This is a genomic window from Corallococcus sp. M7, from assembly GCF_054512695.1.
In genome coordinates, this window is sequence record NZ_CM137252.1 from 1714742 (window position 1) to 1770671 (window position 55930).

The following is a 55930-nucleotide window of genomic DNA, read 5'->3' on the forward strand; positions in this document are numbered from 1 at the left end:
CCGTGGCGGCCTCCTCCACGGCGTAGCCACCCTGGTGCTCCAGGTTGTCGCGCAGCGCGAGCCGCAGGTTCGGGTCGTCCTCCACGACGAGGACGGTGGGGGCGGCGGTGGTCATGCGATGCTCCGGGCGTCGGGGCGGTACTCGGGAAGGGTCAATTCGAAGGTCGTGCCTTCAGGGCTGGAGGCCGCCACGCGCAGCGTGCCTCCGTGCAGGCGGGCAATCTTCCGGCACAGCGCGAGCCCCAGCCCGCTGCCGGGCACCTCGCGGCCGTCGCGTCCGGACAGCCGGTAGAACTCGCCGAAGACGCGCTCCCACTCGGCCTGCGGGATGCCGGTGCCGTTGTCCGTGAAGTGCACGCGCCCTCCGGACAGCGTCTGGACGTGCAGCCGCACGGGGCTGCGGGTGTTGTACGCGCACGCGTTGCGCGCCAGGTTCGCCAGCAAGAGCCGCAACAACTGCGCGTCCGCGTTCAGTTCGCGCGCGTCCACGTCCGCGGTCAACTCCACCGGCACCGGCGCGCCGGACTCCAGGTCGCGGCGCAGGTTGGAGACCAGCTCGTCCAGCCGCACCGGCGCGAGCTTCGGCACCCAGCGCCCCTTGTCGATGCGGTTGAAGGACAGCAGGTTCTCCACCAGGAACCCCAGCCCGTCCGCCTCGCGGATGATGCGCGCGGGGTAGTCCTTCGCGTCCGCGCCCTCCGCCACCCGCCACTCGAGCGTCTCCGCGAGCAGCCGGATGGACGCCAGCGGCGTGCGCAGCTCGTGCGACACCGTGGCCACGAAGTCGCTCTTCAGCTCCAGGAAGCGGTACTTGCGCTGCTGCGCCACGAAGGCCAGCGCCGCGATGACGAGCGCCAGCGCCGCGCACAGGGCCAGCATCAGCGTCTTGAGCCGGTAGCGGCGCTCCAGCGCCTCTTCGCCCAGCGCCCACTCGGACGACTCCACCGCCACCGGCAGCGACGAAAGCGTCAGCACCGGCGCATCCCCCGGCAGGGTCACGTGTCCATCCGCCTTCAGCAGGCCGCGCTCCCGCATCTCGCGGGTGAGCCCCGCCAGGAGCCCCGGCAGGTCCAGCGCCAGCCCGCGCACGTCGCTCCCTTGGAGTGGCTCCAGGTACCAGCCGGACCGCGCCAGCACCGGCTCCCGCACGTCCTCCGGAAGGGGCAGCGGCGTCAAGGCCAACTCGCGCGCCCGCGCCTCGAAGTCCGCCACCGGCACGCCCACGCGCGTGGAGAGCGCCACCACCTTCCCGCGCAGGAAGTCGAAGTCCTCTGGCGTGAAGCGCGAGCGCTTGAGCAACAGCAGCCGCTGCAATCCCTCCAGCCGCCCACCGCCCTGGCCGTCCAGGAGCCCGTCGCGCACCAGGGCCCGCATCAGGTCCGGCACCACGTCGCCCCTCGCCGCCACGTCCTCCAGCACCACCAGCATCGAGGGCAGGTCCCGCGTGGACGCGAGCACGAAGCGGGCCCGGTGCTGGAGCAGCGCCATCAGCGACAGCTGCGTGGCGCGCCGGTCCTTTGCCTTCAGCGACTGCTCCACCAGCGCCATCCGCTCCAGCCGCTCCTTCCACGGGCCCTCGTCCTCGTCCGCGACCTCCGTGCCCGCGCGCAGCCGCGCGTAGCGGTCCTTCGCGGGCGAGTCCCCGGCCGTGTCGAACTGCGCCAGCCGGGGCAGTACCTGCTCCCCCTGTTCCCGCAGGTACAGCCCCGGCGTGGCCACGAGCGGATCCTCCTTCGCCGCCGCCAGCGTGCCGCGCGCGGCCTCCAGGCCCTCGCGCAGCGCCTGCCCCAACGATGCGCGGGCGTACTGCTCCAGGGCCTCACGCCGGGAACGGAGCGAGGTCCGTGCATCCTCGCGTTCGGCGGCGAAGATGCGGTGGAGGTAGCCCAGGCCCACCCCGAGCCCGGCGAGGCCGAGCACGAGGGCGACGAGGGTGGGCAGCAGCCTGCGCGGCATCCGGACCGTCCCTACTTGATGGTGGGGACGCGGTCGGCGTCCATGGTGCGCACCGGCGCGAAGGACTCGAAGCGGTCCTCTCGGCGGTCCAGCTTCTTCGCCAGCCGGATGAGCTCACCCAGCTCCACCACGTCCGCGCGGGCCTTCAGCGGCGTGCCCAGCTCCTCCCACAGCGACACCAGCGCGTCGTAGGTGAGCGGGCGCGCCCAGTAGGAGCCGCGCAGCTTCTCCGCGAACGCGGCGGCGACGTAGGACAGGCGGGTGGGGGAGGCGGCCTTCTCATAGGCGGGACGCAGGAGCGTCACGGGCATGGCCTTCTCGATGAGCTTCGAGCTGCCGCCCTCCGGGGCCTTGTAGCGGATGCGCAGCGTGCCGAAGTTCGTCTGCGCCGGGTCGCGCAGCTTCACCTCGTAGAGGGCGGTGACGGCGTGGCCCGCGCCCACTTCACCCGCGTCCACGCGGTCGTCGTTGAACTGCTGCTGGGTGAGCAGCCGGTTCTCGTAGCCGATGAGGCGGTAGCGGGACACCGTCTTGCGGTCGAACTCCACCTGGAGCTTCACGTCCTTGGCCACCACCTGGAGCGTTCCGGTGAGGTTCTGCACGAAGATGCGGCGGGCCTCCTCCAGCTTGTCCACGTAGGAGTAGTTGCCTTCACCCACCTGGGCCAGCCGCTCCATGAGCACGTCGTTGTAGTTGCCCATGCCGAAGCCCACGGTGGACAGGGTGATGCCCGCCGCCGCCTTCTCCTTCACGAGCGCCCAGATGCCGTCCGCCTCGGTGATGCCGTTGTTCGCCACGCCGTCCGAGCAGAGGATGACGCGGTTGATGCCGCCCTTCACCAGGTGGCTCGCGGCCAGCGCGTAGCCCAGTTCCATGCCCGCCTGCGCGTTGGTGGACCCCTCCGACTGGACGCTGTCGATGGCGCTCAGGATGGTGGCCTTCTGCGTGGCGTTGGTGGGCGCGAGCACCTGATGGGCGGTGGTGCCGTAGACGACGATGGAGACCCAGTCGCGCTCATCCAGCGCGTCCACCAGCAGGCGCAGCGAGCGCTTCACCAGGCCCAGCCGGCTCTCCATGGCCATGGAGCCGGACACGTCGATGACGAAGACCAGGTGCCCCGGCTTGCGCTCGGCGCGGCTCACGTCGCGCGCCTTCACGCCGATGTGCACCACCTGGTAGCCCTTGCGCGCGGGCGAGGGGAAGCCCTCCACGTTCACGCTGAAGGGCGCGTCCGGGGCGTTGGCGTAGCCGTAGTCGAAGGTGTTGACGAACTCCTCCACGCGCACGGCCTGCTCGTCAGGAAGTGCGCCGCGCTCCAGGTAGGCGCGCGTCAGCGTGTACGACGCGGTGTCCGTGTCCACGGAGAAGGTGGAGAAGCGCTCCTCCTCCGTGTCCACGGTGGGGTTCACGCCGTAGCCCTTGAAGTACATGTCGAAGAAGCGCTGGTTCTTCGGGGCGACGGTGCGCTCCGGCGCGGGCTGCGGCGTGGGAACCGCCGAGGCCTGGGGGGCGCGGTACACCGTCTGCGGCGTGCCGTCCGGGACGACGATGTGCATGTACGGCAGGGCCCAGGACGGCGCGCGGTCGCGGTCGTTCATGGGCATGGTGACCGTTCCGTTGATGCCGAAGACCGGATCGTTCGTGCTCAGTCCGTCGACGACGTAGCCATTCTCAGGCGAGGTCTGGCCGTTGATGGACACACCGTACTGGTCGGACTGGGCACTCGGGGCGAGTTGCTCCATGGAACGCGACGCACCGCCCTTGCCCACCGGGCGTGCCACCGCGATGCGCTTGATGAACTCCTGGTCGACGTTGACGCCCTGGTTCGTCGCGCCCACGTCGATGGTCGGCGGCGAGCCCATGATGGGCACCGTCGTCGAGAAGCGCTCCGGGAGCATCTCCACGTTCACTCGGATGGTGCGGTTGCGGAGCAGTTGGATGTCCGTGCGGACGTAAGGCTTGAAATCCTCCTTCTCGAACCGCAGGGTGTACGTGCCCGAGGGAAGCTGGGGGATGCGGTAGTTCCCCTGGGAGTCCGTGACCACCGTCTGGTCGCCCACCAGGCTCGGTGAGGTGGCGGTGATGACCACGTCCGGCAGGGGCTTCTTGGTCTCGGTGTCGATCACCGTGCCGATGATGATGCTCGTGGCGGCGGCGCCCGCGTCCGGCTGGTCCCCACGGGCGCGGCGGACGTCATCAGGAGCAGGGGCAGGGTGCTTCTCAGGAGGGACTTCAGCATGGACCACCTCTCGCGCATCAGGGTGGAGCCATCATCCAGATGCGCCCCGCATCGAACCGCATGGGGGGCTCGTCTCCTCATCATGGTTTCATCATGACGGGAAATCGTGCCGGGGGCGGGGTGTCTGATTAGAAAGGCCGTCCATGACGGCACTCGACACCCTCTTTCCCACCGAAGAGCAGATTCCCCCCGGCGTGCGGCTGCCCGCGTACCTGGAGCAACGCGAGTACCTCGTAGGAGGCGAGCTGCGCACCTGGGCCGGTGAGCTCAACCCGGTGGCGAGCCCCGTGTTCGTCCGGACCCCGGAAGGGCTGAAGCAGAAGGTCATTGGCGCGACCCCGCTGCTCACCTCGCGCGAGTCCCTGGACGCGCTCGCGGCGGCGGTGAAGGCCTACGACTCCGGCCGGGGCGTCTGGCCCTCCCTCAAGGTCGCGGAGCGCATCGAGCACGTGGAGCGCTTCCTCACCGCCATGCGCGCCCAGCGCACCGCGGTGGTGAACCTGCTCATGTGGGAGATTGGCAAGACGCAGCCGGACTCGGAGAAGGAGTTCGACCGCACGGTGGACCTCATCGTGGAGACCATCCGCGCGCTGAAGGAGCTGGACCGCACCTCGTCCCGCTTCGTCCAGGACCAGGGCATCATGGCGCAGATCCGCCGCGCGCCCATGGGCGTGGCCCTGTGCATGGGGCCGTACAACTACCCGCTCAATGAGACGTTCAGCACGCTCTTCCCCGCGCTCCTGATGGGCAACACCGTGGTGTTCAAGCCGGCGAAGTTCGGCGTGCTGCTGGTGCGGCCGCTCCTGGAGGCGTTCCGGGACTGCTTCCCGCCCGGCGTCATCAACATCATCTACGGCCGCGGCCGGGAGACCGTGGGCGCGCTGATGGAGAGCGGGCAGGTGGACCTGTTCGCCTTCATCGGCACCAACAAGGGCGCCAGCGAGTTGAAGCGCATGCACCCCCGGCCGCACCGCCTCAAGTCCGTGCTGGGCCTGGACGCGAAGAACCCGGCCATCATCCTGGAGGACGCGGACCTGGATAACGCGGTGAAGGAGTGCATCACCGGCACGCTGTCCTTCAACGGCCAGCGGTGCACGGCGCTCAAGCTGTTGGTGGTGCACCGGAACATCGTGGACGCGTTCCTCGCGAAGTTCACCGCCGCCGTGGACAAGCTCAAGCCCGGCATGCCCTGGGACCCGGGCGTCGCCGTCACGCCGCTGCCGGAGCCGGGCAAGGGGACGTACCTCCAGGGGCTGGTGGACGACGCGGTCTCCAAGGGCGCGCGCGTGGTGAACGCGACGGGCGGGCAGGCGTCCCGGTCGTTCTACTCACCCACGGTGGTGTACCCGGTGACGCGCGACATGCGGCTGGCCACGGAGGAGCAGTTCGGCCCGGTGGTGCCGGTGATGGTCTTCGACGACGACGCGGAGGCCGTGCGGCTGGTGGTGGAGTCGTCGTTCGGTCAGCAGCTCAGCCTGTTCGGGAAGGACTCTGCGCGCATCGGGCGGTTCATCGACGCGTTCTCCAACCAGGTGGGCCGCATCAACCTCAACTGCCAGTGCCAGCGCGGGCCGGACACGTTCCCGTTCAATGGCCGCAAGGACTCCGCGGAAGGGACGCTGTCCGTGGCGGACGCGCTGCGGGTGTTCTCCATCCGCACGCTGGTGGCGACGAAGACGACGCCGGACAACACCGCGCTCGTCCAATCCATCCTGACCCGCAGAGAGTCGGATTTCCTCACCACGGACTTCCTCTTCTAGTCCCGCATTGGCTCCGGGTGGTATGCCCTGGGGCAACCCATGGCGCCGCGCACCACGACCCTCGAACTGCACAAGGAAGAGATGAAGTTCTCCGCGGGGCACTTCACCATCTTCTCCGCCACGCACCGCGAGAACCTGCATGGGCACAACTTCTCCGTCTACGTCGCGCTGACGGGGGAGGTGTCCGACGATGGCCTGCTTTCGGACTACGGTCCGCTCAAGCAGGCCATCATCCAGCGCTGCAAGGCCTGGAACGAGACGTTCTTCCTGCCCGCCCACTCCAAGCACCTGCGGCTGGAGCGGGACGAGAAGGGCAACCACGTGGCGCACTTCAACGGCGAGGAGCTGCGCTTCCTCGCTCGCGACGTCACGGTGCTCCCGGTGGCCAACGTGTCGCTGGAGGAGCTGGCGCGCGTCTTCGGCGAGGAGCTGGTGGGCGACGGCAGCGCCATGGCGCGCGACCACATCACGGGGCTGGTGGTGAAGTGCGCCTCCGGCCCTGGCCAGTGGGCCTCCTGGGAGTGGAAACGCGATGTCTGATCAGGTCCTCATCACCGGCGCCAGCCGGGGCATTGGCCGCGCGGCGGCGGAGCGGTTCCGCAAGGAGGGCTGGCGCGTCATCAACGTGTCGCGAAGCCCCTGCACCGTGCCGGGCGTCGTCAACGTGCCGGTGGACCTGGCCGTGCCGGGCTGGGAGCCCGCGGTCGAGTCAGCGCTGCGCGAAGGCGCGGGACAGGGGCGCCTGTCCGTCATCCACAACGCCGCGCTCTACGAGCACGACGACGCGCTGACCATGGACGCGGACCACCTGCGCCGGGTGCTGGAGGTCAACGTCGTGGCCCCGCTGGTGCTCAACCGCCTGGCGAGGCCGCTGCTCACGGACGGCTCGTCCCTGCTCTACGTGTCCTCCACGCTGGGGGAGAAGGCCGTGAAGGGCGTGGCGTCCTACGTGACGACCAAGCACGCGCTCATCGGGATGATGCGGGCCACCTGCCAGGACCTGGCGGGGACCCAGGTCCACACCGCCTGCGTCTGCCCCGGCTTCACGGACACGGAGATGCTCCGCGAGCACATGGGCACGGACCCCGCCGTCCGGGCGAGCGTGGCGGGGATGACGACCTTCGGGCGGCTCATCACGCCGGAGGAGATCGCCGGCGTGCTCTACCTCTGCGCCACCACCCCGGTCCTGAATGGCGCGGTCATCCACGCCAACCTGGGCCAGGTCGAGCGCTGAAGCTTCAGCCTTCCTGCGCGTAGACGGTGCACGAGGACGTGCACGTCTCCGCCACGCGGATGCGCGCGACGGTGGTGCCGGGCACGTTCACGCGCTCGAAGAGCCACGCGGCCAAGAGCTCGCTCGTGGGGTTCTCCAGCCCGGGGACGTCGTTGAGCAGGCGGTGGTCCAGCTGGGCGTGGAGCGGCTGCCAGGCGGCGTTCAGCTCCGCGAAGTCCACGATCCACCCGAACTGCGGATGCACGGGGCCGCGGAGGGTGATTTCGATGCGGTAGCTGTGGCCGTGCACCCGCGAGCACTTGTGCCCTTCCGGAACGTTGGGCAGGCGGTGCGCGGCCTCGAAGGTGAACTCTTTCGAGATTTCGGTGACGAGGGGGGTCTTCTTCACGGGACTGTCTCCTGACGGCGGCCTTCTACCTGTCATGTCCCCCGGCGTCCACGTGCCTGGAGGCGCGGGCCCGGACGCCAGGCGATTCCACGGAATCAGATGATCCCGCCTCCCGCATCCTTTCCTTGTTGGACCTGAGCGCACAGGCTGCCCGCCCCCTTTTCCCGGAGGCCTTCGTGATGCGCCGTTCCTTCCTCGCACCGCTCCTGGTGCTCGCCAGCCTGCTGGCCTGTGGTCCTGTTCCGGAACAGGAGTCCCCGCCCACCGCGACCGGCGCCCAGGGGCTGACCTCGGCCAATGGGCTCGTCACCCTGGAGGCCGTGGGCACGGGCCGGCCCTACACCTTCGCCACCGCGCAGACGGGCACGAAGCTCTACATCGACCGGGCGTACACGCTCACGGGCCTGTCCCCCCGGCTCCAGGGCGGCGTACTGCTCCAGGCGGCCAACGACGACAAGCTCTACACCGGCGCGTCACAGGTGCGGCTGGGCCTGAACTCCGCCGCCAGGGTCTACGTGGCCATGGACCGCCGCAACACGGTGCTGCCCGCGTGGCTGGCGGACGGCACCTGGGCGCTCACCGACGAGGTGCTCGCCACCAACGACCCCTCCGCGACCACGTCCAGCTCCTCCACGCCCATGAAGGTGTACGTGAAGTCCGTGCCCGCGGGGACGCTGGTGCTGGGCGGCGGCATGGCGGCTCCTGCGCAGGGCACCAACGCGCAGTACGTGGTCGTCATCCAGTACGCCAGCAGCGAGCCGGGCGTGGTGGCGCGCTTCTTCCCCAACCTCCGGATGCAGGGCGTGCCGGTGCTGCGTCACCTGTCCACCGTGGACGTGTCCTATGGCACGGGCGCGCCGGTGGCCGGCATCCCGGCGGACTTCTTCGGCATGCGCATCGAGGGCTACGTCACGCCCGCCTTCACGCAGACGTACACGTTCCGCACCTCCGCCAGCGGTGGCGTGCGGCTGTGGGTGAATGGCCAGCTGCTGGTGGATGACTGGTTCGAGCACGCCGTGGAGCAGCGCTCCGGGAGCATCGCCCTGTCGCTGGACGTCCCCGCCAGCGTGGTGCTGGAGTTCTTCGACGCGGAGGCCGCGGCCTCGCTGCTGCTCCAGTGGCAGAGCCCGAGCCAGCCCTGGCAGACGGTGCCCGTGGCCCGCTTGGAGACGCCCGCGCTGCCCCTGCCGCGTCCCCTGGGCGCCCACTGCACCGCGGACGCGCAGTGCCGCTCCGCCATGTGCAGCGTGTTCCCCGTGGGCAACGTCACCATCTGGAACGAGGGCGACGCCGTCTGCACGCCCGAGGTCGTGGAAGGGGAGCCCGGCCTGAAGGCCGAGTACTTCACCTCCGAGTTCCTCTACAACCGCGCCACCGTGCGGCGCGAGGCGTTCCTGGGGACGTACTGGGGCGCGTCCTCTCCCGCGTCCGGCGTGCCCGCGGACAGGTGGTCCGCGCGCTGGTCCGCCACGCTGACGGCGCCCACCACTGGCACGTACACGCTGCGCACCTCCACCGAGGACGGCGTGCGCCTATGGCTGGATGGCGTGCTGCTCGTCGATAACTGGATGGAGGCGGAGGGCGGGCAGACGCACGACGTCGCCGTGTCCCTCACCGCCAACAGCCCGCATGATCTGGTGATGGAGTTCTTCGAGGGCTACGGCAACGCGCACGCGCAGTTGTCGTGGACCGGCCCGGGCATCCCCTGGCAGACAATCACCACCGCGCTGAGCACGCCGCCGCACTTCACCTGCCGGCCGCATGGCTCCCAGTGCCGCTCCAACGAGGACTGCTGCGGCGGCTTCTGCTCCGTGTCCCCGGTGGGCAACGTCACCATCTGGAACGAAGGGGCCACGGTGTGCGGCCCCCGGTGAGCTGAGCCAACAGCAAGGGCCCGCGCTCAGCCTTCGAGCGCGGCGCCCAGCCGGGCGAGCACCCCCGGCCAACCCGGCTTCATCCCCTCGAAGGCGCGGCGGCCCATGGGCGAGTCCAGGTTGAAGCCTTCGTGGACGAGCGTGAGCCGCGTCCCCGTCCCCTCCGGCACCAGCCGCCAGGTGAGGGTGGTGTCGAGCGTGCCGGTGGCGAAGCGGTACTGGAGAAGCCGCTCCGGCTCCACCGCGACCACCTCGCACGGCTGCTGGCCCCAGGGGCCCATGTCGAGCGTGAAGCGGTGGCCCACGACGGGGCGCACGTCGCCCGCGGCCCACCACTTCGCGTGGAGCTCCGGGGTCGTCAATGCCTTCCACACGGCGGAGGGCGGATGGGCATACACGTGGTCCAGTTGGATGACGGCGGGGGGATTCATTTGCGTGACTCCTCGTCGAGCACGTCCTCGAGCGCGGCGAGCCGCTGCTTCCAGTAGTGCGTGAAGGCCTTGAGCCAGTCGTCCACCTCCGACAGGGGACGCGGATCCAGGTGGTAGTAGCGCTCCCGGCCACGCGGCTCCTCGCGGACGAGCCGCGCCTTGCGCAGGACCTGGAGATGTTCGGAGACGGCGGGCCGCCCCAGGTTGAAGCCGCTCGCCAGGTCATTCACCGCGCGCGGCCCCTTGCGCAGCTGCAGCAGGATTTCCCGGCGCACCGGATTGGAGAGCGCCGAAAAGACATCCGATTCGGACATGGCCCGGATTGATACGTCGGAAATCTCCGACGCGTCAAGAGGCGTCGGAGAATCCCGACGCGTCGTCGAGCGTGCGTGAAGCGGCTACCTGCGGGCGGCGCGCGGCTGCGCGAGGGGGGCGCGCTGTTCGCGGCGGATGGGGAGCCGCAGGAGCTGGGCGTAGCGCGCGAGCCGGTCCTCGAAGCGCCGGGAGTCGCGGCCCCAGTGCACGACGACGTTGCGCTCGGGGTCCTTGCGGTGCGTCAGCGCGATGCCGTATTCGTCCTGCGCGCCAATCCAGTCCGGGTGGTGGCGCCGCTCGCAGTCCAGGCCGACGTAGTGGTCCAGGGGCTCGTTCCAGGTGAAGGCGCTCAGGGCCCCGCCGCCGCGCAGCGACACCTCCGAGGCCGTCACCACCACCTCCAGCCGGGTACGGACACACCGCAGGATGAACGTCACGGACACGAAGCCGCCGAGCACCACCACCACCGGCAGCATCCACTGCTCGCGCAGCAGGGCCAGGGACAGGCCCTGGTCCAGCGCGTAGGCGAGGGGAATCACCACCAACAGCACCAGCGTGAGCAGGGGCCACACGACCTGGCCCATCAGCGGACGCGTGTGGAAGCGCAGCGGGAGGTCACCCCCCATGTCCATCTTCTGGGGAACCGGTGAGAGCACTTCGAAGAAGGACATGGGGCCGGTGGCTCGGGTGTGCGGGCGATGGCTGCCTTTGACCCAAGCTCAACATGGCCGTGGAGGAACTGTCCACGTCTTCCCGGGTAGTCCGGGAGCTGCCGGACGGACCGCGCCCTTTCAGCGCGAGTGCTGTTTGAAGAAGTCCCACATGATGGTGGTTCCGTCGGGACCCGCCGGGTCCGCGAACGGGAAGGCGCCGTCACCGCCGGGCCATGCGTGACCCATGCCCTGGATTTCAATGTGCTGCACCAGGAGCACGCCGTTGGAGACGTAATCCCTCACGGTGTACTTGCGGCCTCCGGCTGAGACACCGGACGTCGTGCGGGCCGGGGTGTTGGACACGCTGTTGTTGTTGGAGCCGTCATCGCCGTAGTCATTCGTCTGAAGGAACTGGCGCGCGGCCTGCTGTCCATTGATGGGATTGACGACGTCATCCGACGTGCCGTGGACCACGAGCACCGGCACCTTCCGGCGCGGCTTGCCCGAGCACGCCCACGCGTCATAGCCCCGGTCATCCGGCGAATAGATGCTGCCGAACGTCATCGCATAGAGGCTGCCGGACGCCGTGGTGGCCGCCTTGTACATGGCGCCCGCGCCCACCATGCCCGCGGTGAACACATCCGAGTAGCAGGCCATCAGGACGCTGGTCATCACCGCGCCCGCGGAGACGCCGCCCAGGTAGACGCGGCGCGAGTCCACCGCGTAGTGGCCCTTCACCCAATCCACCATGCCGACGATGAGCGACGGCTCGCCAATGCCTCGCTCCTGGTTGGAGGAGAACATGAAGTTCCAGCACTGGGTGCCATTCGCATACAGGGCCTGGTTGGGATAGAGCACCAGGAACTTCTCCGCGTCCGCCTTCGCGTTCAGCCGCGTCAGGCCCGCGAACTGGTCCGGGTTCTGAAGACAGCCATGCAGCCCCACCACGAGCGGGAGCGGCTCACCGGGCTGGTAGCCGGTGGGGACCCAGAGCTGGTAGCCCCGGGTGCCCCAGTTGTTGGAATAGACGCCGTGGACCCACTCGCCCGCGCGGGCCTGCGTGGCGCCCACGGCTGTGAACAGCGCGCACACCGCCACCGCCATGCGAGCCATGGCCTGGACCTTCCGAGTCACCGACATGTGTCTGCCTCCTGCTTCAGCCAGGACGCGCAATGCGTCCGGGTGACTCGACTTCCCGGAGGAACCTCTCCACCGCGGCGGCGACCTGTCCGGGTTGATCCACGGGCGCGGCATGCCCGGAATCCGTCAGCACTTGGAGCCATGCGTCCTGGAGCTGGCCCGCGTAGGCCTGCTTCGTGGACAGCGGCGTGTAGTCCCGTTCGGAGTGCAGCACGAGCACGGGACAGGTGATGGCCTTCAGCCGGTCCTGGACGCTCCAGCCGATGAGCCCTCGCGTCGCGCGCAGGTACACGTCACGCGCGTTGGCGCCCAGGGATTCAATGGCCCGTTGGCGCAGGGCCTCCTGCTCCGGCTTGGGGAACAGCTTCGGGGCCACGCGCTTCGCCAGCCCTCTGGGACCCAGCAGGCGCAGCACCAGCAGCCGCGCCGCGAACTCCAGCTTCCGGCGGAACGTGCGCGCCACCATGTCCGGCCCGCTGTTGACCACGGTCAGGCTGCGCACCAGGTCCGGCCGGTCCACCGCCAGCTGGAAGCCCATCATCCCGCCCATGGACAGGCCCATGACGTGCACCTGCGTCAGCCCCAGCCCGTCACACAGCGCGGCGATGTCCCTGGCGAAGAGGGCCACGCCATACGCGCCCGCCGGCTTGTCGCTCTGGCCGTGGCCCCGCGCGTCCGGCACCAGCACCCGGTGATGCGCGGACAGCCGGGGCACCACCGCTTCCCAGTCGCTGCCGGACGAACCCAGCCCGTGGAGCAGCACGATGGGCGCTCCCTCGCCGGACTCCTGGAAGTGCAGGGTGACGCCGTCGGGAAGGGTGAACGTGGGCATCGGCGGTGAACGACCGTTCAGAGAGGGGATGGATTACGCTTCCAGGGTCGGTGGAACCGTAGCTGAACGACCGTTCGTTTTTCAAGGTGGCCCCATGGCGTCTTCCTCTCCGTCCCGTCTTCGTGCGCGCAAGGCGGTGCTTCCGGACTCGGCGTCGGCTGACGGCACGCGTCGCCGCATCCTGGAGACGGCGCTCCAGCTCTTCGCGAGCCGGGGCTTCCATGACGCGTCCATCCGGGATCTGGCCAAGGAGCTGGAGCTGCGGCCCAGCGCGCTCTACGCGCACTTCCCCTCCAAGGAGCACGTGCTGGCGGAGCTGGTGCGGCTGGGGCACGAGGCGCACCACGAGGGCCTGCGCACGGCGCTGCTCGGCGCGGGGGCGAAGCCGGTGGAGCAGCTCCGGGCCCTGGTCCGGGCGCACACGCGGCTGCACGCGACCCATCCGCAGCTGGCCGTGGTGGTGAACGACGAAATCCACGCGCTGCCGCCGGAGCTGGCGGCGCCGTCGCTGGCGCTGCGGGAGCAGTCGGCGGCGTTGCTGATGGCGGTCATCGAACGGGGACGCGCGCAGGGCGTGTTCTCCGTGCCGCACGCGGGGGTCGTCGCCGCGGCCATCTCCGCCATGGGGCTGCGGCTGCCCTACTGGTTTGAGCCCACGCCCGCGCTCGACGTGGACGCGCTGGCGGACCTGCACGCGGAGCTGGCGCTGCGGATGCTGGGCGTCAAGGCTGGGAGGTAGGTGCGCGCGCCGGGCGGAGCTGACGGCGGTACGCGGCCGGCGTGCTGCCCACGTGCCGCTTGAAGGCCTTGCCGAAGGCGCTGTCCGTTTCGTAGCCCACGGCCTCCGCGATGGCGGTCAGGGACGCATCGCTCTCCGTCATCAGCCGCGTGGCCGTGTGCATGCGCCACTGCGTCAGGTACGTCAGGGGGCTCTCGCCGATGACGTGCTGGAAGCGCGCCGCGAAGGTCGACCGGGACATGCCAGCGAGCTTCGCCATGGCCTCCACCGTCCACGGGTGCTGGGGGCGTTCGTGCAATTGCTGAAGGACGCGGCCCAGTTGCGGATCCTCCAGCGCCCGGAGCCAGCCGCCCTTGCCGGCGGGGAAGGCTTCCACGTGCATGCGCAGCGCGTGGATGAACAGGACGTCGGCGAGCCGGGTGGCGACGAGCTCGTGCCCGGGCCGCCCTGCTTCCATCTCCGCGGCGACAAGCTGGATGACGGACTCCACCTGCCTCGTGGAGCCGCTCCCGTCGCCCCGGACATGCAGCACCCTGGGCAGGCCCGCGAGGAGCCGGTCGAGCCACGCCCCCGAGAACCCGAAGCTGAAGGAGACGAGCGTCGTCTGGGGCCCGTCCCCGCCGTGGCGCAGGACGCCGCCGCATTGGGCGCCGGTCTCCTCGTAGAGCTCCGGCAGGGGACGCGTGCGGGTCCGGGGGGAGTCCCGGAGGAGATGGGGCGCGCTGCCTAGGATGAAGACCCAGTCGCCCGCCGCGAGCGCGATGCGCTGGCCTTCCACCTCCAGCCAGCAGCCGCCGCGAGACACCGCGTGGAAGAAGCCCGGGTGCCCCAGGTCGAGCTTGATGCCCCACGGCGCGCCCAGCTCCAGCCGGCCGTACACCTCCGTCTTCAGCCGCAGGCTGCGAAGCGAATCCGCCAGGACGTCCATCTTGAGCGCTCCCTTCGGACGATTGGACGAGAAACACGGAGCTTCGCACATGGAACGTCCAGCGTCGCGGGACTACCCATCGTCCTGGAGAAAGGACGCTTCCATGACGCAGGCATCGACACAGACACGCATCCGGATGTTCCACCTGCTTCGGGCCGGAGGGGCCACCGCGGCCCTCGCCGCGGGCCTCGCGACCCTCGCCGTGCTCGCCACGCCGCATGTCCGGGGCATCGGGTTCTTTCCGGCGCTGCGCTTCGCGGTCGTCGCGCCCGTGTGCCTGCTCGCCTCCGTCACGGCGGCCTTCCTGTATGCCGTGCTCGCGGCGCGCTCGTCGCGTCCCCGGCTCACGCTGGCCGCCGCGCTCGTGGGGCTCGCGCTGGGGGGCGTTGGCGGCATGTCCGCGTGGGGACCCCAGGGGCTCGCCGTCGGGGCGGCGCCCGCGCTGCTCGGTGGCGCCATCGTGATGTCCTGGCTCATCCCTCGCTTCGTGGAGCGTTCCCGGTGGTCACGTGGGGGCGCCGCGGCGCTCTGGGTGCTGGGCGCGCTGGAAGTCGTGGGCGTCGTCCGGGCGGTGTCGAGCGAGCGCGCATCCCCGGTGCGCGAACAGGCCGACGCCGGCTCCAGGTTCGTCACGCTGCCGAGCGGCGCGCGCGTCCACTACGTGGAGGAGGGGCAAGGGGAGACGCTCCTCTTCCTGCACGGCAACCCGGCCTGGTCCTACCAGTGGCGGGAGCTGATCCGCGGGCTACGCGGCTCGTATCGCTGCATCGCGCTCGACTACCCGGGCTTCGGCCTGTCCGAGGCACCGGCGGGCTTCGGCTTCACGCCCCGGGAGGAGAGCCTTGTCGTGGAGGAGTTCGTCGAGCAGCTCCAACTGCGTGACGTGACGCTGGTCATGCAGGACTGGGGTGGCCCGATTGGGCTGGGCTTCGCGGGGCGCCGGCCGGAGCTCGTGAAGCGCGTGGTGCTGGGCAGTACCTGGGCATGGCCTACGAGCTCGCGCGAGCCGCGCGGCATCTTCTCCGTCATCGCGGGGGGGCCCGTGGGCGAGTTCCTCCAGATGAACTTCAACGGCTTCGCGTCCTTCGGCCTCCGGAACGGCGTGGTCCGCGAGCTGCCCTCCGACGTGCTGGAGGCCTATCTCCGCCCCTTCGTCGCCCTGGAGCGCCGGGGGATCGCGGCCTTCTATCCGGGGCAGATCACCGCCGCGACGGCGTACTTCCAGGAGGTCGAAGCGGGCCTGCCGCGTCTGGCCGGCAAGGAGGCCCTCCTCTTCTGGGCGCATTTGGACCAGGGCTTCCCCCGGAGCGACACCGAGCGCTTCGAGAAGGCCTTCCCGAAGCACCGGACGGTCGGGCTTCCCAACGCCAACCACTTCTTCTTCGAGGACACGGCGGAGCAGGTGGTCGCGGAGGTTCGCGCCTTCATGCGGCCCTGAGCACCCGGGAGCACCCGAGAGGTCATGGGCGTCTGGCGCGGGGGTTGCTAAATGTCGCCATGCCGGCCGGGCAGGGTGCCCGGCCGTGGCTTCCTGGCCGCGATGCTCCCCGAACAGTCCCCATCGCACGCGGCACCCGGCCCACGGCGCGGCCCGTGGGCCACTGCCGTCCTCACGCTGCTGTGCCTGCCGCTGTCCGTGGCCCCGACGCCGCCGGTGGCTCCGCCGCCTCGCCTTGTCCTCTGGGCCTGGGAGCGGCCGGAGGACCTGGGCTTCCTGGAAGGCCGCGCGGTGGATGTCGCCTTCCTGCTCGCGACGATGGACCTCTCCGACGAGGACGTCCATGTGGTGCCTCGCAGGCAGCCGCTGCGGGTTCCGCCGGGCACCGCGCTGAAGGCCACCGTGCGGTTGCAGATGCTTCCGGGAAGCTCGTTGGCGCGCTTCGCGCCGGAGCGCCTGGAGTCGCTGGCTGGGATCCTGGATGCGCTCGTGCGCCGCCGCCCTGACGTGACGGCGCTGCAACTGGACTTCGATGCCCGTGCATCGGAATACGACGCCTACGTCGGCCTGCTCCAGCGGCTGCGCGCGCGCCTGCCTCCGGGGATGCCGCTGTCCATCACGGGGCTCGCGTCGTGGTGCGTGTCTGGCAGCTGGATTGCCCGCGCGCCCGTGGATGAAGTGGTGCCGCAGCTCTTCCGCATGGGCCCGGACGCGCCGGTGTGGCGTGCCCGGTTCGCGCGCGGCCTTCCCCCTCCGTGCGCGGGCAGCATGGGCCTGGCCATGGACGAGTGGCAGCCCGTGCCTCCCGGCGTTTCGACCCTCTATCTCTTCAACCCCCGGCCGTGGACGCCCGATGCGTTCGCCCGCGCCGTGGCGGAGACCCGACCATGAAGAACGCAAGAACAGTCCTGGGGCTCGTGGGCCTCGTGGTCCTGCTGCCTCCTGTCATCGCCGACGCGTGCGGACCCGACTTCGGGCCCGAGCCCCGCTTCTACGTCGTGGACAATCCCGACCGGCCCTTCGACCACTTCGCCGCCGGCCGTCTGGGCATCCTCCGCCGCACCTTTGATCCGCCGTACCTCGCCTTCGCCTTTCGCTCGATGATGGGCATCCCCACCACGGCGGAGGAGCAGAAGCACCTGGTGGCGGGGTGGACGGACGCGGAGTCCCGCTATGGGCCCGACGCGAGCTGGGCCCGCGACCAATGGACCGCCGTCCGGCAGGAGGTCGCGCCCTTCAAGGACCTGCCGCCGGTGGACGCCAACCAGATGGTGTACGCCTCCAACGACGCCTACATCCATGGGGATGCCTTCCTGCATGCCGCGGTCACGGCCCGCGCGCTCGCGAGGGAGTGGAAGCCGCGCCCGGCCTTGCTGAAGGAGTGGGTGGGCAACCAGGACACGGTCTTCAGCAAGGGCTGCACCCTGGCCGACCCGGTGCCGGGCATCGAGGAGTCGCTGACGCCGCGCGAGAAGGCGCGCAGGCAGGCCGAGCGCGACTACCAGGCCGCGTCCATGCACCTGTACTGCGGGAAGTTCGACGAGGCGGCGCAGGCCTTCCAGAACATCGCCAGCAGCGCGGACTCGCCCTACCGGGTTCTCGGCGCGTACCTCGTGGCGCGCACCCGCGTTCGCGAGGCGCTGTTCGGGGTCCCCCCGTACGATGGGAACCCGCGAGAGGTGGATCCCGCCGTGCTGGGGCGCTTCAGCCGGGCGGAGGAGGCCATCCAGAAGGTGCTCGCGGATCCGAAGCTGCGCGACGTGCACGGGCCCGCGCGACGCCTGCTGGACCTCGTGCGTTGGCGACTGTCGCCAGCGACCTGGAAGTGCGAGCTGTACTCGCGGGTGCTGGAGAAGGGGACGGGCTCCGGGTTGGAGGCGGAGCTGGCCGGCCTCGCGAGGGAGACCGACCTGGGCGACAATCCCATCACCTGTGCGGCGCTGAAGCCTCGCGCGGCGGAGCTCTCCGAGTGGCTTCGGCTCATGTTCCTTCATGCGCCCGAGGAGACCGGCATTCCGGAGGAGCCCGCGCGCACGAAGACTCACGGGACCGCCGTGGCCCGCTGGAAGAAGTCCAGGCATCAGCCATGGCTCGTGCTCGCGCTGCTGACGGCCCGCGCGGATTCGCCGGAGGTACCCCAACTGCTCGCGGACTCGGAGAAGGTGCCGGCGGAGTCTCCCGCGGGCATGACGCTCGCGTGGCGCTCCGTGCAGTTGCTACGGGAGCGGGGACAGCTGGAGGAGGCCCGGGCGCGGCTGGACGCCATTCCCCCGGAGCTGGTGCGCGACCAGCTCTCCGTGGACAACGCCCTGCGCGAGGAGCGGCTGCACCTGGCGAACAGCTGGGACGAGGCCCTGCGCAACGCGGCCCAGTTCCTGGTGGAGGAACTCGTCCTGGCTCCCCTGGACGCGAATGACCCGGCGCCCTCTCCCAAGCCCATGGGACTCAGCGCCGCGCGGGCGTCCTTCCTGGAGTCCCATGTCCCCACGCGCCGGCTGCGCGAGTGGGCCGCGCTTCCGTCGTTGACCCCCGAACTGCGCCGGCAGCTGTCGTGGGCCGTGTTCGCCCGCGCCGCGGTGGTGGGGGACGACGCGATGATCAAGGCCCAGGCGGCCACGCTGGCGGAGACGGAGCCCAAGGCTCGCGCGGAGCTGCTGGCCATCGTGGGGCGGCCCACGGCGGAGGAGCGTCTGTTCGACGCGCGGCTGCTGGTCATGGGGCTGCCGGTCGTCTCCGCGAGATTGGAGCCCGCCAGGGACCGGCTGGCCAACATCTCCCCGAAGCTGGACCTCACCGAGGACATGAGCTGGTACCGCAACGGCTGGTGCGTGCCGGGACCGAAGAACCTGGAGGATCCGCTGAAGACGCCGCTCCCGTTCGCGAGCCCGGAGGAGCGGGCGGACGCCGCGGCGGAGTGGAAGGCCCTCAACGAGGCGGGCTCCTCCGTGGCCTTCTTCTCCCGCGTGGCGCTGGACTGGGCGAAGGCGCACCCGCAGGACCCGCGCTCACCCATCGCGCTGTTCCGCGCGGTCCGCTCCAGCAAGCGCGGCTGCGGCCAGAACACCCCGGAGGCGAAGAAGGCCTTCGCCTACCTCCACAAGCAGTACGGCAAGACGGAGTGGGCGCGCAAAACGCCCTACGTGTACTGACGCGCGCAGGCCCTACTGCTTGGGCTTCACGATGCGGAAGATCTTCCGCCGGAAGATCTTGTCGCGCGCCTCATCGGTCAGGCGCGTGGACTTCACCTGCAGGTAGATGGACGGGTGGTCCGAGTAGTACTTGCCCTCGGACTTGAGGTGCCGGGAGCCGCTGGCGCCCAGCAGGCCGTACATGCCGGGGCCCACCAGCTCCAGGTGCTCCGTGTCCGCCTGGTAGTAGCCCATGTAGTGGGCGTTGCCCGCGGAGTTCGAATACTGCTGCTGGAAGAGCGGGATGGCCTCCGTGCTCTTGTGGGCCAGCATGTACGTGGGCTGGGTCTCCGGCCGGCCGTCGAAGAAGACGCCCCGGCTTCCCTGGGCCGTCTCCTGGAGGTCCATGTTGAAGTCGCCCACCATCACCTGGATGCCCTCGGACTTGCAGAAGGTCTGCAAGGCATTGCGCTCCACCTGCCGCTCGTGCGGATTGGAGCCGGTCAGCGACGCGCGCAGGTGCACCCCGGCCACCGTCACTGAATGGCCATACCGGTTCCCGAGCGTCACCTTGAGGATGTACTCGTCCTTGGCCTTCAGCTTCGTCTGGATGGATGCGGTCTTGCGCGTGAGCGTGGTGGCCTCCAGGTAGAAGCCGTCCTCCTTCACGTTGTCCAACTGCCCGTCGATGTCCTCGCGCAGGTAGAGGGCGATCTCGTTGACGTGCTTGATGCCCTTCACCGTCGCGTCGTCAATCAGGTGCTTGCGCACGTAGGACATGCCCAGGCCGGGGACGTCGATGCGGTCCGGGAAGGGCGAGCCCGTGGGGTTCTCCGATAGGAAGATGAAGACGGGGTAGTGCTTGTAGCCGCGCAGGTTGCGCTCGATGCGCTTCTTGCGCCGGTCGCTCCACTGGGACGTATCCGCCGCCTGGGGGCCGTTGCTCTCCAGCCATGACTGGAGGTTGTCGCCGTAGTCCTCATCGCGGACGTGCATGTTGCGGATGAGGTCGCACTCCTGCTCCACGATGTCCGCGAGCTTCGCCGCGATGTCCGGCCCCTGCAGGAACGCGCTGGAGGCCATGCTGGGAACGAGCGCGTTCGCGAGGTTCGCCCCGTCCACCCGCGACCCCGTGTCATCGAACGTCGCGCTCAGCCCCTTCACGCCCTTGGTCGTGTTGGCCTTGTAGAACTTCTTCGCCGCGTCGAAGGGGATGAACAGGATGGAGACGCGGGGGAGCGTCGCGGTGTCGATGCCCTCGTCGAATTCGCGCTTCGGCATGGCGTCCCCCGGTGGTGCGAGCGGGCTACTTCCAGGAGCAGCCCTTGATCTTCTTGCAGAACGCTTCGTTGGTGGCCTTCTCGCACGCGATGGCCACGCCGCCGCACATATTGGACCCGAACATGTAGGCACATCCAGGCTGGCTGCTGCAGTACATCTGGGAGAAGACGCCGCAGAAGTTCGCCTTGCCCGTGCAGCGGCCGGCGCCCTGGGACGCGCTGCTGTCCTTGTCCTTCTCCGGCGTGGCGGCCGTGCCCGCGTCCTTGCCTTCGACCCCACCATCCGCCTTCGCGGAAGCGGAGGGCTTGGGCTTCTTCGCCGCGTCCTCCGCGTGCGCGGGCGCGCCCAGCAGGGCCGCCGCCATCGTGAGCGCCATGAAGAGACCGACACGCTGTCCGTGCTGCGCCATGTTCCTGTCCTTTCGGTGTGGGACCGGCCCGACTTCCGCCATAACAGTCCACGAGAAGGGGACTCAGCGACGCGCAGCATGCCCGTCTGCCCGACTGGGAGTCGAGCGGCCAGGCCCGCCTCAGCGGCGGGGGAGCTGCTCCCGCGCCAGCTCGATGAAGGCCCTGAGCGGACGCGAGGCCCGCGCCCGGTGGGGGTAGTAGAGGAAGAGGCCGGGGACGCTCGGGGCCCAGTCCTCCAGCACCGGCCGCAGCGTGCCGGCGCGCAGCCCGGGTGCCGCTTGAATCTCCGCGATGTAGGTGAGCCCCAGTCCCTGGCTGGCCATGCCCAGGAGCAGCGAGGAGCTGTCCGACGTGAGCGGCCCCTTTACCGGCACGGTGAGCTCCTTCGTCCCCTGTTCGAACTCCCAGTGGTAGGGCAGCCCCGTCGAGGGCGCGCGGTAGCCCAGGCAGTTGTGGTGTCCCAGGTCCCGGGGATGCCGGGGCGTCCCGTGCCGCTCGAAGTACGCGGGCGAGCCCACGACGAGGAAGCGGAAGGCGGGCGTCAGGCGCACCTGGACCATGTCGCGCTGCACGGCCTCCGTGAGCCGGATGCCCGCGTCGTAGCCCTCCTTCACGATGTCCACGAACCCGTCCTGCACGGACACATGCACCTGCACCTGCGGGTAGGCCGCGATGAAGCGCGGCAGCACCGGCTCCATCACCGGGGACAGGGAGAACGCGGGCACCGACAGGCGCAGTGAACCGGTCACCTCCGGGGTGACGCCCGCGGCCAGGTGTTCGAGCGCCGCCAGCGCGGACTGGAGGCCCGGGCCGGCTTCGTCCAGCAGCCGCTGTCCTGCCTCGGTGAGGGACACGCTGCGCGTGGTGCGGGCGAGCAGCGCCTGCCCCAGCTTCTCCTCCAGCTGGCGCACCGCCTGGCTCACCGCGGACGAGGACACGCCCAATTCCTTCGCGGCCTGGCTGAAGCTGCGCCGGCGGGCGACGGTGACGAACACGGTCAGGGCATTGAGGGGCGTCAGGGCCATTTCGAAGAAAGTCTAAACAGTCCCTGCAACTTCCGCGTCTTCATCCGGAGGCTTCCGGACGGCACCTTGTGCGCATCCAACACAGGGAGCCTTCCCATGACGACGACCGCTCGCATCGATTCGCTGGCGCAGTACCACCTGCTGGGCCGCAGTGGCCTGCGGGTGAGCCCGCTGTGCCTGGGCGCCATGACCTTCGGCACCGAGTGGGGCTGGGGCAGCCCCAGGGACACCGCGCACCGCATCCTCGCCCGCTACCTGGAGGCCGGCGGCAACTTCGTGGACACCGCGGACGGCTACACGGGCGGCTCCAGTGAAGCCATCATCGGGGATTACTTCGCCCAGACAGGCGGCCGCGACCGCGCGGTCATCGCGACGAAGTTCACCATCAACACCTCCCCCGGGGATCCGAACGCGGGCGGCAACGGCCGCAAGAACATCCGCCGTGCCCTGGAGGGCTCGCTGCGGCGGCTGAAGACGGACTACGTGGACCTGTACTGGCTGCACGCGTGGGATGGCCTGACGCCGGTGGACGAGGTGATGCGCACGCTCGATGCGCTCGTGCGCGAGGGCAAGGTCCGCTACATCGGCCTGTCGGACGTGCCGGCCTGGTACTTCGCCCGCGCGCAGTCGCTGGCGGAGCAGGAGGGCTGGGAGCGCGTCGCCGCGTTGCAGCTGGAGTACTCGCTGGTGGAGCGCAACATCGAGCGCGAGCACATCCCCGCGGCGCTGGCCTTGGGCGCGTCCATCACGCCCTGGAGCCCGCTGGCGTCGGGGCTCCTGTCCGGCAAGTACACCCGCGAGGGCTCGCAGGCGAAGGGAGAGGGCCGGCTGCCGTCCATCCAGGGCGGAGGCAACCCGGGCTTCGAGAAGCTCTTCACCGAGCGCAACTGGGCCATCGTGGACGTGCTGCGCGAGGTGGCGAAGGAGCTGGACCGGTCGCCCGCGCAGGTGGCGCTCGCGTGGGTGACGCGCCGGCCCGGCGTGGCGTCCACCATCATCGGCGCGACGAAGATGGAGCAGCTGGAGGCGAACCTGCATGCGCTCGACGTGCGGATCCCCGAAGCGCTCGCCGCGAAGCTGGAGGCCGTCAGCCGCCCGGAGCTCGTCCACCCGTACCACTTCTTCGAGGATGCCTTCTTCACCGGAGGCATGTTCACGGGCGGCACGACGGTCCGCGCCGAGCCCACGTGGTTCCGGCCCGCACCCCGGTAGCCGGTCGTCCGTGGGGCACCGGGGACGGAATCGCGTGTTCATGAGCACGCATCGGTCCTCGTGTTTGTCCTGTGGCGGACCTGGCTCGGGTGACCCGGAATTCCGGGCCATGGTAGAAAGACGGGGCATCCTTCCGGGGGCGCCATGACGGCCATTGGTGGCACGAAACCGCTCAAGCAGAAGCTTCAGACCGTGATGAAGGACGGTCGCGTCACGAACGCGGAAGCCAAGGGCCTGGTCAAGACGGCGAAGAAGGACGGCGTCACCGCGGACGAGCGACAGCTGTTGCACCGCAAGCTGGCGCACCAGAATGACTTCTTCGAGCCCGCGGCGCAGAAGACGCTGTCGAAGGTGGCCCACTTCAAGCCGCGGAACACCGAGCCCAACTCACCGGCGCAGGTCCGCGCGGAGCTCCACCGGGCGCGCTTCGATGGAAAGGTCACCCTGACGGAAGCCGAGCGGCTCGCCAGCCGTGTCCAGAAGAACGGCACCACGCAGGCCGAGCGCCAGGTGTTGCAGCGGCAGCTCGGCCGCTACGAGTCGGACTTCACGAAGGCCGCGAAGGAGCGCGTCTCGCTCCTGCTTCGGGACACGGAGCCGCTCGCGCCCAACCAGACCGTCCAGTCCGGAGGGTTCGAGATCCGCGCGAATGGCGTGCGTCAGAGCGCCATCAACGAGGCCTCGCGCGTGGCGCGCGAGCTCACCGCGGCCCGGCCTGACATCGCGGAGCGGATGCGCGCAGCAGGGCACGTGGTGGTCATCATTCCCCAGGGCTCGAAGCTGACGGACCTGCCGGAGTTCCAGTCGCTGCGCGGGCAAAAGACTTTCGATGGCCGCCCCTGGGAGGACGTGCGAGGCGTCTCGGGGGTGTCGCTGCCGGATGGCCGGGTCGCGACGGCCATCTCCGAGGAGAACCTGTCCGAGCTGAGCTCGGACCCCTATGCCGGCAATCACAGCGTGGGCATCCACGAGCTGGCCCATGCCATCCATTCCCAGGGCGTGACCCCCGAGGAGCGCCAGGCCATCGAGGATGCCTACGAAGCCCAGAGGGCTCGCGGTGGCGCGTTCACGGATGACTACGCCAGCTCCAACTCGCATGAGTACTTCGCCCAGCTCACGGCCGCCTACTTCGGACGGAACAAGGGGGCGGGCGCGAATGGTGCGAAATGGGTCCAGGCGAATGACCCCCAGGCCTACGCGCTCCTGCAGCAGATCTACGGTTCACCCCGCCAGCTCTAGCCCGACTCCGCCATGACCCCGCGCTATGACGTCACCCGTGACGGCGTCACCGTCCTCACGTTCACGCCGGAGCCTGGAATCATCCAGAGCACGGCCCGCCCGGCTCCGGGAATGAAGCCGCTGACTCATCCCTTCCTCAACGCTCGCGCACTGGATGCGAGGCATGAGCATTCACTCGGAGCCCTGTTGCGCGCCTCCACCAATGCGGATGACTTCATCCGGCGGCTGCGGGAGGCTGGCTACGAGGTCCGCCGCGAAGCTGGCGGGAGCTGACCCACCTCCTGCCGCAGGTTGTGCCTGCTCGCGGGAGGCTGGCTCCCAACGTGAGGCTTCACCGCTCCGGGACGCGAGCACCGTTTCGCAGCAGCAGCGCCGCGCGGTGGATGGCGGCGCGGATGCGGACGTAGGTTCCGCAGCGGCAGACGTTGTCGCTCATGGCCGCGTCGATGTCCGCGTCGGTCGGCTGGGGATTCCTGCGCAGCAGCGCTACCGCGGCCATGATCTGCCCCGGCTGGCAGAAGCCGCACTGGGCCACGTCCTCGGCGATCCACGCCTCCTGCACGGGATGCAGGCCGGACGCGTCCGCCAGGCCTTCGATGGTCTTCACCTCGCGGCCCGCGATGTCGCCCACGGGGTGGAGGCAGGGACGGAAGGCTTCACCGTCCAGGTGGCTGGTGCACGCGCCACAGACGCCCACGCCGCAGCCGTACTTGGGGCCCGTGACGCCCAGCATGTCGCGGAGCACCCACAACAGGGGCAGGTCCGCGGGCGAGTCCACCGACACCGGCTGACCGTTGAGGAGGAAGGAATGGGCCGGCATGGTCAGACTCCCTCGTCGAGGATGGGAAAGCGCGTGGGCATGGTGCCCGTCGCCCGGGCAATGGCGTTGGCCAGGGCCGCCGCCGCGCTGGGGTAGCCCAGCTCTCCCACGCCGCCCACGCGGTCGTCGGAGCGCACCAGGTGCACCTGGATGGAGGCGGGGGCGTGCTTCATCCGCAGCCACCGGTAGTCCGCGAAGCTGCCCTCGCGCACGGCGCCCGCGTCGATGTGGAGCCCGGCGCTCAGCGTGGTGGACATCGCGTCCATCGCGGCGCCCTGGAGCTGGGCCTCGATGCCCTTCGGGTTGATGGGCAGTCCCACGTCCGCCGCGATGACCACGCGCAACACGCGCGGCGTCCCGGACGTGACGTCCACCTCGATGAGATGGGCGATGGCGCTGTCCCACTCCTCCAGCACGGCGACACCTTGCGCGACACCGGGAGGCAGCGCTCGACCCCAGGCGCCTTCTTGCACCACGCGCTCCAGCACGGCCTTGAGCCTGCGGGAGGTGAGGCGCGAGCGCCGCAGCTCCACCGGGTCTCGCTGGAGCTCGCGGGCGAGCTGGTCGACGAAGATCTCGTTGGCCACGCCCACCTGGCTGGTGAAGACCGAGCGGAAGGACGCGGTGGGAATGGGGAGCGGCACCTCGGCCAGCTCCTGCGCCACCCAGCCGAACTGATAGGGGACGTGCTGCGTCAGCGCGAAGAACACCGCGCTGGTGACGTCCGGCAGGACCTGACCGACCAGGGAGGTGAGCAGGTCTCCGAAGCCGTGGGGGAACTCCACGGTGGGGATGGCGGCGCGGTGTTGCCAGCCAAGGATGGAGCCCCCCGGGCCCAGCGAGGCGAGGATGCGGTGATGGCTCGCGGGCCGGTAGTGCCCGTGGCGCATCTCATCGTTGCGGCTCCACATCAGCTTCACCGGCTGCCCGAGCGCGCGCGAGATGAGTGCGGCCTCCACGGCGGCCTCGGTGAAGAAGCGCCGGCCAAAGCCTCCTCCGGCGCGGATGGGATGCACGGTGACCCGCTGCGGAGTGAGCGCCCAGCCGAGCGCCGCGGCGACCTGGCTCCGCGCGAACTTCGGATCCTGGACGCCGGACCAGATCTCCGCCGTGTCCGCCGTCACCCGCGCCACGCAGCTCTGCGTCTCCATGGGCGCGTGCGCGAGGTACGGGAAGTCGAAGCGTCCCTCCACGACCCGGGTCGTGAAGAGCGGAGGCAGCGGCCGGGGCCCGATGGCGTCACGCAGGCGGGTCCGGATGTCGGCGTCGGAGAGGTGGCTGGCCGGGCCAGGGCTCCAGGTGACCTGCAAGGCGTCGCGAGCGGAGAAGGCCTGCGAGTACGTCCGCGCCGCCACCGCGATGCCTGAAGGAATCTGCACCACGCCGACCACGCCAGGCAGGGCCCGGGCCGTGGAGGCATTGAAGGACTGGACCTTGCCGAGCAGCGTGGGAGGCCGCGCCACCACCGTGGGCACCGCGTCCGGGATGTCCAGGTCCAGGGTGAAGCGCGCCGCGCCGGTGACGATGTCCCGTGCGTCGACGCGGCCCGTGGGCTGACCGACCACGGTGTACTTGCTCGGAGCCTTCGGCAGCGGAGAGACCTCCGGCAGCAGCACGCGCGTGGCGTCCTCCGCCAGCTCGCCGTAGCCGAGCCTGCGGCCGTCGGGATGGCGCACCTCGCCCTGCGCCGTGGTGAGCGTGAGGGCCAGCACCCGCCAGCGGTGCGCTGCTGCGGTGACCAGCCGTGCCCGGGCCTCCGCGGCGGCGGCGCGGAGCGGGCCGGCCAGATAGCGCATCGTCGAGGACAGGCCGGTGAGCTGGATGAGCCAGCGCGGATCCGCGTCGGCGGTGTGCACGTCCACGGCATCGAGGCCCGTGTCGAGCTCCTCCGCGACGAGCATGGCCACGGCGGTGGTGATGCCCTGGCCCATCTCCGTGCGAGGCAGGGTGGCGACGACGCGCCCGTCGGTCCTGATGGCGACGTAGAGGTTGAGCGGCGTCTCTTCCGGGGCCGCCGAAACCTCCGAAGCCTGGGCGGAGGGAACGTCGAGCGCGAGCCGGGCCGCGATCATCAACGTGGGCGAGGCCACCAGCCACGTGAGGAACTTGCGGCGGTCGAGCCCTTCAGGAGGAGCCGGGGGAGCTGTGTCCGTGGGCGGCAGGTCAGCCATGGGCAAAGTCTCTCACGCGGCCAAGGGCGGTCCCAACGACCTGGGAGGCCCTGTGCGGCACCTGTCACCTGGCGCGCGGAAACATCCGGGACAGGAACCTGAACGGTCCTGAAGCGCCGTGCTGTCGCCAGGCTGCACACCTTCAGCGTGTGACCTGGGCCGCTTCCATGTGCGCCGGGAGGCGGATGTCGGGGCGGACCGGCACGCCGCCGCCATGGTGGATCTGACTGGGACGCGGCTCGCCGTTGAAGGCGCGGAACCACTCAGGCCGTTGCTCGAGGAGGTACTTGTGGAGCAGGCCGAAGAACTTCGTGATGGCGCGGAGCTCGTCCCCGCCCTCGTCCTCGTAATACTTCCGGTGCCACCCCTGACCCGGAAATTCGCCCACCTGTATCAACCAGGTGAAGAAGGCCTCGGCCTCCGGATCCCTGCCGGAACTCTCGCGCTGCGCGTTCCTGAATCCGTGGATGTACGCGTCCAGCCGCTCGATGCGAAGCCCGTCGAGCGTGTTGTCCGTCTCCCGGCCGACGCCAATGAAGAAGCACCAGTGATTCGGCGCTTCCAGGCTGATTCTGTAGAGATGCTTCAGGAGCATGGCGTCATCGTGTGTCAGCGCGCGGTTGCATCTCCAGGCGGGACGCGCGCGCTGCTTCGGGGGATACTGGTGGCCATGTGCCCCAGGGAGGCGGGGGCGAGGACGGCGGTCATGCGCAGGTGGCTCATCGGTGGAATGGCGGCCCTGGTCGCGTGTGGCCTCGTGCTGTTCCTCGCGCTGCGTTCCGAAGGACCCGCCGCGCCAGAGGGCCACGCGGAGGCCTGGCGGACGCGCCCCGCGAGCCCTGTGCCCACGCCGGAGCGCTCCGACCCGGTGGAGGCACTCTCAACGCAGCAGTCCCCCAATGAAGCGGATGGCGTCCTGGACGTGGAGGTGCTCGCGGACGGAAAGCCTTCACCCGGCATCACCGTGCGGCTCTACGCCAGGGGCGCGCGGGCGTCCACCTGGGCGCTGATGGGCTCCGGGGTCACGAATCCTCAAGGACACGTCCGGCTCGCCTCCGGGCCCGGGCGCTACCTGGTGGCGGTGCGCGCTCCGGGCCGGGCCCCGCTGCTGCACGGCGTGTCCCGCCCGCTCGGCGAGTCGCGCACCGTGCTGCGCATCGCCCTGGAGCCCGCGCAATCACTCACGGGCCGCACGGTGGTGCGCGGAACGAATGAGCCGCTGCCGCTCGTGGAGATCGTCCTCACGGCGCACGCCCGTGACATGGAGACCTGGCAGCGCCCGGATGCACCCGACGACGAGCGCGTCTATGCGACGAGCGATGAGCGAGGGAACTTCCGCATCGACGGACTGTCCCCGGGCACCTACGTGCTGGAGGCCCGCGCGCCCGGCTACGCGCGCGTGGTGCTGAACCGCGTGAGCATCCCCACGGAGGGCCCGCTGACGCTGGCGCTCCGGCTGGCGAGCGTCATCGAGGGCTTCGTCGTGGACTCGAAGGGCCTGCCGGCCGCGGACGCCGAGGTGCAGGTCGGCGGCAGCCCCTCCCAGGTGGTGACGACGGGCGCGCAGGGCGGCTTCTCCGTGGAGGTGGAGCCCGGCTCCCATCTCCTGTCCGCCCGGCGCGGCGAGGAGTCCGGCGCGCTCGACCTGCCAGTGCTCTGCGTCGCGGGCAGCACCGTGCGCGACGTGCGCATCCAACTGGGACCGGGCGCGGTGCTGGAGGGCCGCGTCGTGGAGGCGCCTTCGGGCAAGCCGGTGGAGGGCGCGCGCGTCGAGGTCGGCCTCTCCGGCGGGGGCGGAGACCCCGCCGTCGTCATGTCGGACGCGGAGGGGCGCTTCGTCGTGCGGGGGCTCGCCCCCGGCGGCTACGACGCGAAGGTCACGGCGTCGGGCTACTCGCCCGCCATGCGCCGGGGCCTGACGGTCACCCAGGGCGAACACTTTCCCGTGGAGATCCAGCTCTCCGGCACCGGCGCGGTGGAGGGCCAGGTGCGCGACCGCAATGGAGCGCCGGTGGCCGCGGCCCGGATCTCCGGCATCAACGGCTGGAGCCGCGGAGGGGAGTTGAGCTCCGTCGATGCCCGCACGGACGCGGACGGCCGCTACCGGCTCGAGGGACTCGCCACGGGCATCCTGTCCCTCTCCGCGAGCCATGATGGGTCGACGGCGGGCATCCGCCAGACCGTCTCCGTGGAGGAGAACCGCACGGCCCGGGCGGACTTCACCCTGGATGGCACGGGGACTCTCGAGGGCAGGGTGCGCGCGGCCCGGGGAGTCCTCACGGACGGTCCGCTGGAGGTGACGGCCATGGCGGACATGCCGCCTGGGGCCACGGGGATGACCCTCAGCACCGCCGCCGTGGGTGCGGATGGAGTCTTCCGGATGTCCCTTCCCGCTGGCGCCTACTCGGTCACGCTCGCGGCGCGCGGTCGTTTCGTTCAGAGCAAGCAGGAGCAGGTGCGCGTGGAGGCGGGACGGACGGCCCAGGTCGAGTTCATCTGGGAGCAACTGCCCGAGGCGCGCGCGTACCGGGGTGTCGTCCTGGAGCCGGATGGCTCGCCGTCGCCCCACGCCGTCGTCACCCTCACGGCCGCGGAGGGAAAGGGCGCCCCCCTGTCGATGACACCCACGGATGAGGAGGGGCGCTTCACCGTCTCCTTCCGGGAGGGGACCGCTCTCCCGGCCCGCGTGCTGCTGGTCGCGCGCAATGGAGGACGTTCGAGCGAGCCCGTGGCCGTCACGCTCGAAAAGGAGGTGGTGGCGCGGCTGAGGCCTTCGGCCTTCCTCCGTGGCCGCGTGGTGCGCAAGGGCGAGCCCGTTCGCGGCTTCACCCTCTCGCTCCAGCTCCAGAAGGGCTACCTCCCCAAGGGCGAAGGCCCCTTCGAGTTCTCCGGCGACCGCTTCGAGTTGCGCGACGTCCCGCCCGACCCCGTGAAGCTGACGGCGCGCACGGTGGACGGCTCCATCGGAGAGACCACGGCCTCTCCCACCACGGGCGCGGTGCTCGAAGTGGAAATTCCCCTGGAGGCCTCCGGCACCGTGCGGGGCCGGGTGGTGGACGCGGCCACGAAGGCGCCCGTCTCCGGCGCGTTCGTCTTCATCGAGGGGGAGCAGCCCTTGCTGGAGCACGTCTCCAACACGGAGGGCCGCTTCTCCCTCGGCGGGGTGCGCGCGGGCGAGCGCGTCCTCCTCATCCTGGGCGGCCCTTCGCAGGGACGTGTGCGAAGGCCGTTGAAGATGAAGGACGGTGACGTGCTGGACCTGGGCGACGTGGCCATGGAGGCGACACCGCCCCCGCCGTGAGGCGCTTCAGCCCTGCTTGCGCCGCCAGCCCGGAGGCACACCGTCGCGCAGCACGCCGGCCACCGCCACCGCGCAGGCGAAGCTGGTCGTCATGGGCACCTGCATCCAGTGGCCTCCCATGTAGAGCTTCACCTCCCGCTCCTTCACGACGTGGTCCACCTTCACGTCCGCGCCCACGTGCTCCAGGAGGGCGGAGTCGCCCACGGACACCACCGACTCCAGCTGCGCGGGCAGGGTGTGCATCGCGCCCGCGGAGGAGGCGATGACGGCGCCCCGTGCCGCCGCGCGGTCGGTGAGCTCCCGCATGGAGGCCTCCATCGTGCGGTGGGGCGTGCCCAGGCTCAGGTTGAGCACGTCCACGCCCACCTCCTCCAGCATCCACCCCATCGCCTCCACGAGGCACAGCGAGTGCCCGCGGCTGTTCCGGTCGAGGACGCGGGCGACGTAGACCTCCACGTCCGGCCACGGGCGGACCTGGTCGTGGAGGATGCTCAGGACGGCCGTGCCGTGCCCGTGCGTGTCCTCCAAGTCCAGCGTGCCCGTGCCGTCCCGCCACGCCTCCAACTCCGCCCGCTCGTAGGCACGCGCCTCCAGCACCTGCGCGTCCAGGTCGAGCGAGAAGGACGCCGCCCCGGCCAGGTGCACCCCATGTTCGCGCAGGAAGGCCACCTCCACGCCGCTGTCGATGATGCCCACCTTCTTCACGGCGAGGCGCCTCCCGGCCGCGAAGGGCTCCAGAGCTTCAACTGCCGGAACACATAGGTGCCCAGCGACACGGACTCCGTGCGGGGCGGGACGGCGTCCGGAACGGACACGGTCAGGTGCACGAGCGAGCCCGCGAGCACCATCCCCGCGCCCAACGTCAGCACGAGCAGCAACGTGAGGGTGCCAATGCGCCGCACGACGAAGAGGCCGGCGTGCTCCGGGTCCTCCAGGATCGGCAGCGGCGCGGTGGGGAGCGGGAGCTCGTTCGCCATGGCCGGGGCCCTTCCTTTCTGCCGTGTCATGCGGCGTCCGCCTCGCCCATGCCCGCGCGGAACAGCCGCTGGTACGGCGCGCAGCGCGCGAGCAGCTCCGCGTGCGGCCCCTGGCCCACGAGCTGGCCTCCCGCGAGCATCCACACCTCGTCGGCCAGGAGCGCGTTGGCCAGCCGGTGCGTGATGAACAGCACCGTCTGTCCACGCTCCCGGGCCCGCGCGAGCAGCGCCCGCACGATGGCGGACTCCGTCTCCACGTCGAGCTGCGAGGTGGCCTCGTCCAACAACAGCACGGGCGCGTCGCGCAGCACCGCCCGGGCCAGCGCCAGCCGCTGCCGCTGCCCGCCGGAGAGGCTCGCGCCCGCCTCCGCCACCGGCGTATCGAAGCCCTGCGGCAGCGCGTCCAGGACGGGCTCCAGCGCGCACAGCCGCACGGCCTGCCGCAGGTCCTCGTCGCTCACGGCGGAGAGCCCCAGGGTGAGGTTGTCGCGCACGGTGCCGTGGTACAGCTCCACGTCCTGCCACACCACCGCGAGCTGCCGGCGCAGGTCGGACAACTCCAGCGTCCGCGCGTCCTGACCGTCGAACAGCACGCGCCCTTTGCCCGGCTCCTCCAACCGCGTCAGCATCCGCGCGAGCGTCGTCTTCCCGGAGCCGCTGGAGCCGACGATGGTCACCACCGAGCCGGGCCGGATGCGCGCGCGCACCTCGCGCAGCACGTCCTGGCCGGGCAGGTAGCCGAAGGACACGTCCTCCAGCTCCACCCCGCCGGAGAGCCGCCGGGTCACCGGAGCCGGCGGCGTCAGCGAGCGGGCCGGGTCCTGCTCCGGCGTCTCATGCAGGTACTCGAAGAAGCGGCGCAGGTGGACCCCGCGCTGCTGAAGGCCGGTGACGAAGCCGATGACCTCGATGACCGGCCCGCGCAGGTACGCGGCATAAGCCACGAAGGCCACGAAGCCGCCCAGCGTCAGCTTCCCCTGGAGGATGAGCCGCCAGCCCAGCCAGGTGAACAGCGCCGTCTGCGCGGCCTCCACCGTGCGCTCGAACAGCCGCAGCAGCCCCTCCACCCCGTGGGCCTTGAGGTGCGCCCGCAGCACGGACTGCATGAGCCCCGCGGCGCGCTGGTAGATGAACGGCTCCAGCGCCAGCACCTTCGTCGTGCGGCTCTGCCGCAGCGTCTCCACCTGGAGCGCCTGGAGGGCGCCGTGCACGCCCATCACCTCCTGCCACGCGAGCCCCATGGCGCGGCCGATGAGCAGCGGCACCGCCACCACGAAGGGCAGCGTGGCCACGGCCGCGAGCGCCAATTCCCAGTGCAGCGACGCCAGGGTGAAGGGGATGACGACCAGGAAGGTGAGCTGCGAGAAGACCAGCCGGATCAACCCCAGCACCAGCGCCATGCCCGCCTTCGCGTCGTCGAAGCGGCTGGTGAGCTCCCCCACCTGGCGCCGGGAGAAGAAGCGGTCCGGCAGGTGCTGCAGGTGGTTGAAGAGATAGAGCGCGGCGGAGCTCTCCAGCTTCACCGTGAGGTACGAGGAGTAATAGCCGAACAGCGACTCCGCGAGCGCCGCCGCCACCGACGCGGCGAGGATGCTCAGCACCAGCACGTGCAACAGCCCCAGGTCCTGCGGGGATGACACGTGGTCGAACAACAGCCGCGTGAGGAAGGGCGGGATGAGCAGGAGCCCGGCGATGATCGGGCCCAGCAGCGCGCTCCTCACGAGCGAGCCCCACGCGGGACGCAGGAGCCGCAGCAGCGCGGCGAGATAGCGCGCCGACTGCCGCAGCCCGGGGGCCCCTTCTGTCCGCATCGCGCCGCCCGCTTCCATCACAGGTGCGTGAGCACGCTCCGCGCCAGCGCGTCCACTTCCTCCGGAATGGCGTGGACGCGCAGGCCGGTGTGCTGCTCCATCTTCCGCCGCGCCTCCTCCAGGACCTCATCCCGGACGCCCAGGAACCACGTCTCCGTCCAGCGGCTGCCCAGCAGCTTGCGCCCGCCCATCATCGCCAAGCCCACCACCGTGCAGGGCACGCCGTGCTCACGGGCCAGCGACTCCACGTACTCGCGCGTCGCGATGACGTCCTCGGGCTTCGTGTCCACCGCCACGGTCAGCACCACCAGGCGCGGCAGGAACGTCTCGTAGATGTGCGTGGACGCGTTGGCCCGGCGGTCCTGGCCCTGCGGCACGTAGAGCAGGCCGTTCTGCCCGCCGGTGATGACCAGGTCGCAGTCCTTCGCCAGCTCCGTCATGAGCCGCCGCTCGAACGCCAGCCGCTGCGGGCCCTCCACGCGCAGCACGCGCGAGTAGCCCGTGTCCGAGCCCAGCAGGATGCCCGTGGGCTCCGTGGCGTGGTGGCGCACGCGCACGTGCTTCGCCAGCGCCTCGCGCAGGTAGACCTGCGTGGTGAACTTGCCCTGCACCGTGTCCGTGCCGAAGACGCCCAGCAGGTTGCGCGGGCCGTAGTCCGCCAGGGCCGGCTTCGCGAGCGCCTCCTGCTCCGGCACCGCCACGCGGAAGAACAGGTCGGGGTCCGGCTCCAGCCCGTCGAAGAGGTCGTAATAGAGGATGTCGTCGTACAGCGACACCACCGGCAGCCGCCTGCGCGTGGCCACCTCCAGGAGCGCGCGGACGTGCGGGACCTCGGACTCGAAGTTGAGCGAGCAGGTAAAGACCACCGCATCGAAGTCATGGCTCGCGATGGCCGCCGGGTCGTTCACCACGGGCACGGACAGCTCACCCGCCTGGATGTACGTGCCCGCGTCGCTGAGCGTCACCGCGTCGTCGAAGACGACGCACGCGGGGGCCGGGCTCCGGTCGCGGAAGCGCAAGAGCGCGTAGCCTTCCTTGTTGTACTTGAAGACGGCGGTCCGCTTGCCCGCGAGCACCTCCATCACGTGCGCGCGCGTGTACATGTGCCGGCTGCGCAGCGTGGGGTTCATCTTCAGGGGCAGCCGCTGGTCGCCCTCCCAGATTTCACCCAGCTTCTGGTACAGCACCTCCGGGTCGTACTTGGGATAGGTGCGCGTGTCCGGCGCGATGAGCAGCGGCACGCCGTAGTCCGGCATCTGGAAGACGTGCTCGCGCTCGGAGCCCTCCACGCGCAGCGCGTAGCGGCCCTGCGGGTGCAGCAGGAAGTACTGGAAGGCGACGCGCAGGCCCGCGACCTCCAGCACCTCCGCGTCCAGCGTCAGCTCCCGGCGCGCCCCGGTGTTCACGCCCTCCAGCGACAGCCGGCGCAGGAGGAACGGCGGCTGCTCCTGCCCGCTGGCCTTGCTCACCTGGATGAGCACGCACTTGAAGGGGTCCACCGGGAAGGACGTGAGCAGCTCGGAGGAGAAGTCCTTCAGCCGCGACACGACATCCGCGTAGCGCGCGAGGAACAGCGCGCGCGCCCGGTCCCGCTGCGTAGGGTCCGGAATCATGAACAGCAGGTCGCTGCCGCTGAAGACCTCGAAGCGGCGCCACGTCTCGCGCGTCTCCGCGTCCACCGGCTCCGGCAGCTGCGCCTCCACCAGCTTGATGAGCGCGTACATCCACGCGTTGCCCGGCGTCAGCCAGTGCTCGCTGTAGAAGTCGCGTCCCCACGTCGAATAGTAGAGCCGGGGCAGCGACGGCGGCTCGGGCGGCGGCGGGGCGGCCTGGATCTCAACGGGCGCGGCGGGCTGCATGACGCCCTCCAGCCACTCGATGCCCTCGTGCCACCAGTGGCCGAACAGCTCCGTGTCGAACGCGAGCACGAACGTCTGCCCGTCCTGGACGAGCGAGCGGCGCGAGTCCAACAGCTCCCAGAACTCGCGCACGTGGTGCTTCACCTGGGCGCGGGCCGCCTCCACGTCGTAGAGCGCCTTCTGGCCCAGGTCGACCTTCTGGCCCGTCACCGCCTGGTACTTGAGACCCGTCCACACGTGTCCCCGCTTGTTCGCGGGCACGGGCACGCCCAGCTCCTCGAAGTACTCGGGCCGCAGGTCGAAGCCCACGTCCCGGAAGAACTCGCGGTACACCGGATGCGCGGGGAACGTGGACTCGGGTGACTTCCACAGGTACAGCCCGATGCGGTAGTCGTGGACGAGCACCTCCAGGTCCTCGTGGCGGAACACGCCGCTGGGGTCCTGGGCCTGGGACGCGCCAATGCCCGTCAGGCTGAGCGCGGTGCGGCGGATGCCATGGCGCGTGAGCACGCGCTCCAGCCCCGGCTGGAAGGCGCACTCGGGCAGCCAGAGGCCGTCCGGTTCGCCGCCGAAGGTGTCCTGGAAGGCCTCCACGCCCCGCGCCACCAGCCGGTCCGCGACGGCGGGCTGGAAGAAGGGCAGGAAGTTGTGCTGCGGCGTGGAGGTCCACAGCTGCACGTTGGACGGCCGGTCGCGCCCCAGCGTGGCGAACACGTCCCGCAGGCTGTGCTGCTGGAGGAACGCGAGGCTGTCCTCCACGCGCCGCAGGTACATGCCCGCGGTGCGGTGCACCCGCGCGAGCGACTCATCCGACAGGGCCTGGGGATACTTCTCATAGCGGTTGTAGAGGTCCAACCGCGACGTGCGCTCCAATTCGCGCGTGGCGATGCGCTTGAGCAACTGGAGGTAGCCCGTGTAGCGCTCCTCGCAGGCGACGAGCTGCTCGAAGAGGCACGGGGTGAAGGACATCACCAGCGTGCCGGCGAAGCGCTGGGAGTCCCAGCGCTCCAGCATCCGGAACAGCGGGATGTACGTCTCCGTCAGCGCTTCGAAGAGCCAGTTCTCCGGCTCATCGAAGAGGGACCCCTCGCCCAACACCTGCGGCATGTGGGTGTTGAGGATCAGGGTGAGGCGCGTGTTCATGAGGGGACCGCGAGACGGGGGGAAGCGGGGGAGGCACAGCGGACCGCGGGGCTGAGGCTAGGCGCCGCCGCCGCAGTCCTCGGAGGGAGACGTCGCGCCGTCCTCGGAACACAGCCGGTGGGCCGAGTTGTAGAGGTCCTGCCAGACCGTTCCCGGTCCCGATGCGACGAGCGTGTACGTGGTGCTGGAGAAGTTCGACGTGGCGAAGCCCAGGACGTCCGGGCCTCCGTTGACCTGCTCCAGCAGCTCCGAGACATCCTTGCGCGTGAATCGCATCGGGGACCTCCGTGTGGCGGGTGGAACGGCGGAAAAGAGAAGGCGCGGGCCGCGGGGCTAGTAGCAGCCGAACGTGGAGCGGTCCTCGGCGGTGACGGAGCCGCCGTCCTCGCAGGTCCACTGGTAGGTCCAGTAGTTCTGCCAGACAGCGCCGCCGCCGAAGGAGGGCACCAGGTTCCAGGTGGAGCCGGCGAAGGTGGAGGTGCCGAAGCCCTGGACATCCGGGCTGCCCTGCACCGCGTTCAACAGCTCACTGACGTTCTTGCGCGTGTAACGCATGGGAGTGCTCCGGGTGTGACGTGGGGAGACGGCGAACCGAAGGCGCTAGTAGCAGCCGATCTGCGCCGCGTCCTCGAACACGGTCTGGCCGCCGTCCTCACACATCCGGTGATTCGGGTTGTAGATGTCCTGGAGGATGTTGCCGCCCGCGGACGGGGTGATGTTGTACGTGTAGCCGCCGATGGTGGACGTCCAGAAGCCCACGACGTCGGGGTTGCCCTGCACGGTGCCAAGCAGCTCGGAGATGTTCTTGCGGGTGTACCGCATGGTGAGGACTCCAGGTGTTGAGGGGGATCAGCGGAGCCCTGAATCCTAGGAAGGGACCGGGGAGCGGGCAAGGCAGGGGAGGGTAGGGTGCCCGGAAGTGTCAGGAAAGACGCGTGGATTGGTGTTTCACGGTCTCACCGGACCCACCGCCCGGGATGCGCGGGCGCATGCCGACATCGAGCCAGGGTTCGAGCGCGAGCTGGACCCCGCATGCCGCGACGGTGACGAGCGCGGCGGTGAAGCCCGGTGCCTTCCACGCGCCGACGACGGCCGCCGCGGCGATGACCCACGGACGGATCAGCGTGAACGGCCCCAGGACCACCACGCTCGCCAGCGTCCGCACGTCGGCCTCCGCGGCGGCCCAGACGCCCATGCCCACCAGCGTCAGGGTCGCGTAGGGCAGGAGCACCCAGAGCATCGCCTGCGCGCAGACGAGCAACTGGGGGAACAGGCCCGGTGAGAACAGGCAGGCCCCGGCGATGCCGGCACCCACCAGCGCGGTCGTGAAGAGCCCCCGGCCCATCCCCCGGCGGATGGCGGCCCGGTAGAAGTCGGCCTTGAAGATGCGGGCGTCCCGGCCCGCGGCCACCCGGAAGCCGCAGAACGCGGCGTCGGTGACGGCCAGCAGCGCGAGCAGCACCGGAAGGACGGCGTTCATGTCGTGGGGCCCAGCCGTTCGCGCAGCGGGCCCAGGTGGCGCTGGAGCGGCTCCCACAGCTCCGCGCGCGTCCCCAGCGTGGCGGTCATGGGCCGGAGCATGGCGCCCAGGAGGTTGCGGGCTCCGTCCAGGGACGCGCAGGTGAAACCCGTGGCGGACCGGGCCGCCGACAGCAGCGTCCGTGTGGGATGGGCGCGCCGCGCGGAGACCACGCCATCATGGCGCGCGAGCGGCTCCCGCATGCGGGCCTGGTGGAACATCCACGAACCCCAGGGCGAGAGCACCGAGTGTTGGATGTCGTAGTGCACGAAGGCGTGTCCCTGCCGCTGGCCGGCGAAGAACGCGTTCAGGTCGTTGCCGCGAAAGTGATGCAGCACGCCCGTGGAGATGAAGATGTGTCCGGGCTGCTCCAGCTGGAACGCGTTCGCGACCCGGAGCTCGCATGAGAGGGATTCCTCCTCCGCGAGCCGCCGGGCGTTTTCAATCAGCGTCACGTTCATGTCACAACCGATGATCTCGACGTCACGGCCCAGCCGCCCATGCGCCGCGAGCGAGCGGACGGCGTAGCCGAGCCCACAGCCGACGTCGACGATGCGCAGCGGAGGCTTCACCCCGGACTCACGCAGCGCCTGGAGCAGCGGAAGCAACACGCAGCGGATGCGGTCCGCTTGCAGGAACTCCTCGCTCAGCCGCTGCAGCTCGATGTGGGAGCGCAGCAGGGCCAGGTCGCAGGCCTCGAAGTCGAGCGTGTCATTGGACGCGGGAAACCGCTGCACGAGCCGCGCGGCGGCCCGCTGCCCGTTCGCCATCAGCCGCGCCACGACGGAGTCGCGCGACACCGGCCGGGGCTGGAGCGTCGCGACGTCGTAGTCGACGATGAGGTCTGAGATTTCCAGCAGGTCGGAGGACATTCCAGCGAGTGCTCCGGAGTGTACCTCAACGCCGCGGCGCCCCTACTCGCCTGGCTGCCCGATGAGGTACGTGATGGCCATTCCCCGCGCGCGGTGGACGCCGGTGTGCCAGGTGTACCCGTTCGCGTCGAGCCCCGCCGTCAGCTTCTCCAGGTCCTCCGGCGCGTAGGTCCGCAGCGACGACACCACGCCATCCCAGAGGACGAGCAGCGGGATGATGGGCACCAGGTAGGTGAACAGCCATCGCCACCAGCGCCTGGGGCGGATGAACGGGGTGAAGCCCCACACCAGGGGGATGACGAGCAGCAACTGGAAGAAGATGTAGACCGGCGAGCGCTGCGTGAGCTCGAAGGCGGCGAAGGGGGCACGGCGCGCGACGGCGTCCTCGAGGAGGGCGCGGACCTGCGGCGGGCGCAGGTGGTGCAACGCCTCGAAGAGGGTCCGCACGCCCGTCAGCTCCTCGGGGACGCGCGTGGCATCCACTGGTGTGTCGCGGTAGTGCGCGCCCGGAGGCAGCTCCAGTCCAGGCGTGGGATGCAGGTCGGTGAGCAGCACCTCGGCCTCGGCGTTCTGCTTCTGGAGGACCGGGAGCAACGTGCGCCAGGGGCCACCGGTGCCGGAGCAGAGGTCGACAATCCGGTTCGTCCCCGACATGCGCAAGAGCGCCGCCAGCTGCGTCGCCATGCCGTCATAGGGACGCGTCTTGTCGAGCACGACGTGCAGGTAGTCGACCTCGCCCCGGCGCAGCGGCGCGGGCAGCCACGACTGGTCGAGGAACTCGAAGAGGTGGAGGCGGGGGAGCGATGGCATCGCGAGGAGGATAGGCGCGGGCCTATTGTTTCTCCAGGAACCGCTTGGCCTCCGTCAGGATGTCGTTGAGCTCCAGTCGCACCTCCTCCAGGTCCGGCCGCTTCTTCTCGGTGTATTTTTCGCCCAGCACCTTCGCCTTGAAGGCGTTCCCGCCGCGTGAGCGCTTCAGGCTGCGAAGCGCATTGGAGATGAGCTGCTGATGCGTCGCGCGGCCCGCCCAGAGCAGCAGGAACATGGCGTTGTCCCACAGGCGCATCAGGAGCCGCCGCTCGGATTCCTCGAGCTTCTTGTCCACCAGGATGAGGCGGGCCATGAGCACGAGTTGCAGGCGGGCCTTCACGAGCCGGCGGCTGTAGAACTCGAGGCCCAGGGCCTCCATGATGGACTTGGCGTACTTGTTCTTGTTGGCCGGGGCGAGCTTGTCGAAGTTCGTTTCGGCAACCTTCTTCTCGCGTTCCCGGGTCTTGGTGCTCAGCGTCTTCTCTTCCGAGCTATGGCGTTCGCCCAGCTCCTTCAAGGGCCCCAGGAGCTGGTTCAGCTCGCCCTCCAATTCCAGCAGGAGCGCCGTGGTGTCGGAGTCCTGACTGCCCTCCTCTGAATCACCAGACTGCTTGGACTTGAGCTCCTGGATCCGGGTCCGCAGCGACTGGTCCTTCTCCTCCAGCGGCTGCTTCTCCAAGAGCTGTCTTTGCTGGAGCTCGGCCTGTTTCTTCTTGGTCTTCGCGAGCTTGGATTGATGGTCCTTGTGGTGCAGACGCATCGACTTCTCATAGAGGCTCTGAGCCTCGATCTGCTTCTCTCCGAGCTTGCTGGCGAAGGTCCCTTTCTCAACCTTGCCGTCGAGCTTCAGGTAGGGGGAGTCCTTCGGAAAGACCTCTTGCACGTGCTCCGGCTTGAAGGGTGAGCCTTCCTTCAGGAAGGTGAGATCGCCCTTCACCTCCTGCTTGCCGGCCTGGACGGTCCGAAGCCCCAGATCCTCCTGGCCACAGACCACGGTCAGCCCACGGGGATGCGCGCAGGTGGAGATGAGGCCGGCGCACTGGAAGCAGGGCTCGAGCGACGTATAGAGGCGGGCGTTGGGGGGGAGCGTGCTGCCGGGGTTTTGCTGCGAGTAGAGCTTGAGCGTGCTCACCTCCGCGTGAAGCATGGAGGAGAAGTCCGCTCCCCAGCTCAGCAGCTCACCCGAGGGGCTCACGAGCAGTGCCCCCACCTTCAAACCCTTGCTGGGCTCCTCATCGTCCCGGCCCAGGTGGGTCTCGACCTGGTCATCGGTGGGCGCGGCCAGCGAGTACGCAACGAGCAGGAAGAGATGGTCGAAGAGCTGCTGGCTCCGGAGGCCCAGCCTGTCGTACGTGGCGCCACCCTTCAGCGGAGAGATCCACGGCGCCACGTGCGTGACGGGCCAGGGCGCATCGAAGACGATCCACTCCTCGTCATTCCCGGAGAGCACCTTCTCGAGCGTCTCCTCATTGGACTCGCTCCAGTCCGTATCCTTGTACGGCTTCTCCAGGGTCTGCTTGCCCTTGAGGTTGCGAAGGTTCGCCTTCGATGGACGCTCGATGTGAAGCGCATTGTCCTGGAGGTAGATGAGCCGGGGCTTCGGCCCGGTGATCTGCTGGGCGAAGATGCCGCGGTCCGCGTTCGAAGGAGGCCGCGTCAGATAGATGAGGGCATCCGCACGGGCGTCGGCGCCATAGCGCTCGCAGGCGTGCTGTACGACGTTCACGACCGCAGTATGCCCAGCATAGTCATTGGAGACATCGAGCCCGAAACAGAAGGACGGGCAGGTCGGCTTGCTCTTCGACGAGGTCGAGGGAGTCGGGGTCGTCGTCGTCGTGGTCGCTGACGCCTTGTTGTTGGAGGCGGCCTTGAGCGCCACGCTCGAGGGGATCAGCAGCGCGACGTCGCGGTTGCGCTCCTGCTTGAGCTGGAGCGCCATCTTCATTGCGGTGTCATGCAGAGACATCCAACGAGTATAGCGACCGGGTCCCCCCGCACCAGGGGCAGCGACCGCCCTACTTGCTCACCGCGATGGACTTGCGGAACAGCGCCAGGCTGTAGACGAAGAACCCCACGCCCACCGCGCTCACCATCAGGAATTGGCGCCAGACGGCCCACATCCCGCCGCCGCGGTAGATGATGACCTGCGAGAAGCTGACGAAGTGCCGGGCCGGCAGCAGGTACGTGAGGTATTGCAGCCACTTCGGCTGGCTCTCCACGGGCGTGCTGCCGCCCGAAAGCAGCATCAGCACCAGCACCACCAGGATGATGAGCAGCGCGAACTGCGCCATCGAGCGGGAGATGGTCCCCAGGAAGATGCCGAGCGCCGTGGCGAAGAACAGGTAGAGCACGACGCCCACGAACCACAGCACCACCGAGCCGGCGAAGGGCACCTTCAGCACCAGGTGCACCACCAGGAACAGCGACGCCCCGGTCGCGACGAGGATGACCAGGCTGTTGGCCCAGACCTTCGCCATGGCGATCTCGAATGACGTCAGCGGCATCACGAGCAGGTGCTCCAGCGTCCCGTGCTCGCGCTCGCGGATGACCGCGGCGCCCGTGAGGACGACCGTCAGCAGCGTGATTTGATTGATGATGGCCACCACGCTCTTGAACCAGGACGACACCCCGTTGGGGTTGAAGAGCTTGCGGATGACCAGGTTGACGGGCTTCGGCCCCGTCTCCTCCGTGCGCTTGAGGAAGGAGGAGATGCGGTCGTTGAGGATGTTCTTGATGTAGCCGGAGCCGATGCCCGCCTGCTGCATGGCGGTCGCGTCGATGTTCAGCTGGACGTCCGGGTTGCGCCCCGCGCGCAGGTCGTGCTCGAAGCGGGGCGGAATCACCACGACGAACATGAACCGGCCCCGGTCCATGTCCGGCTGGATGTCATCCGCGGTGATGACCTCCGGCAACATGAAGCGGGGCGGATAGAACGCGTTGAGCAGCTCCTTGGACAACGCGGACCCGTCCTCGTCGACGAACGCAATGGAGGCGTTGTTCACCTCGCTGGAGGTGCCCGTGGCCTGGACGTAGATGGCCAGGGTGAACGCATACACGACGAACACGACCAGCACCGCGTCGCTGAGCAGGCTGCGGATCTCCTTGAGCCCGAGCCACAGGATGTTCAGCAGTGAGTTCACCGCTACTTCTCCTGCTTTCTCAGGCCGAGGACGCTGATGGCCAGAAGGAGGGGGACGCACACGGCCAGGAAGGCGACGTCCCGCAGGATGAGGCCCGCGCTCAGTCCCTTGGTGAAGGCGCCCAGGCTGGCGTGCATGTAATAGGTGGCCGGCCAGATGGAGCCGACGAGCTTGGCGCCACCCTGGAGCGTGGAGACCGGCTGCAGCAGGCCGGAGAACTGGATGGTCGGCACGATGGTCAGGATGGCCGTGACGAAGACGGCCGCCACCTGGCTGCCGGTGAAGGTGGACGTCACCATCCCAATGCCTGTCGTCGCCATGACGTAGAACAGCGCGCAGACCACCAGCGTCAGGAAGCTGCCCTTGATGGGGACGCCGAAGACGACCAGCGACAGCGCGGTCAGGATGAAGAAGTTGGCCATGCCGATGGCCACGTAGGGCAGCTGCTTTCCAAGCAGGTACTCCAGCCGCCCCGTGGGCGTGACGTAGAAGTTGATGATGGACCCCAGCTCCTTCTCCCGCACGATGCTGACCGTCATGAGGATGGCCGGGATGAGCAGGAGCAGCAGCGCCGGGACGCTCGGCACGATGGAGTAGATGCTCTTGAAGGTGGGGTTGTAGAGGTAGCGCTCCTCGATGTTGGCCGTGGACTCCTGCGCGCTGGCGGAGTGGAAGCCGCTCGCGGGATCCCGGAGCATCCGGTTGTGGACCCCCTGCACGTACTGCTCGACGGTGTCGCCGCGGAAGGTCATGGCGCCGTCCACCTGCGCCAGCACCTCGGGACCGGAGCCCCGGCGGAGGTCCAGACCGAAGCGGGGCGGAATCTCCATCACCACCGAGACATCGTCGGACTGGAGCCGGCGGAGCGCTTCATCCGAGGACTGCGCGGGCTGCGTCGGGGCGAAGTAGGGCTTCGCCGCGCTGAACTGCTCCAGGTATGCGCGGCTCTCGGGTGACTGGTCGAGGTCCAGCGCGGCATAGCGGATGTTCTCGACGTCGGTCGTGATGCCGAAGCCGAAGACGAGCATCAACACCGCCGAGCCGATGAAGGCGAATGCCAGCCGGACCTTGTCGCGGAGGATCTGACTGGTCTCGTTGGCGGCATACGCGAGCAGCCGGCCCAGCCGCAGCCGGAGGCCGGCCCGGTCCGTCCGGGGCGCGGCCGGGGGCTGGGGCGGAGGGGCGGCTTCGGGCGCGGGAGCCGGGGGCGTGTCCTTGCCCTCGGCGCGGGCCTTCTCGGCGATGGCGTCTTCCATGTAGCCGATGAAGGCGGTCTCCAGGCTGTCCGCGTTCCGGGACTCGATGAGCTTCTGGGGGCTGTCCGCCGCCAGCACCCTGCCCGCGTTCATCAGGGAGATGCGGTCGCAGCGCATCCCCTCGTTCATGAAGTGCGTGGTCACGAAGATGGTGACGCCCTGCTTGCGCGACAGGTCGATGAGCAGCTCCCAGAAGCTGTCCCGGGCGACCGGGTCCACGCCCGACGTGGGCTCGTCCAGGATGAGGATTTGAGGCCCGTGCAGCACGGCGACGGCCAGGGAGAGCCGCTGGCGCAGGCCCATGGGCAGGTCCCCGGCCAACGCGTCCATGTGCGCGCCCAGCCCGAACCGCTCGACCAGCTCATCGATGCGCGCCTTCGCCTTGTCCGGAGGCAGGTGGTAGAGCCGGGCGTGCAGGACCAGGTTCTGCTGGACGCTCAGCTCGCCGTAGAGCGAGAACGCCTGCGTCATGTAGCCCAGGTTCTTGCGCACCTCCATGCTGCCTGCGTCCACGGAGCTGCCGAAGAGCTTCGCCGTGCCCTCCGTGGGAGGCAGCAGGCCGGTCAGCATCTTCATGGTCGTGGACTTGCCGCAGCCGTTGGAGCCCAGGAAGCCGAAGATCTCACCGCGCTCGATGGACAGGGTGACGTGGTCCACGGCGGTGAAGGTCCCGAAGCGGCGGGTCAGCCCGTGGGCCTCGATGGCCAGCTCCGCGTTGCCTGGCGGTCGGGGCGGGATGGTGATCTCCTTGTGGCCCCGGCGCTTCTCCTCGGGCAGGAGCGCGATGAAGCACTTCTCCAGGTCCTGGGTCCCCGTGCGCGCCATCAGCTCCGCGGGGGACCCTGTCGCCAGCACGCGCCCCGCGTCCATGGCGACGATCCAGTCCCACTGCTGCGCCTCGTCCATGTACGCCGTGGAGATGATGACGCTCATGCCGGGGCGCCCGGCGCGAATCTCGTCGATGAGGGTCCAGAACTGCCGCCGGGAGAGCGGATCCACGCCGGTGGTGGGCTCGTCGAGGATGAGCAGGTCCGGGTCGTGCACCAGCGCGCCGCACAGCCCCACCTTCTGCTTCATGCCGCCGGAGAGCTTGCCCGCGGGGCGCTCCGCGAACTTCCCCAGGCCGGTGGCCGCGAGCAGCTCCGGGACGCGCACTTTGCGCTCCTCGGGGGACAGCCCGAAGAGCCGGGCCATGAAGTCCACGTTGTCGTAGACGCTGAGCTCCAGATAGAGGTTCTTGCCCAGGCCCTGGGGCATGTACGCGATGCGCGGCCCCACGTCGCGCCGGTGCCGCGCGTCCCCGATGTCCCCGTCCAGGACCCTCACGCGCCCCTGCTGCATCTTCTTGGCGCCCGCGACCAGGGCCATCAGCGTGGACTTGCCCACGCCGTCAGGCCCCACGATGCCCACCCGGATGCCGCTGGGGACGTCGAGCGAGAGGCCGTCCAGCGCCACGGCCTTGCCGTAGCGGTGGGTCACGTCCTGGATGGAGACCACGAGCCGGCTGCTGGAGCCGGCTGGCGCCCCTGGAGACACGGATGAGACCATGGCTGGGCCTTCCCTTGTCGCCGGGCTACTGGGGGTCGGATTCCGCGGTGACGACGTTCTGCAGCCGGGAGGGCCACGCCGCGTCAGGGTCCACCTTGACGTAGCCGACCCCGCGGATGCCGGTCTTGATGCGCTCGACGTAGCGGCTGGCCAGCTCCCGGGGGACCTGGAGCTTCAGGCGGAACACCAGCTTCTCCCGCTCGCTCTTCGTCTCCACCTGCTTGGGCGTGAACTGCGCTTCCGGTGACACGAAGGACACGTAGCCGGGGATGGAGCGGTCGGGCTCGAAGTCGACGGTGAGGCGCGCCTCGGAGCCGATCTTCACGCGGGCGGCCTCGCTCGCGGGGAGGAAGATCTCCATGAAGACGTCCTCCAGATTCACCAGCGTGAGCGCGGGGCCGCCTGGCGACAGCACCTCGCCGGGCTCCGCGAGCCGGTAGAGGACCCGGCCCGTCACCGGGGACTTGAGGGTCGCGTCGTTGATGCGCGTCTGGATCGTCGCCGCGTTGGCTCGCGCGACTTCAATCTCCTCCCGTGAGGTCTTCAGCGTGGCCTCGGCCTCCGCCAGGCCGGCCCGGCTGGTCTTCAGCTCGCTCTCCCGGACGTCCAGGTCCCGCTGCGAGCCGGCCCCTCTGGCCACCAGCCTCCGCGAGCGCTCGACCTCGATGGTGGCCAGCTGGATTTCACTCTTCTGTTTGACGATGCCCGCCTCGGCCACCGCCAGCTTCTCCTGCGTGGCCGCGAGGTTCGCGTTGGCCTCCGCCAGGTTGGACTCCAGCGTGGTGGTGTCCAGGCGCACCAGCACCTGTCCTGGCTTGACGAGGTCGCCTTCGTTGACGAGGACCTCCCGCACCCGCAGGGGCTCCTTCGCGGAGACATCCGCCAGCTTCGACTCGATGCGCCCGTTGCCCGAGACGATGCCTTCCGGCAGCGCGGACTTCTTCCCCTTCCAATATTTGAAGCCGATGAACGCGGCGATCGCGATGGCGACCAGCCCAATCACCCACTTGTATTTCCCTTTCGCGCTCTTGGGCATGGCGGAGTCTCTATGGCTTGACGGGCTGCGAGACCGTCTTGGTTTCTTGCTTTCGCGGCTTGGACAGCATGTCGCCCCAGTGGGTCCGCTGTTCCATCTCCGCCTGCATCGGCTCCGGCACGATGGGCTGATCGCGGCGGACCTCCCAGCCTCCGCCCAACGCCTTGTAGAGGGCGACCAGGTTCGTGGCGATGGAGGAGCTCGTCTGGGCCAGGTTGTTCTGCTGCTCCAGGAGCGACCGTTGCGCGTCCAGCACGCGTTGATAGTCCACGGCGCCTTCGCGGTACTGCACCACCGCGAGCTCCACGGAACGCTGCGCGGCCTTCACCGAGGCCTGCTGGAAGGCCATGGCCTGCTGGGCGTGGATGAAGCCCGTCAGGGCGTCCGCCACCTCCTGGGCCGCCTTGAGCACGGTGTTGCGGTAGTTGACGAGCAGTTGCTGGAACCGCGCGTCCTCCACCCGCACCCCGTTCTTCAGGCGGCCGTAGTTCAGGAAGGGAAAGACGACCCGGGGGCCCACGGAATAGAAGAGGCTGCCCAGGGAGAAGAGGTTGCCGGAGGCCGCGGCGCTGGTGCTCGCCTGGAGCCCGATGGTCCCGAAGAGGGAGAAGCTCGGGTAGAGCTCCGCCTCCGCGATGCCAATCCGGGCGCACTGCGCGGCGGCATACAGCTCCGCGGCGCGGACATCCGGGCGCCGCCGTAGGATCTCCGCCGGCATGCCGACAGCCACCGTCGCGGGCGCCACGGGAATCTGCTTCGGGCCCGCGAGCAGCGCCTCCACCTCGCCCGTGGGCTGGCCCAGCAGCGTGCTCATGGCGTTGCGAGCCTGCTCCAGCCCGCCTTCCAACTGGGGGATGGTGGCGCGGGTGCTCTCCAGAAGAGTCGCGGCCTGCGTCATATCCAGCTCGGAGGTGACGCCGTTCTTGAAGCGCGCCTCGGCGATGCGGTAGCCCTCCTCCTGGATGCGCACGTTCTCCCGCGCCTGCTCGATGAGCACCTCGTACGTGCGGACCAGCACATAGGTTCGCGCGACCTCCGCGGTGAGCGAGACGATCGAGGACTGGTAGTCCGCCACCGACGCCAGCAGGCCTGCGGTCCCCGACTCCACGCCCCGCCGGTACTTGCCCCAGAAGTCCACCTCCCACAGCGCGTCGAAGCCCAGCTGGTACTCCAGGAAGTGGCGGTCGATGGAGCCCAGGTTGAAATCGATGGGGTTGGCCGCGGCGGAGTTCTCACTGCGCCCCACCGCGGCGGCGCTGCCGACGAGGGCCTGGGCCTGCGGGTACTGCCGGCCGGTGAGGATGGCCAACTGGGCGCGCGCCTCGACGATCCTCAGTCCTGAAATCTGCAACGGCAGGTTCTGCCGGGCGGCGAGCTCGACGAGCCGGTCCAGCGAGGGATCACCAAATGACTTCCACCATTGGGTGTCGACCGCGGCCTGCGTCGACAGGCGCGGGTCGCCCTGGGTGCGCCACTCCTTCGCGACCGCGGCCTCGGGCCTCTTGAAGTCGGGGCCGACCGCGCACCCGGAGAGCGCGGCGAGGACGCCGAGCAGCGGCACGGTGCCCACGAAGGATGTGAATCCCGGCTTCATCCCCTGCATGGCGTTGGCCGTCCCCCTCATCCGCGACACCTCGATGGGAGCGGAGATTCAACATGGGGGGCGCCGCGCGGAAGTGCGGCGCGTTCAAATGCCCTGGAGGGCAGTGCCCGGTGTCCGTTGGACCAAGGCAGGCCCGGACCCGGGGGCATGAGGGCTGTCACCTGCCGCGGCCGGTAGCAACCCTATGTCCATGGCACAGGACACGCACTCGGAGCCCCTGAAGCGCAAGACCTATGAAAAGGAGCTGCGCAAGCTCCAATCCCAGCTCTGCCAGCTCCAGGATTGGGTCAAGCAGGAGCAGATGCGCGTCATCGTCGTCTTCGAAGGCCGGGACGCGGCGGGCAAGGGCGGAACGATTCGCGCCATCACCGAGCGGGTCAGTCCCCGGGTGTTCCGCGTGGTGGCCCTCCCGGCGCCGTCGAGCCGGGAGAAGTCACAGATGTACCTGCAGCGGTACGTGCCGCATTTCCCCGCGGCGGGTGAGATCGTGATCTTCGACCGCAGCTGGTACAACCGGGCTGGGGTGGAGCCCGTGATGGGCTTCTGCACGCCCGAGGAACACGAGCGCTTCCTCATCGGCTGTCCCGTCTTCGAGAAGTACATGGTCGAAAGCGGAATCCTCCTGCTGAAGATCTGGCTGGAGGTCGGCAAGGCGGAGCAGGCGCGGCGGTTCGCGGCGCGCATCGACGACCCCTTGCGGCAGTGGAAGCTCAGCCCCATGGACATCAAGTCCTGGACGCGCTGGTACGACTACTCCCAGGCGAGGGATCAGATGCTGGCCGCGACGGACACGCCGTATGCGCCCTGGTTCATCCTGCGGTCCGACAACAAGAAGAAGGCGCGGCTCAACTGCATCCGCTTCCTGCTGGAGAAGATTCCCCATCAGCGCGTGAAGCGCCCCAAGGTGAAGCTGCCCCGCCGCTCCACGAAGGGCGAGTACGACGACGAGGCTTCCCTTCAGGGGAAGCACTTCATTCCCGAGAAGTACTGAGTGCCTGCCCGAGGAGGGCGGCGGGGTCCGTCACCTCCAGGTCCGCGCCGTGGCGGCGCAGTCCGGAGGGCTGGCCCAGCCGGTCGACGCCAATGACATACGCGAAGTGGGCCTCCCGCGCGGCCGCGACGCCCGCGGGGGTGTCCTCGAAGAGGACCGCCTCGTCGCAGGTGACGCCGAGCTCCCGGGCCGCCGCGAGGTAGAGCTCGGGGAGCGGCGTGGCCTCGAGCCGTGCGTCGAAGAGGTCCGCGATGCCGGCCGACCGGAGCATCTCCGCGCCGTGCCTGCTCGCGCAGACGGCCGCGGTCCGGAGTCCCTCGGCGCGCGCCGCCTGGACGTAGCGGACCGCTCCCTCATAGGTCTCCACGCGCTCCTGCCGGAGCAGCTCCACCAGCAGCTCCGCCTTGCGGTCGTTCAGGGCGTGGACCGTGCTCTCCGGCAGCTCGATGCCGCGGGCATCGAGGAACGCGTGGATGCCCTCCAGGGAGGGCCTGCCATCGAAGCAGCGGCTGTAGTCGCGCACCAGGTCGAAGGGGATGAAGGGCTGCCCCGAGGACCGCGCGCGCTGCCGCAGGTAGTAGTCGCACAACTGTTTCCAGGCCCTGGCATGGAGGCTGGCGGTCTGCGTGAGGACGCCATCCACGCCGAAGAGGCAGGCGCGCGCGCGTGGCGGGAGCCCCAGCTTCGTGCGTGCGAGGGGCGGCTGGCCCAGGATGAAGGCGTCCACCGCGTGGGCGAAGCCGTCCTCCTCGTTGGTGCGGGTGATGTGGCGCGCGGAGCGTTGAACCTCGGCGCTGGCGTTGCCCATGGCGATGCCCAGGCCGGCGGTGTTGAGCATGGGCAGGTCGTTGGCCATGTCTCCGATGACGGCGATCTGCTCGAGGGGAAGCGAGAGGAGGCGCGCGGCCTCACGTACGACCATCCCCTTGTTCGCCTCGGGGTGCGTGACGTCGAGGTAGTAGGCCGTCGAGCGCGCCGCGGATGCCTCGGCGCCCAGCCGCACGGCGAGCTCCGCCTCGCAGCGCGCGACCCGCGCCGTGTCCTCGCTCACCCCGACGATCTTGATGGCGGCGTCGAGCACGCCGTGCAGGTCCGTGACGACGGTCGGGTCGAACCCGACGTTGTTCCGCTCGCGCGCCACGCGGAAGGCGTCGCGGTCGCGGAGGAACCAGCCCGCCCCCTGATAGACCCAGACATCCAGGCCCGCCTGGAGCATGAAGTCGACGGCGTCCCCGGCGATGGCGGGAGGCAGGGTCCGCTGCGCCAGCACCGTCGTCAGGTCGGGCTTGACGTACATGCCGCCGTTGAAAGCGGCCAGGGGTGCGGTGAGGCCCAGCGGGCCCACCAGCCCGGCCATCCCACGCGGCGGACGCCCGCTCGTGAGGGTGAACATGACGCCGCTGTCACGCAGCCGCGCCACGGCCTCACGGGTTCGCGAGGTGAGGACCTTGTCCTTCGTCACCAGCGTCCCGTCGACGTCCGCGATGAGCAACTTGATGGTCATGGCTGTCTCCGCCCGCCCGCTGCCGTGACCGCACGACGGGCGTTGGTTGCCATTGACAGTGCGGCCCAAGGCTCAAGATGGCATCGCGACGCGGGCCGCACGTGCCTGCCCGGCGTCCGGAGGCAGCCCCGTTGCCGAGCGCCCCATCGCTGGTTGTCGGCGCACCCGGACGCGCTCAGGTTTGGCTCCAGGGACGGGAGGAAGACATGCCGACGATGCCAGGGCTTGGCGAAACCGCGCGAGCCATCGTTGCCGACGCGAAGGGCATCCTGGCGGCGGACGAGACGGTCTCCACGATCACGAAGCGCCTGACCGCGCGCGGAATCGAGTCGACCGCGGACAGCCGCCGCGCCTACCGGGAGCTGCTCTTCAGTACGCCCGGCATCGCCGAGTTCATCGGCGGTGTCATCCTGCAGGACGAGACGATCCACCAGGACAGCGCCACCGGCATCCCGCTGGCCGACCTGCTCGCGGGCCGCGGCATCATCCCCGGCATCAAGGTCGACGCCGGCGTCCGTCCCCTGGCCGGCGCGCCGGGAGAGTCCGTCACGGAAGGGCTCGACGGCTTGCGCGAGCGGCTGGAGGAATACCGCGAGCTGGGCGCGCGCTTCGCCAAGTGGCGCGCGGTCTTCGTCATCCGCGAGGGACGTCCCTCGGCGACGTGCATCCACGCGAACGCGCACGCGCTCGCGCGTTACGCCGCCCTCTGCCAGGAGCAGGGCCTGGTGCCCATCGTGGAGCCCGAGGTCCTGATGGAGGGCGCGCACGCGCTCGAGCGGTGTGAGGACGTGACGGGGCGCGTGCTGCAGGCGGTCTTCACCGAGCTCTTCGTCGCGCGGGTGGCCCTGGAAGGGATGTTGCTCAAGCCGAACATGGTCACCGCGGGCCACGGCTTCGCGAGGCAGGCCTCGGTGGAGCAGGTGGCGGAGGCGACGTTGCGCGTCCTGACGCGCCATGTGCCGCCCGCGGTCCCCGGCATCGTCTTCCTGTCCGGCGGACAGGACGCGGTCCTGGCCACCGCGCACCTCAACGCCCTCAATGCGCTGGAAGGCCCGAAGCCCTGGACGCTGAGCTTCTCCTTCGGACGCGCGCTGCAGGACGAGGCGCTCGCTGCCTGGCGGGGCCAGCGTGAGCAGGTGCCCGCCGCCCAGCGGGCGTTCCTCCACCGCGCCTGGTGCGACAGCGCGGCGGTCCTGGGCGGCTACAGCGCGGCCATGGAGGGCGAAGCGGCCATCGCCCCGGACGACTCAACACTCCACACCCACCACTGATGGGAGGCATGTCATGGCACACCCCGAAGGGACGGAAGCGTCGGAATATGGGCCACCGTTGTCCGCCAGGGAGCACGGCCCGGGGCCCTCCGCTCCAGGCCGGGAGCGGACCCGGGGCGGAGGACCGCTCACCGCCAGGGAAGTGGAGTTGATGAACGCGTACTGGCGGGCGTGCAACTACCTGGCGGTGGGGATGATCTACCTCCAGGACAACCCGCTCTTGAGCAGGCCCCTGGTGCCGAAGGACGTGAAACACCGGCTGCTCGGCCACTGGGGCGCGAGCCCGGCGCTCTCGTTCACCTGGGTCCACCTGAACCGGCTCATCGTCGAGCAGAACCTCGACGTCATCTTCGTGGCCGGGCCGGGCCACGGCGCCCCGGGCGTGCTCGGGCCGGCGTACCTGGAGGGCACCTACTCGGAGGTCTATCCGGACAAGAGCCAGGACGCGGAAGGGATGCGGAAGTTCTTCAAGCAGTTCTCCTTCCCCGGGCACATCGGCAGCCACGTCACCCCGGAGACGCCGGGCTCCATCCACGAAGGCGGTGAGCTGGGCTACAGCCTCTCCCACGCCTACGGCATGGCCTTCGACAACCCGGACCTCATCGTCGCCTGTGTCGTGGGGGACGGCGAAGCGGAGACCGGACCGCTCGCGACGGCCTGGCACTCGAACAAGTTCCTCAACCCCGTGCGGGACGGCGCCGTGCTGCCCATCCTGAACCTCAACGGGTACAAGATCGCCAACCCCACCATCCTCTCCCGCATCAGCCCGGAGGAGCTGGAGGCCCTGTTCGTCGGCTACGGCTACAAGCCCTACGTCGTCGAGGGCAGCGACCCGGTCCAGATGCACCAGAAGATGGCGGAGACGCTGGAGCGCGCCGTCGAGGAGATCCGCGCCGTGCAGAAGAAGGCCCGGCTGACGGACACGCCGACGCGCCCGCGCTGGCCCATGATCATCCTGCGCTCACCCAAGGGCTGGACCGGCCCGAAGGAGCTGGACGGGCACCGGCTGGAGGGCTCCTGGCGCTCCCACCAGGTCCCCTTCGGCGACGTGCGCGACAACCCGGCGCACCTCAAGGCGCTGGAAGACTGGATGCGCAGCTACCGCCCCGAGGAGCTGTTCGACGCGGAGGGACGGCTGATGCCGGAGCTCCGGTCGCTCGCGCCCAAGGGGAACCGGCGGATGAGCGCGAACCCCCACGCCAACGGCGGCCTGCTCCGCAAGGCGCTCAGGATGCCTGACTTCCGCGACTACGCGGTCAAGGTCGGCTCGCGCGGCACCACGCTGCATGAGAACACGAAGCCGCTCGGCGAGTTCCTGCGGGACGTCATGCGGGACAATCCGACGACCTTCCGCGTCTTCGGCCCGGACGAGACCGCCTCCAACCGGCTCCAGGCCCTCTACGAGGTGACCGGCAAGACGTGGATGTCCGCGCTGCTGCCGGAGGACGCGGACGGGGGGCATCTCGCGCGGGACGGCCGCGTCATGGAGATGCTGTCGGAGCACACGCTGCTGGGCTGGCTGGAAGGGTATCTGCTCACGGGGCGCCACGGCCTCTTCCACACCTACGAGGCGTTCGCCCACGTCGTGGACTCCATGTTCAACCAGCACGCCAAGTGGTTGGACATCAGCAAGAACCACGTGAAATGGCGGGCCCCGGTCGCCTCGGAGAACATCCTCCTCTCCTCGACGGTGTGGCGTCAGGACCACAACGGGTTCTCACATCAGGACCCGGGCTTCATCGACCTGGTGACGAACAAGTCCGGCTCGGTCACGCGCATCTACCTGCCGCCGGACGCCAACACGCTGCTGGTGGTGGCGGACCAGTGCCTGCGCAGCACCGACTGCGTCAACGTCATCGTCGCGGACAAGCAGAAGCACCTGCAGTTCACCAGCATCGAGGAGGCCGTCGCCCACTGCGCCAAGGGGCTCGGCATCTGGAAGCGGGCCAGCACGGACGAGGACGCGGAGCCGGACGTCATCATGGCCTGCTGCGGCGACGTCGCGACGCAGGAGGCCCTGGCCGCGGCCTCCATCCTGCGTGCGCGCGCACCCCAGTTGAAGCTGCGCTTCATCAACGTCGTGGACCTGTTCAAGCTCCAGTCGTTGGCGGAGCACCCGCACGGGTCCACCCAGCGCGAGCTGGAGAGCCTGTTCCCGCCGGGCAAGCCGATCATCTTCAGCTTCCACGGCTACGCCTCGCTCATCCACAAGCTGGCCTATCGCTACATCAACCACGAGGACCTGCACGTGCACGGCTACCGGGAGAAGGGCAACATCAACACGCCCTTCGAGCTGGCCATCCTCAACGACACGTCCCGCTTCCACCTGGTCATCGACGTCATCGACCGTGTGCCAGGGCTGCACGCGAAGGCGGGGCACCTGAAGGAGGAGATGAAGAACGCCATCCTCGAAAACCTGGCCTACGCGCACGAGCACGGCCGGGACCGCCCTGAGATCGCGGACTGGACCTGGCCGGACTGAGGGACCGCTCACGCATGGCGCGACCGGGCGCCATGCGTGAGCCTCGCGGCGGCTACTGCCCCAGCACGACGCGGAAGATGCGCTCGTTGCTGTTGTTGGGGATGCTGTCCTTGTCACCCTGGTTGGTGGTGGTCAGCCACAGGTTGCCGTCCGGGGTGGGCTCCACGGTGCGCAGCCGGCCGTAGGTGCCGACGAAGAACTGCTGCACGTTGGTCAGGCTGGTGCCGCTGATGACCTCGCGGTAGAGGCGCGTGCCGCGGCCGCAGGCCACGTAGAGGACGTCGCGCACCACCGTGATGCCGGAGCACGAACCGTCCGCCGTGGAGTACGTCATCTTCGGCGCGATGTAGCCGGCCGTCGCGCAGCCCGAGCCGCCCTGGGACACCGTGCCCTCGCAGTTGGGCCAGCCGTAGTTGCCGCCCTTCTGGATGAGGTTGGTCTCGTCCATCACGGAGTTGCCGAACTCCTGCTCCCACAGGCGGCCCTGCGAGTCGAAGGCCAGGCCCTGCGGGTTGCGGTGGCCGTAGCTCCACACGTAGTTGCCGAAGGGGTTGTCGGACGGGACGGTGCCGTCCGCGTTGAGCCGCAGCACCTTGCCGGCCAGGTTGTTGATGTCCTGCGCGTAGGCGCCGTTCTGGGCATCCCCCGTGGACGCGTAGAGCTTCCCGTCCGGGCCAAAGCGCAGGCGCCCGCCGTTGTGGAACTTGTTGCGGCCGATGCCCTGGAGCAGCACCTGGAGCGACGCGGTGTCGAGGGCGCCGTTCTCATACCGCAGCCGCACGATGCGGTTGTCGGTGGGGGAGGTGTGCATCACGTACAGCCAGCGGTCGGTGGCGAAGGTGGGGGAGAGCGCCAGCCCCATCAGGCCGCCCTCGCCGTCGGTGCTCTGCACGTTGGGGACGGTGCCCACGGACGTCTTCTGGCCCGTCGCCGGGTCCAGGCGGATGATGTTCTGCGCGTCGCGGCGGCTGTAGAGCACCGTTCCGTCCGGCAGGTTCACCAGACCCCACGGGATGTCCGTGTCGGTGGCGACCTGGATGACGGAGCAGACGGCGTTCGCGCAGGCCTGTCCCGTGGTGACCGTCACGGACGCGCTCTGGGCGGACGCGTTGGACTGGGCGTCACGGGCGAGCACGGCGTAGGTGTAGGCCGTGTTCGCGGACAGGCCGCTGTCGACGAAGGAGGTCCCCGGCGGCGCGCCGGCCACCGTGCCAATCTTCACGCCGCCCCGGAACACGTCGTACGCGGTCACGCCCACGTTGTCGGTGGACGCGGTCCAGTTCACCGTCACGCTGGTGCCGGACGCGGCGGCGGTGACGCCGGTCGGGATGCTGGGAGCCTGGGTGTCCGCCTGGCACTGCGGCACGGTGATGGAGAGCGTGGCGCTGCCCTGGGAGACATTGCCCACCGCGTCCCGTGCATTCACATACAGGCCCCAGGTCACGCCGGGGACCAGGGTCAGCCCGGTGGACACCGTGGCGCCGGAGACGGACTTCATCAGCTGGCCGTCATGGTAGACGTCATAGAAGGCGACGCCCTGGTTGTCCGTGGAAGGCGACCAGGACAGCGTGGCCGAGTTGCACGTCACGTTGGA

The 55930-nt window shown here is 69.6% G+C and carries 48 protein-coding genes (2 of these 48 cut by a window edge); 15 read left to right on the forward strand and 33 right to left on the reverse strand.

Features of this window, described 5'->3' with window-relative positions:
* The 3 genes in view from ACX114_RS07155 to ACX114_RS07165 are tightly spaced (at most 11 nt apart) and all read right to left on the reverse strand, a layout consistent with a single transcriptional unit that may run on beyond the window.
* On the reverse strand, window positions 1–115 hold the start of the coding sequence (locus ACX114_RS07155; protein WP_206799070.1) for a response regulator transcription factor. It extends 590 nt beyond the left edge of the window; 115 of the gene's 705 nt are visible here — the first part of the coding sequence; the start codon lies at window positions 113–115; its stop codon lies beyond the left edge, outside the window.
* A complete protein-coding gene (locus tag ACX114_RS07160; RefSeq protein WP_459296002.1) occupies window positions 112–1956 on the reverse strand; it encodes a sensor histidine kinase in 1845 nt (614 codons plus the stop codon). The genes ACX114_RS07155 and ACX114_RS07160 overlap by 4 nt, the downstream gene beginning before the upstream one ends.
* A gap of 11 nt (window positions 1957–1967) precedes the next feature.
* Entirely contained in the window at window positions 1968–4202 is a 2235-nt protein-coding gene (locus tag ACX114_RS07165) for a YfbK domain-containing protein (RefSeq protein ID WP_459296004.1), read from the reverse strand.
* A gap of 136 nt (window positions 4203–4338) precedes the next feature.
* On the opposite strand from ACX114_RS07165, the gene ACX114_RS07170 reads away from it, so the two are divergent.
* Genes ACX114_RS07170 through ACX114_RS07180 form a run of 3 tightly spaced genes read left to right on the forward strand, consistent with a single transcriptional unit; the run spans window position 4339 to window position 7189 of the window.
* On the forward strand, window positions 4339–5955 hold the full coding sequence (locus tag ACX114_RS07170; protein WP_459296006.1) for an NADP-dependent glyceraldehyde-3-phosphate dehydrogenase: 1617 nt from the start codon (window positions 4339–4341) through the stop codon (window positions 5953–5955).
* A gap of 39 nt (window positions 5956–5994) precedes the next feature.
* On the forward strand, window positions 5995–6495 hold the full coding sequence (locus ACX114_RS07175) for a 6-pyruvoyl trahydropterin synthase family protein (RefSeq protein WP_014394259.1): 501 nt from the start codon (window positions 5995–5997) through the stop codon (window positions 6493–6495).
* Window positions 6488–7189: an SDR family NAD(P)-dependent oxidoreductase gene (locus ACX114_RS07180; protein WP_459296008.1), complete on the forward strand. Its 702-nt coding sequence runs from the start codon at window positions 6488–6490 to the stop codon at window positions 7187–7189. Before ACX114_RS07175 ends, ACX114_RS07180 begins: the two co-directional genes overlap by 8 nt.
* A 4-nt stretch (window positions 7190–7193) precedes the next feature.
* Here ACX114_RS07180 and queD read toward each other — a convergent pair whose 3' ends face one another.
* The gene (queD, locus tag ACX114_RS07185; protein WP_014394261.1) at window positions 7194–7577 is read right to left on the reverse strand and encodes a 6-carboxytetrahydropterin synthase QueD; all 384 of its coding nucleotides are present in this window, start codon (window positions 7575–7577) and stop codon (window positions 7194–7196) included.
* Between the two features lie 179 nt (window positions 7578–7756).
* Here queD and ACX114_RS07190 point away from each other — a divergent pair, with 179 nt between their 5' ends.
* A complete protein-coding gene (locus tag ACX114_RS07190; RefSeq protein ID WP_459296011.1) occupies window positions 7757–9451 on the forward strand; it encodes a PA14 domain-containing protein in 1695 nt (564 codons plus the stop codon).
* Between the two features lie 26 nt (window positions 9452–9477).
* Here ACX114_RS07190 and ACX114_RS07195 read toward each other — a convergent pair whose 3' ends face one another.
* From ACX114_RS07195 to ACX114_RS07215, 5 genes are all read right to left on the reverse strand, one after another.
* Window positions 9478–9882, reverse strand: coding sequence for an SRPBCC family protein (locus tag ACX114_RS07195; protein ID WP_459296013.1), 405 nt, complete (start codon window positions 9880–9882; stop codon window positions 9478–9480).
* The gene (locus ACX114_RS07200; RefSeq protein WP_459296015.1) at window positions 9879–10196 is read right to left on the reverse strand and encodes an ArsR/SmtB family transcription factor; all 318 of its coding nucleotides are present in this window, start codon (window positions 10194–10196) and stop codon (window positions 9879–9881) included. Before ACX114_RS07200 ends, ACX114_RS07195 begins: the two co-directional genes overlap by 4 nt.
* Before the next feature lie 84 nt (window positions 10197–10280).
* On the reverse strand, window positions 10281–10868 hold the full coding sequence (locus tag ACX114_RS07205; RefSeq protein ID WP_459296017.1) for a hypothetical protein: 588 nt from the start codon (window positions 10866–10868) through the stop codon (window positions 10281–10283).
* A 120-nt stretch (window positions 10869–10988) separates the two neighbouring features.
* The gene (locus tag ACX114_RS07210; RefSeq protein WP_459296019.1) at window positions 10989–11990 is read right to left on the reverse strand and encodes an extracellular catalytic domain type 1 short-chain-length polyhydroxyalkanoate depolymerase; all 1002 of its coding nucleotides are present in this window, start codon (window positions 11988–11990) and stop codon (window positions 10989–10991) included.
* A gap of 16 nt (window positions 11991–12006) precedes the next feature.
* Window positions 12007–12822: an alpha/beta fold hydrolase gene (locus ACX114_RS07215; RefSeq protein ID WP_459296021.1), complete on the reverse strand. Its 816-nt coding sequence runs from the start codon at window positions 12820–12822 to the stop codon at window positions 12007–12009.
* A 94-nt stretch (window positions 12823–12916) separates the two neighbouring features.
* Between ACX114_RS07215 and ACX114_RS07220 the strand changes: the two genes are divergently transcribed.
* Window positions 12917–13561: a TetR/AcrR family transcriptional regulator gene (locus ACX114_RS07220; RefSeq protein ID WP_459296023.1), complete on the forward strand. Its 645-nt coding sequence runs from the start codon at window positions 12917–12919 to the stop codon at window positions 13559–13561.
* Here the strand turns inward: ACX114_RS07220 and ACX114_RS07225 are convergent.
* The gene (locus tag ACX114_RS07225; RefSeq protein WP_459296025.1) at window positions 13545–14489 is read right to left on the reverse strand and encodes an AraC family transcriptional regulator; all 945 of its coding nucleotides are present in this window, start codon (window positions 14487–14489) and stop codon (window positions 13545–13547) included. The two genes, ACX114_RS07220 and ACX114_RS07225, sit on opposite strands and share 17 nt — an antisense overlap.
* Before the next feature lie 103 nt (window positions 14490–14592).
* Here ACX114_RS07225 and ACX114_RS07230 point away from each other — a divergent pair, with 103 nt between their 5' ends.
* The 3 genes from ACX114_RS07230 to ACX114_RS07240 all read left to right on the forward strand — a co-directional run bounded on the left by ACX114_RS07230 (window position 14593) and on the right by ACX114_RS07240 (window position 19076).
* On the forward strand, window positions 14593–15927 hold the full coding sequence (locus tag ACX114_RS07230) for an alpha/beta fold hydrolase (RefSeq protein ID WP_459296027.1): 1335 nt from the start codon (window positions 14593–14595) through the stop codon (window positions 15925–15927).
* Between the two features lie 102 nt (window positions 15928–16029).
* Entirely contained in the window at window positions 16030–16818 is a 789-nt protein-coding gene (locus ACX114_RS07235) for a DUF3142 domain-containing protein (protein WP_459296029.1), read from the forward strand.
* Entirely contained in the window at window positions 16815–19076 is a 2262-nt protein-coding gene (locus ACX114_RS07240) for a hypothetical protein (RefSeq protein WP_459296031.1), read from the forward strand. The genes ACX114_RS07235 and ACX114_RS07240 overlap by 4 nt, the downstream gene beginning before the upstream one ends.
* Before the next feature lie 12 nt (window positions 19077–19088).
* Here ACX114_RS07240 and ACX114_RS07245 read toward each other — a convergent pair whose 3' ends face one another.
* The 3 genes from ACX114_RS07245 to ACX114_RS07255 all read right to left on the reverse strand — a co-directional run bounded on the left by ACX114_RS07245 (window position 19089) and on the right by ACX114_RS07255 (window position 21771).
* Entirely contained in the window at window positions 19089–20336 is a 1248-nt protein-coding gene (locus ACX114_RS07245) for a hypothetical protein (RefSeq protein ID WP_459296033.1), read from the reverse strand.
* 25 nt (window positions 20337–20361) lie between these two features.
* On the reverse strand, window positions 20362–20745 hold the full coding sequence (locus ACX114_RS07250; protein ID WP_459296035.1) for a hypothetical protein: 384 nt from the start codon (window positions 20743–20745) through the stop codon (window positions 20362–20364).
* Between the two features lie 120 nt (window positions 20746–20865).
* Window positions 20866–21771, reverse strand: coding sequence for a LysR family transcriptional regulator (locus tag ACX114_RS07255; protein WP_459296037.1), 906 nt, complete (start codon window positions 21769–21771; stop codon window positions 20866–20868).
* Between the two features lie 96 nt (window positions 21772–21867).
* Between ACX114_RS07255 and ACX114_RS07260 the strand changes: the two genes are divergently transcribed.
* The 3 genes from ACX114_RS07260 (at window position 21868) to ACX114_RS07270 (ending at window position 24495) form a co-directional block, all read left to right on the forward strand.
* Window positions 21868–22983, forward strand: coding sequence for an aldo/keto reductase (locus tag ACX114_RS07260; protein ID WP_459296039.1), 1116 nt, complete (start codon window positions 21868–21870; stop codon window positions 22981–22983).
* A gap of 144 nt (window positions 22984–23127) precedes the next feature.
* Complete coding sequence (locus ACX114_RS07265; protein ID WP_459296041.1) at window positions 23128–24222, forward strand: hypothetical protein; 1095 nt, start codon at window positions 23128–23130, stop codon at window positions 24220–24222.
* 12 nt (window positions 24223–24234) lie between these two features.
* The gene (locus ACX114_RS07270) at window positions 24235–24495 is read left to right on the forward strand and encodes a hypothetical protein (RefSeq protein ID WP_459296043.1); all 261 of its coding nucleotides are present in this window, start codon (window positions 24235–24237) and stop codon (window positions 24493–24495) included.
* Window positions 24496–24553: 58 nt separating this feature from the next.
* On the opposite strand, the gene ACX114_RS07275 is transcribed toward ACX114_RS07270, so the two are convergent.
* From ACX114_RS07275 to ACX114_RS07285, 3 genes are all read right to left on the reverse strand, one after another.
* Window positions 24554–25042: a (2Fe-2S)-binding protein gene (locus tag ACX114_RS07275; protein ID WP_459296045.1), complete on the reverse strand. Its 489-nt coding sequence runs from the start codon at window positions 25040–25042 to the stop codon at window positions 24554–24556.
* Between the two features lie 2 nt (window positions 25043–25044).
* Complete coding sequence (locus ACX114_RS07280; RefSeq protein WP_459296047.1) at window positions 25045–27213, reverse strand: xanthine dehydrogenase family protein molybdopterin-binding subunit; 2169 nt, start codon at window positions 27211–27213, stop codon at window positions 25045–25047.
* Between the two features lie 142 nt (window positions 27214–27355).
* Complete coding sequence (locus tag ACX114_RS07285; protein WP_459296049.1) at window positions 27356–27808, reverse strand: hypothetical protein; 453 nt, start codon at window positions 27806–27808, stop codon at window positions 27356–27358.
* A gap of 111 nt (window positions 27809–27919) precedes the next feature.
* On the opposite strand from ACX114_RS07285, the gene ACX114_RS07290 reads away from it, so the two are divergent.
* Window positions 27920–30514 (forward strand): carboxypeptidase regulatory-like domain-containing protein, encoded by a 2595-nt coding sequence (locus ACX114_RS07290; protein WP_459296051.1) that lies wholly within the window; start codon window positions 27920–27922, stop codon window positions 30512–30514.
* A 6-nt stretch (window positions 30515–30520) separates the two neighbouring features.
* Here the strand turns inward: ACX114_RS07290 and ACX114_RS07295 are convergent, their stop codons facing one another.
* The 15 genes from ACX114_RS07295 to ACX114_RS07365 form a co-directional block, all read right to left on the reverse strand.
* Window positions 30521–31219 carry a S8 family serine peptidase gene (locus ACX114_RS07295; RefSeq protein ID WP_459296053.1) on the reverse strand — a complete coding sequence of 233 codons (699 nt, stop codon included), beginning with the start codon at window positions 31217–31219 and terminating at the stop codon, window positions 30521–30523.
* Window positions 31216–31491 carry a hypothetical protein gene (locus ACX114_RS07300; RefSeq protein WP_459296055.1) on the reverse strand — a complete coding sequence of 92 codons (276 nt, stop codon included), beginning with the start codon at window positions 31489–31491 and terminating at the stop codon, window positions 31216–31218. Before ACX114_RS07300 ends, ACX114_RS07295 begins: the two co-directional genes overlap by 4 nt.
* Window positions 31492–31517: 26 nt before the next feature.
* A complete protein-coding gene (locus ACX114_RS07305; RefSeq protein WP_459296057.1) occupies window positions 31518–33302 on the reverse strand; it encodes an ABC transporter ATP-binding protein in 1785 nt (594 codons plus the stop codon).
* Between the two features lie 17 nt (window positions 33303–33319).
* On the reverse strand, window positions 33320–36304 hold the full coding sequence (locus ACX114_RS07310; RefSeq protein ID WP_459296059.1) for a hypothetical protein: 2985 nt from the start codon (window positions 36302–36304) through the stop codon (window positions 33320–33322).
* 57 nt (window positions 36305–36361) lie between these two features.
* Window positions 36362–36580: a hypothetical protein gene (locus ACX114_RS07315; RefSeq protein ID WP_459296061.1), complete on the reverse strand. Its 219-nt coding sequence runs from the start codon at window positions 36578–36580 to the stop codon at window positions 36362–36364.
* A gap of 57 nt (window positions 36581–36637) precedes the next feature.
* The gene (locus ACX114_RS07320; RefSeq protein ID WP_459296063.1) at window positions 36638–36859 is read right to left on the reverse strand and encodes a hypothetical protein; all 222 of its coding nucleotides are present in this window, start codon (window positions 36857–36859) and stop codon (window positions 36638–36640) included.
* 45 nt (window positions 36860–36904) lie between these two features.
* Entirely contained in the window at window positions 36905–37126 is a 222-nt protein-coding gene (locus tag ACX114_RS07325; RefSeq protein WP_206799038.1) for a hypothetical protein, read from the reverse strand.
* A 100-nt stretch (window positions 37127–37226) separates the two neighbouring features.
* A complete protein-coding gene (locus ACX114_RS07330) occupies window positions 37227–37784 on the reverse strand; it encodes a hypothetical protein (protein WP_459296065.1) in 558 nt (185 codons plus the stop codon).
* Window positions 37781–38695: a class I SAM-dependent methyltransferase gene (locus ACX114_RS07335; RefSeq protein WP_459296067.1), complete on the reverse strand. Its 915-nt coding sequence runs from the start codon at window positions 38693–38695 to the stop codon at window positions 37781–37783. Before ACX114_RS07335 ends, ACX114_RS07330 begins: the two co-directional genes overlap by 4 nt.
* A gap of 42 nt (window positions 38696–38737) precedes the next feature.
* Window positions 38738–39505, reverse strand: a complete 768-nt coding sequence (locus ACX114_RS07340; RefSeq protein WP_459296069.1) for a hypothetical protein — start codon at window positions 39503–39505, stop codon at window positions 38738–38740.
* Between the two features lie 22 nt (window positions 39506–39527).
* Window positions 39528–41450, reverse strand: a complete 1923-nt coding sequence (locus tag ACX114_RS07345) for a Bd3614 family nucleic acid deaminase (RefSeq protein ID WP_459296071.1) — start codon at window positions 41448–41450, stop codon at window positions 39528–39530.
* A gap of 70 nt (window positions 41451–41520) precedes the next feature.
* Window positions 41521–42645, reverse strand: coding sequence for an ABC transporter permease (locus ACX114_RS07350; protein WP_459296073.1), 1125 nt, complete (start codon window positions 42643–42645; stop codon window positions 41521–41523).
* A 2-nt stretch (window positions 42646–42647) separates the two neighbouring features.
* On the reverse strand, window positions 42648–45449 hold the full coding sequence (rbbA, locus tag ACX114_RS07355; RefSeq protein WP_459296075.1) for a ribosome-associated ATPase/putative transporter RbbA: 2802 nt from the start codon (window positions 45447–45449) through the stop codon (window positions 42648–42650).
* Between the two features lie 25 nt (window positions 45450–45474).
* Window positions 45475–46485 carry an HlyD family secretion protein gene (locus ACX114_RS07360; protein WP_459296077.1) on the reverse strand — a complete coding sequence of 337 codons (1011 nt, stop codon included), beginning with the start codon at window positions 46483–46485 and terminating at the stop codon, window positions 45475–45477.
* 10 nt (window positions 46486–46495) lie between these two features.
* The gene (locus ACX114_RS07365) at window positions 46496–48079 is read right to left on the reverse strand and encodes an efflux transporter outer membrane subunit (RefSeq protein WP_459296079.1); all 1584 of its coding nucleotides are present in this window, start codon (window positions 48077–48079) and stop codon (window positions 46496–46498) included.
* 199 nt (window positions 48080–48278) lie between these two features.
* On the opposite strand from ACX114_RS07365, the gene ppk2 reads away from it, so the two are divergent.
* Window positions 48279–49079, forward strand: coding sequence for a polyphosphate kinase 2 (ppk2, locus tag ACX114_RS07370; protein ID WP_459296081.1), 801 nt, complete (start codon window positions 48279–48281; stop codon window positions 49077–49079).
* Here ppk2 and ACX114_RS07375 read toward each other — a convergent pair.
* Window positions 49060–50583, reverse strand: coding sequence for a Cof-type HAD-IIB family hydrolase (locus ACX114_RS07375; RefSeq protein WP_459296083.1), 1524 nt, complete (start codon window positions 50581–50583; stop codon window positions 49060–49062). The two genes, ppk2 and ACX114_RS07375, sit on opposite strands and share 20 nt — an antisense overlap.
* Before the next feature lie 206 nt (window positions 50584–50789).
* On the opposite strand from ACX114_RS07375, the gene ACX114_RS07380 reads away from it, so the two are divergent.
* Entirely contained in the window at window positions 50790–51854 is a 1065-nt protein-coding gene (locus ACX114_RS07380; RefSeq protein WP_459296085.1) for a class I fructose-bisphosphate aldolase, read from the forward strand.
* A 13-nt stretch (window positions 51855–51867) separates the two neighbouring features.
* A complete protein-coding gene (locus ACX114_RS07385; RefSeq protein ID WP_459296087.1) occupies window positions 51868–54336 on the forward strand; it encodes a phosphoketolase family protein in 2469 nt (822 codons plus the stop codon).
* 52 nt (window positions 54337–54388) lie between these two features.
* Here the strand turns inward: ACX114_RS07385 and ACX114_RS07390 are convergent, their stop codons facing one another.
* Window positions 54389–55930: the 3' portion of a PQQ-dependent sugar dehydrogenase gene (locus tag ACX114_RS07390; RefSeq protein WP_459296089.1), read on the reverse strand. It continues 531 nt past the right edge of the window; the window shows 1542 of its 2073 coding nt (coding positions 532–2073); its start codon lies off the right edge, out of view — the gene reads right to left on this strand; it ends in the stop codon at window positions 54389–54391.

What these genes read in the sequence shown, in the direction of transcription:
- ACX114_RS07160 (WP_459296002.1), bottom strand. Translation starts at nt 1,956, where the DNA reads ATGCCGCGCAGGCTGCTGCCCACCCTCGTCGCCCTCGTGCTCGGCCTC.
- ACX114_RS07170 (WP_459296006.1), top strand. Translation starts at nt 4,339, where the DNA reads ATGACGGCACTCGACACCCTCTTTCCCACCGAAGAGCAGATTCCCCCC.
- ACX114_RS07175 (WP_014394259.1), top strand. Translation starts at nt 5,995, where the DNA reads ATGGCGCCGCGCACCACGACCCTCGAACTGCACAAGGAAGAGATGAAG.
- ACX114_RS07180 (WP_459296008.1), top strand. Translation starts at nt 6,488, where the DNA reads ATGTCTGATCAGGTCCTCATCACCGGCGCCAGCCGGGGCATTGGCCGC.
- ACX114_RS07190 (WP_459296011.1), top strand. Translation starts at nt 7,757, where the DNA reads ATGCGCCGTTCCTTCCTCGCACCGCTCCTGGTGCTCGCCAGCCTGCTG.
- ACX114_RS07195 (WP_459296013.1), bottom strand. Translation starts at nt 9,882, where the DNA reads ATGAATCCCCCCGCCGTCATCCAACTGGACCACGTGTATGCCCATCCG.
- ACX114_RS07200 (WP_459296015.1), bottom strand. Translation starts at nt 10,196, where the DNA reads ATGTCCGAATCGGATGTCTTTTCGGCGCTCTCCAATCCGGTGCGCCGG.
- ACX114_RS07205 (WP_459296017.1), bottom strand. Translation starts at nt 10,868, where the DNA reads ATGTCCTTCTTCGAAGTGCTCTCACCGGTTCCCCAGAAGATGGACATG.
- ACX114_RS07210 (WP_459296019.1), bottom strand. Translation starts at nt 11,990, where the DNA reads ATGTCGGTGACTCGGAAGGTCCAGGCCATGGCTCGCATGGCGGTGGCG.
- ACX114_RS07215 (WP_459296021.1), bottom strand. Translation starts at nt 12,822, where the DNA reads ATGCCCACGTTCACCCTTCCCGACGGCGTCACCCTGCACTTCCAGGAG.
- ACX114_RS07220 (WP_459296023.1), top strand. Translation starts at nt 12,917, where the DNA reads ATGGCGTCTTCCTCTCCGTCCCGTCTTCGTGCGCGCAAGGCGGTGCTT.
- ACX114_RS07225 (WP_459296025.1), bottom strand. Translation starts at nt 14,489, where the DNA reads ATGGACGTCCTGGCGGATTCGCTTCGCAGCCTGCGGCTGAAGACGGAG.
- ACX114_RS07230 (WP_459296027.1), top strand. Translation starts at nt 14,593, where the DNA reads ATGACGCAGGCATCGACACAGACACGCATCCGGATGTTCCACCTGCTT.
- ACX114_RS07235 (WP_459296029.1), top strand. Translation starts at nt 16,030, where the DNA reads ATGCTCCCCGAACAGTCCCCATCGCACGCGGCACCCGGCCCACGGCGC.
- ACX114_RS07240 (WP_459296031.1), top strand. Translation starts at nt 16,815, where the DNA reads ATGAAGAACGCAAGAACAGTCCTGGGGCTCGTGGGCCTCGTGGTCCTG.
- ACX114_RS07245 (WP_459296033.1), bottom strand. Translation starts at nt 20,336, where the DNA reads ATGCCGAAGCGCGAATTCGACGAGGGCATCGACACCGCGACGCTCCCC.
- ACX114_RS07250 (WP_459296035.1), bottom strand. Translation starts at nt 20,745, where the DNA reads ATGGCGCAGCACGGACAGCGTGTCGGTCTCTTCATGGCGCTCACGATG.
- ACX114_RS07255 (WP_459296037.1), bottom strand. Translation starts at nt 21,771, where the DNA reads ATGGCCCTGACGCCCCTCAATGCCCTGACCGTGTTCGTCACCGTCGCC.
- ACX114_RS07260 (WP_459296039.1), top strand. Translation starts at nt 21,868, where the DNA reads ATGACGACGACCGCTCGCATCGATTCGCTGGCGCAGTACCACCTGCTG.
- ACX114_RS07265 (WP_459296041.1), top strand. Translation starts at nt 23,128, where the DNA reads ATGACGGCCATTGGTGGCACGAAACCGCTCAAGCAGAAGCTTCAGACC.
- ACX114_RS07270 (WP_459296043.1), top strand. Translation starts at nt 24,235, where the DNA reads ATGACCCCGCGCTATGACGTCACCCGTGACGGCGTCACCGTCCTCACG.
- ACX114_RS07275 (WP_459296045.1), bottom strand. Translation starts at nt 25,042, where the DNA reads ATGCCGGCCCATTCCTTCCTCCTCAACGGTCAGCCGGTGTCGGTGGAC.
- ACX114_RS07280 (WP_459296047.1), bottom strand. Translation starts at nt 27,213, where the DNA reads ATGGCTGACCTGCCGCCCACGGACACAGCTCCCCCGGCTCCTCCTGAA.
- ACX114_RS07285 (WP_459296049.1), bottom strand. Translation starts at nt 27,808, where the DNA reads ATGCTCCTGAAGCATCTCTACAGAATCAGCCTGGAAGCGCCGAATCAC.
- ACX114_RS07290 (WP_459296051.1), top strand. Translation starts at nt 27,920, where the DNA reads ATGCGCAGGTGGCTCATCGGTGGAATGGCGGCCCTGGTCGCGTGTGGC.
- ACX114_RS07300 (WP_459296055.1), bottom strand. Translation starts at nt 31,491, where the DNA reads ATGGCGAACGAGCTCCCGCTCCCCACCGCGCCGCTGCCGATCCTGGAG.
- ACX114_RS07305 (WP_459296057.1), bottom strand. Translation starts at nt 33,302, where the DNA reads ATGCGGACAGAAGGGGCCCCCGGGCTGCGGCAGTCGGCGCGCTATCTC.
- ACX114_RS07310 (WP_459296059.1), bottom strand. Translation starts at nt 36,304, where the DNA reads ATGAACACGCGCCTCACCCTGATCCTCAACACCCACATGCCGCAGGTG.
- ACX114_RS07315 (WP_459296061.1), bottom strand. Translation starts at nt 36,580, where the DNA reads ATGCGATTCACGCGCAAGGATGTCTCGGAGCTGCTGGAGCAGGTCAAC.
- ACX114_RS07320 (WP_459296063.1), bottom strand. Translation starts at nt 36,859, where the DNA reads ATGCGTTACACGCGCAAGAACGTCAGTGAGCTGTTGAACGCGGTGCAG.
- ACX114_RS07325 (WP_206799038.1), bottom strand. Translation starts at nt 37,126, where the DNA reads ATGCGGTACACCCGCAAGAACATCTCCGAGCTGCTTGGCACCGTGCAG.
- ACX114_RS07330 (WP_459296065.1), bottom strand. Translation starts at nt 37,784, where the DNA reads ATGAACGCCGTCCTTCCGGTGCTGCTCGCGCTGCTGGCCGTCACCGAC.
- ACX114_RS07335 (WP_459296067.1), bottom strand. Translation starts at nt 38,695, where the DNA reads ATGTCCTCCGACCTGCTGGAAATCTCAGACCTCATCGTCGACTACGAC.
- ACX114_RS07340 (WP_459296069.1), bottom strand. Translation starts at nt 39,505, where the DNA reads ATGCCATCGCTCCCCCGCCTCCACCTCTTCGAGTTCCTCGACCAGTCG.
- ACX114_RS07345 (WP_459296071.1), bottom strand. Translation starts at nt 41,450, where the DNA reads ATGAAGATGGCGCTCCAGCTCAAGCAGGAGCGCAACCGCGACGTCGCG.
- rbbA (WP_459296075.1), bottom strand. Translation starts at nt 45,449, where the DNA reads ATGGTCTCATCCGTGTCTCCAGGGGCGCCAGCCGGCTCCAGCAGCCGG.
- ACX114_RS07360 (WP_459296077.1), bottom strand. Translation starts at nt 46,485, where the DNA reads ATGCCCAAGAGCGCGAAAGGGAAATACAAGTGGGTGATTGGGCTGGTC.
- ACX114_RS07365 (WP_459296079.1), bottom strand. Translation starts at nt 48,079, where the DNA reads ATGAAGCCGGGATTCACATCCTTCGTGGGCACCGTGCCGCTGCTCGGC.
- ppk2 (WP_459296081.1), top strand. Translation starts at nt 48,279, where the DNA reads ATGGCACAGGACACGCACTCGGAGCCCCTGAAGCGCAAGACCTATGAA.
- ACX114_RS07375 (WP_459296083.1), bottom strand. Translation starts at nt 50,583, where the DNA reads ATGACCATCAAGTTGCTCATCGCGGACGTCGACGGGACGCTGGTGACG.
- ACX114_RS07380 (WP_459296085.1), top strand. Translation starts at nt 50,790, where the DNA reads ATGCCGACGATGCCAGGGCTTGGCGAAACCGCGCGAGCCATCGTTGCC.
- ACX114_RS07385 (WP_459296087.1), top strand. Translation starts at nt 51,868, where the DNA reads ATGGCACACCCCGAAGGGACGGAAGCGTCGGAATATGGGCCACCGTTG.